This window comes from Monashia sp. NPDC004114, from assembly GCF_053603855.1.
Genome location: NZ_JBSGGK010000005.1, coordinates 25,526 through 83,196, shown reverse-complemented (window position 1 = coordinate 83,196; position 57,671 = coordinate 25,526). Strand labels below are relative to the sequence as shown.

Sequence of the window (57,671 nt, the reverse complement as noted above, 5' to 3'; positions counted from 1 at the left end):
GAGCCCGGTTGCTCGGGCACGGTGGCCAGCGACCAGCACCAGCCCGCGAGCTCGCGGGCGGTCGCCGCATGCGCGTGCCACGGCGGGTGTCCGGCTCCAGTGTTGGTCGAGTGGGCGCTCCGTCCCACCCGTTCCAGCGGAAGGTGGGCTTTCCCCTGGGCCTCGTGGGACGGAGCGCCCACTCGACGGTGGGCACAGTTGAGACCGCATGCTCACTCGACCATCTCGATGTCGGCCGGCCTCGCGGCATACCTGCTCGGTCAGCGCTGGTCAGCCACCTGGAGCCGCGGCTGACCCGCCCAACCCGCGGGCCGACGCGACCGGCCCGACCACCACGCTCGTTGGCCTACCCCCTGCGGCGGAACCGGTCCGGCAGGTCGCGCCACACCGTCACACCGGCCTCGGGCCACAGGAAGGACCGCAGCCGGATCTGCCACGCGCGGGTGCGCCCGACCTGTCGCCTGATCGTCCGGATGTCGCGGTGCAGCCGGATGGCCTCTTGCGGTGTGGTGCGCTCGGGCAGGTCGTATCGCGCCTTCTCGAGGGTCGCTGTAACGCGCTGCATCGCGGTGGCGTTCGCCTCGTCGAGGTGGCCGTCGTGGACGTAGCGGTTGCTCAGCTGCCGCAGCGTCGATCCCGGGGGAGGTCTGAGTCCGAGATCGCGCAGGTGGGCTGTCAGGTCGAGCCACTCGGCCTCGATGAGGTCCTGTTGTGTCACTGCGGCGCGTCGGCGACGGAGCCTGATGAACCACGCGGTGAGCGGCATGATGAACGCCGCGAGCAGACCGATGAGCCCAGCGAGCACGGTGACGACGTTGCGGACGCTGAACACCGACCCGAGTGTCTCGACGATGTTCTTGGGCGCAGGGGCGACGGTGTCGCTCTCCTTCGTCGTGCGGGTCACGTGCGGGCTGTTCGCGCCGCCGGACGCGGTCTCGTCGACGGACCGCCCACCGCCGGTCGCGCCGGCGCCGGCACCTGCGACGGCATACGGCGGGGGCGTGCCGGAGCGGGCGCCGGGGGTCGGCTCGAACCGGAGCCAGCCGTAGCCCTGGAAGTACAGCTCGGGCCACGCGTGTGCGTCGCTGGCCTTGACGATGTACTTGTCACCGGACCGCACGCCGGGTAGGAAGCCGATGGCCATCCGGCCGGGGATGCCCTGCGCGCGCGCCATCATGATCATCGCCGTCGCGAACTGGACGCAGTAGCCGCGCTTGGTCTTCGCGAAGTTCTCGATCGGGTCGAGCAGGCGACCGTTCTCGTCACGCAGTGACTCACCGAGGTCGAGCGAGTAGGTGTAGATCGACGTGTCGCGCAGGTGGTCCTGGATCGCGATCGCCTTGTCGAGCTCGTTCGTCTTGCCTGCGGTGACCCGGTCGGACCACTGCTGGATGAACTCGCGGGTGCGGTCCGGGATGGAGAGGTCGTCGGGCGTGATGTCGGGGGAGTCCGGGGCTCCGACCTGCTGCAGCAGCGGTGCGGCGGGGGCGACATCGGAGTAGGTGATGCGGTAGCTGCTCACGGGCTGGGCGACCCGCACGTCGCGGGTGATCGGGTCGATGGACCAGGCGGTGCCCTCCATGGCGACGGCCACGACGGGGTACGGTGCCGCGACGTGCGGCGCCGCGAGTGTGTTGTCGGTGACGGAGATGACGTAGTCGCGCCGGCTCGACGGCGGCGGTAGGGCCGCCGGGGCCTCGGGCTTGGGACCTGCTGACCCCACGACCTTCCACTCACCCCGCGAGTAGTACGACGTGGCCAGGACGCGCAGCGGCGGCCGGGTGAAGGCCGTCGTCGTGTAGCTCAGCACAGGGGTCTGGTCCGCGTTGGTGAGGCTGCGAGCGAGGTCGAGTGTGTCGTTGAAGCCGACGGACCCCTCGCCGCCGCTGCCGGCGGTGCGGCCGAGGCCTTCGGTGAGGTATCGCGGCGGGAAGTGCGGCACGACCGCTGGGACGATCACGGCGATGAGCACGCCGACCGCGCCGAGCTTGAACGCAGTTCCGGAGAAAGAGCGCATGGCAGCCCGGTCATGAGCGACCTCATCGACCTCGCTGTGCTCGGCCGCGCTCGCGGTGGCCCAGCGGCCGAACGATGCCCGCGCTGTCGTGTGCAGCATCAGCAGCCACAGCGCCACGGGCACGATGAAGTAGCGCAGTGCCAGCGCCTCCTGGCCGTTGGCCGCGGTGATGAGGTATGCCGTCAGGAGCGGCAGCCCGGCCGCCGCGGGTGAGCGCCACGTGGCCGCCGTCGCGTCCACCGCGATGGCGACGAGCGCGACCGCGATGACGAGACAGAAGGTGACGCCCTCGTTGAGCGGAGCAGGGGCTGTGTAGCGCTGGATGGTCTCCAAGGCCTGCAGCCCGAAGGCGTTGGCGAGCTCCGCGGTGGTGCCGGTCGGCACCACGAAGAAGAACGTGTCTCCGGCGAACTTGGCGAGGATGAGGTACCCGACGACGAGCACCTGAACGACCACGACGAGGATCTTGGAGCGGGTCGCGCCGCGCATGATGAGGCCGATGATGGCCACGAGCGCGATCACGGCAATCGCCTGCGACAGCCAGCCCGAGTCCGTGAACAGGCTCGTGATCGGCCAGATCGACGCCAGCGTGGCCAGCGCGGCCAGGAGGGTGATCCTCCAGCGGCGGCGTGTCATCGGCTGCCTCCAACGGTCGCGGCGGTGAGCACGGCCCACGCGTGGCTGATGTCCTCGTCGCGCTCCACCGCGACGGCGCGCCAGCCGGCCAGCCGCAGCGCGTCGACGTGGGCGAGGGCGTCCTCGGCGTGGGTGGTCCCGAAGGATCGGGAGTCGACGACGAACGCCAGGCCGGTCGTGCCGGGCTGGCGCAGGCTGGCCACCCGGGACGTGACGTCGCGGTCGTACGGCCCGACGATGGCGAGCACGAAGCCGCCCGTCGAGGCGAGGGACTGGGCCGCCCGCAGGATCTCGTCCTGGCCGGTGTCCTCACGCATCTCGGTCACGGCGAGCACGTCCAGGATCTCGTCGACGGTCATCGTGTCGGAGACACGCGAGCTGTCCACGGTCTCCGCGCACACCAGGTGGACGGCATACCCGGACTCGCACAGGTGCACGGCCACCGATGCCGCAGCAGTCACGGACCACTCGAACGAGCTCGACACTCCGGTGCCGCCGTGGGCGGCGGGTCGTGGGTCGATGAGCACGATGGCACGCCGCTGGGCGGGACGGTCCTCCTGGCGGACCATGAGGTCGCCGGTGCGGGCCGTGGCGGGCCAGTGGATGCGCCGCAGGTCGTCGCCGTCGCGGTACTCGCGGATCGTCACGTCGTCCTCGCCGTGCAACGCGATGAGATGGGCCTGCTCACCCTCGGACCCGACACCCGAGCTGGGCTGGCGGCTCGAGGAGAGCGGGTGCACAGCGGGCAGGACGACGAGGTCCGTGGTGCCCTCGAGGACGGCATGGCGGTTCGCCAGCCCGAACGGGTCCTGCACCTGCACACCGAGCGGGCCGAGACGGTGTCGCCCTCGCACGTGCGACCGGACGCCGTAGTCGATGGCCCGCACGCGGCCGGGCGGGATGCGGCCCACCACGAACCGCGGTCGGTCACCGAGGACGTAGTCGAGCCGTTCCTCGGCCAGGAAGATCGGCGTCGTGTTGGTCGAGACGTTCTCGAAGGAGAGCGTCACGTGGGCGTCCTGGCCGACGCTGATCCGCTCCGGATGGCTGTGCCGCTCGATCCGCATCCGCGTCTTGCGGGTGCGGACGAGCACAGCGGAGACCATCGGCAGCCCGATGAGGAGCACACCGAACCGCGTCAGGTCGCGGAACCCGAAGATGATGCCGGCCAGGACGAGGACGATCCCGGAGCCGAAGAACGCGCGTCCCCGGGTCGTGAGGACGCTGCGCAGCGCGCGCATTGCCTCGGTCCGCTCAGCGTGCGGCCGGGGGAACCGGCACCTGGCGGAGCAGGTCGACCACGACCTCGGCGGTGGTGCGGCGAGCCAGCTGGGTCTCGCTCGACGGCATGAGCCGGTGGGCGAGGACCGGGGAGGCGAGCACCTGCACGTCATCGGGGATGACGTGGTCGCGCCCGTCGAGAGCCGCATGGGCCCGCGCGGCCCGCAGCAGATGCAGCGCCGCCCGGGGCGAGGCCCCGAGGCGGAGAGCAGTCGTCGACCTGGACCGGCTGACCAGGTCGACGATGTACTGCCGCACCGCCGGGCTCGCGTGGACCCTTGTCACCGCGTGCACGACCCGGTTGATCGTGTCGGCGTCGGTGACGGCGGTCAGCTTCTCCAGCGGTGACTCGGCCCCATGGCTCTCGAGCAGGTCGAGCTCGGCGTGCGGCGCGGGGTACCCCATCGAGATCCGGGCCATGAACCGGTCGCGCTGTGCCTCCGGGAGCGGGTACGTGCCCTCCATCTCGATGGGGTTCTGCGTGGCCATCACGATGAAGGGTGCCTGCAGGGGATAGGTGGTGCCGTCGACCGTGACCTGCCGCTCCTCCATCGACTCGAGGAGAGCGGACTGGGTCTTGGGCGAGGCGCGGTTGATCTCGTCGCCGACGACGACGTTGGCGAAGATCGCGCCGGGCCGGAACTCGAAGCGCCGCGCATCCTGGTTGAAGATGCTGACGCCGGTCACGTCGCTCGGCAGCAGGTCGGGAGTGAACTGGATGCGCCGCACCGACGCGTCGATCGACTTGGCCAACGCCTTGGCCATCATCGTCTTGCCGACGCCCGGCACGTCCTCGATGAGCAGGTGGCCCCCCGCGAAGAGCACCGTCACGGTGGTTCGCACCACGTCGGCCTTGCCCTCGATGACGCTCGTCATCGCCTCCATCAGGCGGTCCGCCACGCCATGGACGAGGGCGAGGTCTGCGGCCTCGGCAACCGTCGTGGTGTCGAGCCCGGTGTCCGTCGTCGTCACGCTGTCCTCCGCTAGTCGTGTCCCCTGGTCGAATGCGCAGCCCTGCTCGTGGCGGGTGCGCGACCCGTCAGGTGATCTTCTCCCATGGACCCCGGGTGCCGGTAGTGACCACTCAGTCGTGACCGGATGGAGACCAACAGCAGCCCACGGCTCTGGTTCCACTTTCCACCACCCCAACGTCCTACGCACCGTTTCGGTTCGGTGAGATCGCGAGCTGGAACGGCCGACAGGGCGTTCGGCGCCTCCTCAAGGCCCCACCGGCGTATGCCGGAGGGCCCGTTGTTCGTCCACGGCGGGGTCGCGACGGCGCTGGTTGCCGTCCGGTGTGTCCGGTTCGCTCCATGGTGGTGCGCAACCCCTCCACTTCCCCCCACCTCCTCTGACCTGCGCAAACGCGGCGGAGACGGCGTCGCAAGGGCTCAAGTATCGTTGACGGTGGAGCAAAGTGGAGTATCGTGGGGCGGCAAGGAAGGGAATGGGGACGCCCGCGGGTCGACAAGGGGAGGTGGCGGACCATGTTTCTCGGGACGCACACGCCCCGGCTCGACGAGAAGGGCAGGCTGTTCCTGCCCGCGAAGTACCGCGACCGGCTCGCGGGAGGACTCGTCGTCACCCGTGGCCAGGAGCGGTGTCTCTTCCTCTATCCCATGGACGAGTTCGTCGCCGTCGCCGAGCAGATGCGCCAGGCTCCCACCACAAGCAAGGCCGCGCGCGACTACATGCGTGTCTTCCTCTCCGGTGCCTCAGACGAGGTCCCCGACAAGCAGGGGCGGTTCACCATCCCGGCGAACCTGCGACAGTACGCGGGGCTCGACCGCGAGGTCACCGTCATCGGAGCCGGATCGCGCCTCGAGATCTGGGACAGCTCGGTCTGGAACACCTACCTCGAGCAGACCGAGCAGAGCTTCGCGGACACCGCGGAGGAGGTGATCCCTGGCCTCTTCTGACCGCCACCCCGCCCGAGCCACCGACAGCCGACCAGCCTGAGCCACCCGAAGCACCCGACGTACCTAGGTGCCGGCCTCCAGCCGCCGCTCCCTCCCGAGACGACTTCCCCCGTCGCGGGCGACGCAGCGGATGGGGACCAGCCCCCAGGTGCCAGACGACCAGGCGGCGCCCAGACCCGCCGACCAGCCCCGCCGACCAGCCCCGCCGACCAGCCCAGACCGAACCGTCCAGACCGAACCGTCCAGACCGAACCGTCCAGACCGAACCGTCCAGACCGAACCGTCCAGACCGAACCGTCCAGACCGAACCGTCCAGCACCGGCGGCAACCCCTCCACCTTCACCCCGCACGGCAGACCCCTATCCCCGAACAAGTCACACCAGTCACATGCGTCACGTACGCATCAGGACTCACAGCATTACGAGCGTGAAGGACAACACGATGAGCGACCGAGGACCCGCGCAGGGGCGACACGTCCCCGTCATGCGCGACCGGATCCTCGACCTGCTCGCCCCGGCGCTGGAGCGTCCGGGAGCGATGCACGTCGATGGCACGCTCGGGATGGGTGGGCACGCCGAAGGCGTCCTCGAGCGCTTCCCGGAGTGCACGGTCGTGGGCATCGACCGCGACCAGGAGGCCCTCACCCTGGCCGGCGAGCGGCTGAGCCGGTTCGGCGACCGCTTCCGGCCTGTGCACGCTGTCTACGACGACATCGACGAGGTCGTCGCCGACCTGGGTCTGCAGTCTGTCGAGGGCATCCTGTTCGATCTCGGCGTCAGCTCGCTGCAGCTCGACGAGGCCGACCGCGGCTTCGCCTACCGCGTCGACGCTCCGCTCGACATGCGCATGGACCAGTCGACGGGCCTCACCGCCGCCGACGTGCTCAACACGTACCCCGCCGACGAGCTCACCCGAATCCTCAGGGAGTACGGCGAGGAGAGGTACGCGCGCAAGATCGCGAATGCCGTGGTGCGCGAACGCGAGTCGGCGCCGTTCACGACCTCGGCACGCCTGGTGGAGCTGCTGCGCCGGGTGATCCCGGCCGCCTCCCAGCGACAGAGCGGACACCCGGCCAAGCGCACCTTCCAGGCCCTGCGCATCGAGGTCAACGACGAGCTGGCGGTCTGGCGTCGCGCCATCGATGCCGCCATCGACGTGCTGGCGCTCCACGGGCGCATCGCCGTGCTGTCCTACCACTCTCTCGAGGACCGCGTGACCAAGCGCGCGTTCACCGCCGGCGCGACCTCCAGCACGCCGCCAGGACTGCCCGTCGAGCTTCCGGAGCACGCGGCATACCTCTCGCTCGTGACTCGCGGCGCGGAGGAGCCCTCCGACGCCGAGGTCACGACAAACCCCCGCGCCGCCTCGGCCCGCCTACGCGTGGCCGAGCGAGTGCGCGACACGTCCCCGCACTCAGCCCGCACCTCCAGGAAGGGAACCGACCGATGAGCCAGATGACCGCTGCGGCACGACCGCTGCGCGCCCCACGGCGCACGCCGGGCCCCGTGCCGCTCCGCGTCATCCCGACGCGGATCGCCCAGTCGGGCAACGGCGCGTTCGCCACGATCTGCATCGTCCTGCTCACCGCCGGACTCATCGCGCTGCTGTTGCTCAACACGGCCCTGGCGCAGGGCTCGCTCGTCCTCGGCGACCTCCAGCGGGAGTCGGCGCGCCTCGCGGACACCTCGAGCAACCTGCAGGAGGAGATCGACCGGTCCTCGGCCACGGGGGCCCTTGCGCTCAGCGCGTCCCAGCTCGGGATGGTCCGGATGAACCAGCGCGGGTACATCGACCTGGCCACGGGCTCGGTCTCCGGAGAGCCGGAGCCGGCGACGAGGAACAACGCGTTCCCGATCGTGACCAGCCCGACGCCCTCGAAGGTCACCGCCCAGGTCAAGAAGCTGCTCGACTCGGCCACGAAGGCGGCCAAGGCCCAGCAGGCCCCGCCCGCAGGCGCGGCCGCCGGGGCCGCTACTGGTACGGCGACCGGCACGCCGACGGCCCCGCCCACTCCCGGCGCCACACCGACCGGACAGCCCACGGGGCAGCCAACCGGGCACTCGACCGCCCCGCTCTCCACGAAGCCCACGTCACCGCCCGCGGCGACAACCGCCCCCACCCCCTCCCGACCGGGCACGGACCCGACGACGACGAGGTGACGCAGTGACCGAGCCGCGAGGCACCGACCCCCGCCGGGGCGCCCGCACGACCGCGGGACCCTCCGCAGCGGGGCGGCCGACCCCCGGGGGCGCGACGCCGCGATCGACAGGCCCGAAGGCCGGCACGGCCGGAGCGTCCGGCCGCGGTGGTGCGACTGGACGTGGCACGGTCCCCGGCCGGCCCGGCGCGGCCGGTCGCCCGGCTTCAACCGGTCGGGCCGCCGCCGGGCGAGGCGCCGCGGGTCGAGACGCCACCAGTCGAGGCACCTCCAGCCGAGACGCCACGGCGACCCGACGCGGCCACGCGGACCGCGGCCGCGGACCCACGTCCGCGAAGAGCCCGGCGTCCGGTAAGGGATCTGCGTCCGGGCGGGCAGCGGCCTCCACCGCGCGTGGAGCGACGTCCGCACGCGCCGCGGCCGCAGGCGGACGGGGTGCCCCTCCGAGCGGGCGTACCTCGAACGGGCGCACCACGAGCGGGCGCACGACGAGCGGGCGCACGACGAGCGGGCGCACAGCCCAGGGCATCCGTGGCCCAGCTCCGCAGGGCCGCGGCCCGGCGCCGAAGCGTCGGCCCGTCCCACCGAGGCCGCCGCGCCGCCGGCGGGTGCTGCGGCTGTCCAAGGCGAACCCGCGGCGCCGGGCCCGGATCATGTTCGTCGCGATCCTGTTCGTCTTCACGATCTTCGCCGGGCAGCTGCTCCGGATCCAGGCGTTCGACGCCTCGGCGACCCAGGCGGCGGCCCTCAACAAAAGGTCCTTCGAGCAGATCACACCGGCGATGCGCGGCCAGATCCTCGACACGAACGGGCAGGTGCTGGCCGACTCCGTCGAGCGGTTCACCATCGCCGCCGACCCGAAGATCATCCCGGGGTACACCGTCGACGTCGGCGGCTCGCGTCAGAAGGTCGGCGTCACGCGAGCCGCTGCCGATCTCGCTCCGCTTCTCGACATGAGCGCCACCCAGCTGACGACCCTGTTCACCCGGCCGAACACCCGGTATGTCGTGGTCAAGAAGGACGTCAACCCTGCGATCTATCGAGAGATCCGCGCGCTCGGCATACCCGGGATCACCGGCGAGCGCACGGCACAGCGCGTCTACCCGACCTCGATGGCCCTCGGCCAGCTCGTCGGCTTCGTGCGCCCGGCAGACCAGAGCGGGGCGGCCGGGGTCGAGCAGATGCTCGACAAGACGCTTGCCGGCACGCCCGGCAAGACGATCGCGGAGCGAGCCCGGGACGGCTACATCATCCCGGGGTCGCAGCGCGTGGACACGCCTGTGGTGAACGGCCACGACGTCAAGCTGACCATCGACGCCGACCTTCAGTGGTACGCGCAGAACGCCCTCGCCAAGCAGGTCACCGCAGTCGGCGCCGAGTCCGGCACCGCCGTCGTGATCGAGGTGGCGACGGGCAAGATCCGCGCTGCCGCGAGCTACCCGACGTTCGACCCGAACGACCTCGCCGACGCCAAGCCGCAGAACCTCAACAACTATGCGTTCAACGACGCCTTCGAGCCGGGCTCGACGGGCAAGCTGATGACGATGGCGGCCGCCTTGGAGCAGAAGGTGATCACCCCTGACACCGGCGTGATCGTGCCGTCCCGGCTCCCGCGGGCCGGTACCCGGTTCAAGGACAACGAGCCGCACGGCACCGAGTACATGACCGCCACCGGAGTGCTCGCGAAGTCGTCGAACATGGGCACGATGATGATCGGCGAGCGCGTCCCGCCGGCGATCATGGAGGCGTACTACCGAAAGTTCGGGGTCGGCTCGAAGACGCCCGTCGGGTTCCCGGGGGAGTCCGCCGGACTGCTGGCCAAGGCCAAGGACTGGGTCTCCACCAGGCGGTACACGGTGCTGTTCGGGCAGGGCTACGCAGTCACCGCCATCCAGCAGGCGAGCGTGTTCCAGACGATCGCCAACCGCGGAGTTCGAGTGCCTCCGTCGCTCGTCGAGGGCACCTACAACGACGCGGGTACCTTCGTCCCTTCCACGCCGACCACGCCCTACCGCGTCGTCACGCAGGACACCGCCGTGAAGCTGTCGAGGATGATGGAGGAGGTGACCGGCGAGAACGGCACCGCCAGCGCCGCCCGGATCAAGGGGTACCGCGTCGCAGGCAAGACCGGAACCGCTGACCGCTACGACGAGAAGCTCGGCCGGTACAACGGCTTCACTGCCTCGTTCATCGGCTTCGCCCCGGCCGAGAACCCCAAGTACGTCGTCGCGGTCTTCATCCAGAAGCCGAGCGCCGGCATGTTCGGCGGCATGCTCGCCGGGCCGGTCTTCAACCAGGTGATGACCTACCTGCTCGAGCGCACCGGAGCGCCGCCGAGCCCGAAGTCGACCCTCGACTACCATGTGTGGGCCACCAAACCGCTGTCGCCCAGCGACCCCAGCGTCATCAGCAATGACCGGGCCAAGCGGGACGGCCTGTAAGTTGGGATGACGTGTCACCTTCCCCCATTCGACCCGCCACGTCGGGCGTGCTCCTTCGCGACGTGACGTCTCGGATCGAGGGCGAGCCGCGCGCCGCTGCCAGTGTCCGCACCGTCCTGCCCGGTGGGCCCGAGGGCCACTCGGGGAGCGCTTTCGGAGGCGCCGACGTGCGCGTGACCGGCGTCAGCCTCGACAGCCGCACGGTCTGCCCCGGTGACCTGTATGCCGCGCTGCCGGGGTTCAACGTGCACGGCGCGCGCTTCGTCGCCGACGCCGTGGCCCTCGGGGCCGTCGCGGTCGTCACGGACCCGGAGGGCCTGGCGCTCGTCGGCGAGCCCGCGGTGCCGACCCTCGTCACCGACGACCCGCGCAGCGTGCTGGGCGTCGTCGCGGCCGAGGTCTACGGTCAGCCCTCACGCGACCTGACGATGATCGGCATCACCGGCACGAACGGCAAGACGACGACGGCATACCTGGTGGAGTCCGGGCTGCGCGCCCATGGGCAGCGCACCGGCCTCATCGGCACCGTCGAGACGCGGATCGGCGACGAGCGGGTCGAGTCGGTGCGCACCACCCCGGAGACGACCGACCTGCACGCGCTGCTCGGGCTGATGCGTGAGCGCGGCATCGATGCGTGCGTCATGGAGGTGTCGAGCCACGCCCTGCGCCTGCACCGTGTCGACGGCGTCGTCTACGACGTGGCCCTGTTCACCAACCTGTCGCAGGACCACCTGGACTTCCACCCCTCGATGGAGGACTACTACACCGCGAAGGCCTCGCTGTTCGCCCCGGAACGGTCGCGGGCCGCCGTTGTCTGCGTCGACGACCCGTGGGGACGGCGCCTCGCCGCCGAGGCGACGGTGCCGACGACCACCCTCGCGACCTCGGCCGACCCCACCGTGCGAGCGACCGCCGACTGGGTCGTCGTCGAGGGCGAGGCCGGTGCCTTCACGCTCCGCCATGGCCGGGCCGGACGTGAGATCACGCTCGTATCGCACCTGCCCGGGCACTTCAACGTCGCCAACACGGCGCTCGCAGCGCTCGCACTCGTGCTCTGCGGCATCCCCGACGCTGCGGTCGAGGCGGCGATGGCGGTCGCGCCCGACGTGCCAGGTCGGATGGAGGTCGTCTCGGCCGGTACGGCAGGCGAGCCGCGGTGCGTCGTCGACTTCGCCCACACGCCGGACGCCGTCGACGCCGCGCTCGACGCGCTACGGCCCTCCACAGCCGGCCGGCTGATCGCCGTGCTCGGCGCCGGCGGCGACCGAGACCGAGGCAAGCGGCCGGCCATGGGCGCGGCGGCGGCTCGCCGTGCCGACATCGTCGTGGTCACCGACGACAATCCGCGAAGCGAGGACCCTGCCGAGATCCGCGCCGCCGTCATCGCCGGCGCCCGCGAGGCCGTCCGGTCCGGCGACGCTACGGCAGTCGAGATCATCGACGGAGGGTCCCGCACCGCTGCCATCGCCGAGGCCGTCGCGCTCGCCACGGTCGGTAGGCCCGGTCAGGCAGCTGCGGTCGGCCACGTCGACGACGCTCGCGCGCCCGGCCGCGTCCAAGCAGGGGATGTCCGCCTCGTCGACACCGTGGTGGTGCTCGGCAAGGGTCACGAGAAGGGTCAGGAGATCAACGGAGTGAAGCACCCGTTCGACGACCGCGACGCGCTGCGCGCCGCACTCGCCGCCGTCACCACGTCAGGAGTGGCGCGATGATCCCCTTGTCTCTCAACGAGATCCGCGACCTCACGGGCGGTGTCCTGCGCGGTGCCGACGCAGCTGACGCCGTCCTCGTGGACGGCACCGTGACGACGGACTCCCGTGACTGCGTCCCGGGCAGTCTCTACGTCGCCCGGGTCGGGGAGCATGCCGACGGGCATGACTACGTCGCCTCTGCGGTGGCCAAGGGTGCCGTCGCGGCGCTGACGTCACGTCCGGTCGACGGGGCGCCGTGCGTCGTCGTCGACGACGTGCAGACCGCTTTCGGACGGGTCGCTCGCGGTGTCGTCGACCATGCGCCGGAGCTGCGGATCGTTGGCATCACCGGGTCGTCGGGGAAGACGACGACGAAGGACCTTCTCGCCTCGGTCCTGTCCTCGGTGGCGGAGACCGTGGCGCCGGTCAACTCCCTCAACGGCGAGATCGGCGTCCCGCTGACCGTCTGCCGCGTCACCCCGACCACGCGCTTCCTCGTCGCCGAGATGGGTGCCCGCGGTGTGGGCCACATCGCGTATCTCACGCAGATCGCGCCGCCTCAGGTCGGGATCGTGCTCAACGTCGGGACGGCCCACGTCGGTGAGTTCGGCTCACGCGAGAACATTGCCATCGCCAAGGCTGAGCTGCCGCAGGCTGTGCCCGCCGAAGGCCTTGCGATCCTCAACGCCGACGACCCGCTCGTGGCGGCGATGGCCGACGGTCTCGGTTGCCGGGTGCAGCTCGTCGGACTCTCCGCCGACGCCGACCTCCGGGCGAGCGATGTGAGCCTGGATGAGCGCGGGAGAGCGGCATACACCCTCCTCACCCCCGCGGGCGAGGCCCGGATCTCGTTGCGCTACAGCGGATCCCACCACGTCGGGAACTCGCTGGCGGTCGCCGCCGCGGCCCTCGAGCTCGGCCTCTCGCTCGACCAGGTCGCCGCCGGACTCTCGTCCGCAGAGCCCGCGAGCCGATGGCGGATGGAGATCACCGACCGGCCGGACGGGGTCGTCGTGGTCAACGACGCCTACAACGCCAACCCGGACTCGATGCGGGCGGCCCTCGACGCCGTCGCCGCCATGGCGGCGACCGGAGAGCGATGGGCGGTGCTCGGAGGGATGCTCGAGCTGGGACCCGACAGCGACGCCGAGCACGCCGCCGTCGGGGCGTATGCCGCCCGGCTGGGGCTCGACCACATCGTGGCCGTCGGCGCGGGTGCTCGGCCGATCGCCGATGCGGCCCCCGGGTCCGAGTGGGTCGAGGACAGCGACGCCGCCCACGACCTGCTCGAGGCTCGGCTCCGCCCCGGTGACATCGTGCTGCTCAAGTCCAGCCGGGACAGCGGGCTACGGTGGCTCGGGGACCGTCTCGCCGGCATACCGTCTGGCGCCAGCAGTCCAACCGCGGCACCGAGCGGGGCGGCGACCGAAGCCGGGACCGGTTCAAGGCAGACTGACGCAGACGCGACACAGACACGAGCGACAGCAGGAGCAGGAAGGGTGGTCGAGCAGTGAAGGGTGTGCTCTTCGCAGCCTCGATCTCGCTGCTCATCTCGCTGTTCGGCACGCCCCTGTTCATCAAGTTCCTCGTCAAGCGCGGCTACGGCCAGTTCATCCGCGACGACGGCCCGACCTCCCACCACACCAAGCGCGGCACGCCGACGATGGGCGGCACCGTCATCATCGCCGCGACCCTCGGGGCCTACGCCCTCGCGCACCTGTTCACCCTCAACCCGCCCACCGCGAGCGGCCTGCTCGTGCTGTTCCTCATGGCCGGGCTCGGCTTCGTCGGCTTCCTCGACGACTTCATCAAGATCAGCAAGCAGCGCAGCCTCGGCCTGCGCTCGAAGCAGAAGCTGGCCGGCCAGGCGCTCGTCGGCATCATCTTCGCCGTCCTGGTCCTGCTCTTTCCCAACGACCAGTACCGCACGCCGGCATCGCTGCTCGTGTCGTTCGTCCGAGACACCAACATCAGCCTCGCGCTGGGCGGGAGCAGCGTCGTCGGCGTGATCCTCTTCGTCATCTTCGCGAACGTGATGATCGCGGGCGCGTCCAACGGCGTGAACCTCACCGACGGTCTCGACGGCCTGGCCACGGGCGTCTCGACGATGGTCTTCGGCGCCTACGTCCTCATCAGCATCTGGACCTTCAACCAGAACTGCCAGACCAACCCCGGCATCAAGTGCTACGAGGTCCGAGACTCGCACGACCTCGCACTCGTCGCCGCGGCCGGCATGGGGGCGTGCTTCGGGTTCCTCTGGTGGAACGCCACCCCCGCCAAGATCTTCATGGGCGACACCGGATCGCTCGCCCTCGGCGGCGCGCTCGCAGGCCTGGCCATCACGACCCACACCGAGCTGCTGCTCATCATCCTCGGCGGCATGTTCGTCCTCGAGACGCTCTCGGTCGTGGCCCAGGTGGCTTCGTACAAGACGACCGGTAAACGGGTGCTACGGATGGCCCCGTTGCATCATCATTTCGAGATGGTCGGGTGGAACGAGGTCACCGTCGTGGTCCGCTTCTGGATCATCGCGGGCCTCTTCGTCGCGTTCGGTCTCGGTGTCTTCTACGCCGAGTGGGTGGTGGGGTCTCAGTGACCTTCGACCCGGCCTACGAGCCCAGGCCCGGGCTGACCCACCGGGACGCCGACTGGTCGGGCATCAACGTCCTCGTCGTCGGGCTCGGTGTCTCCGGTTTCGCCGCCGCCGACGCGCTCGCCGAGCGGGGCGCCCAGGTCACGGCCGTCTCCCGTGATGCCACCGACGCGATCGTCGAGCGCGCCACGATCCTCGAGATCCTCGGCGTCGACGTGCGCCTCGGCCAGGAGCACCTGCACCGCGCGCCGGAGGGCACCGAGCTCGTCGTCACGTCGCCCGGGGTCCCGCCCCACGACCCGCTCATGCTCGCGGCCGCGACCGACGGCATACCCGTGTGGGGCGAGGTCGAGCTCGCTTGGCGGATGCGCGCGCAGGACGGCGCGGCGCCCTGGCTCACCGTGACCGGCACGAACGGCAAGACGACGACGGTCGGAATGCTCGCGTCGATCCTGCAGGCCGCCGGACTGCGCGCCACGTCGGCGGGCAACATCGGCACGCCCCTGCTCGAGGCGGTGCTGCACCCCGAGCCCTACGACGTGCTGGCCGTCGAGCTGTCGAGCTTCCAGCTGCACTGGCAGCGGTCCGTGTCGGCTGTGGCGTCTGCGGTGCTCAACGTCGCGCCCGACCACCTCGACTGGCACGGCAGCTACGCCGAGTACCTCCGCGCCAAGGGCAAGGTCTACGAGAACACCCACCTGGCCTGCATCTACAACGTCGCCGACATCCAGACCGAGCAGCTCGTCATGGAGGCCGACGTCATCGAGGGCTGCCGCGCGGTCGGGTTCACGACCGGCATCCCCGCGCCGTCGATGGTCGGCATCGTCGAGGACGTGCTCGCCGACCGCGCCTTCGTGGAGCAGCGCCAGCGCTCGGCGGCCGAGCTGTGCACCCTTGCCGACCTCCAGGGCGACGGGCCGCCTCCTGCACCCCACTACATCGCGAACGCGCTCGCCGCGGCCGCCCTCTCCCGGGCCTACGGGGTCGGGCCGATCGCTGTGCGTGACGGCCTGCGCTCCTTCCGCCCCGACCCGCACCGCGTGGCCGAGGTGGCGACCGTGCGTGGCATCCGGTTCGTCAACGACTCCAAGGCGACGAACCCGCACGCGGCCGCCGCGTCGATCCGGTCCTTCGACTCCGTCGTGTGGGTCGCCGGCGGACTGCTCAAGGGCGCCGACGTCGACAGCCTTGTCGAGGAGATGCGTTCCCGCCTGCGCGGCGTGGTCCTGCTCGGCGCCGACCGCGACCAGATCGCGCAGGCCCTGGCACGACACGCCCCGGATGTCCCCGTGGTCGACGTGTCAGAGACCGACACTGGGGTCATGGACCGCGTCGTGAGGGAGGCAGCGCGACTTGCCCACCGCGGCGACGTCGTGCTGCTGGCGCCCGCCGCGGCGTCGATGGACATGTTCGCCAACTACGGTGCGCGCGGCGACGCGTTCGAGGAGGCGGTTCGGCGGTTCGCAGCGGCAGCCGGGGGCGAGGCGTGAGCGCGACGACGGCCGGCGACAAGTCCTCGACGAAGGTCTCCTCGGGCTCACGGTCGCTGCCGGTCATCGGCAAGCTCGAGTCGCCGCTGACGACCTACTACCTCATCCTCGGCACGACGACCACCCTCGTGGTCATCGGCCTGATCATGGTGTTCTCGGCCTCGAGCGTCGAGGCGCTGCTGTCCGACGAGGCCGCCTACACCATCTTCGTGCGCCAGCTGGGCTTCGCCGTCGTGGGTGCTGTCGCCGCGGCCATCGCGGCACGCATGTCCCTCGCCTGGTGGAAGCGGCTGGCCGTCCCGGTCGTGGTCATGTCCGCTCTGCTGCTCGCCGCCGTCATCCCGTTCGGCAAGGCGGTCGGCGGCAACCAGAACTGGCTCGTCGTGGGGCCGCTGCAGTTCCAGCCGTCCGAGCTGGCCAAGATCGGCGTCATCCTCGCGGGCGCCCTGATCTTCGCGAACAAGGCCTCCCGCATGGCGAGCACGCTGCACGTCCTGCTGCCGTACCTCGTGCCCGTCGTCGCGGTCATCATCGGGCTCATCCTCGCCGGTCATGACCTCGGCACAGCGATCGTCATCCTCGTCATCGTCGGAGCGGTCCTGCTCGTCGCGGGCGCCCCCAAACGCGTGTTCGCGCTGGGCGGGGTCCTGGCGATCGCAGGCGTCGCCTTCCTCGTCACGAGCAGCTCGAACCGCACGAGCCGCATCTCGAACTTCTTCAACCCCGCCTGCCAGGCCGACCCGGACGGGTGGTGCGGCCAGTCGGTGCACGGCATGTACGCCCTCGCCGACGGCGGATGGTGGGGCGTCGGGCTCGGCGCGTCGAAGGAGAAGTGGGCGTGGCTGTCCGAGGCCCACAACGACTTCATCTTCGCGATCATCGGCGAGGAGCTCGGGCTGCCCGGCACGCTCGTCATCCTCGCGCTGTTCGGGATCCTCGCCTGGGCGTGCTTCCGCCTCGTGAGCCGCACCCAGGACCGCTTCGTGCGCATCGCCGCGGCCGGCATCATGGCCTGGCTGCTCGGGCAGGCCATCGTCAACATCGGCGCGGTGATCGGCCTCCTCCCGGTGATCGGCGTGCCCTTGCCACTCGTGTCCGCGGGCGGCTCCTCACTGGTGACAACCCTCATCGCGCTTGGCATCCTGTTGTCCTTCGCCCGCAACGAGCCCGGCTGCCGGGCGCTGCTCGACGCACGCCCAGGCATGATCCGCCGCTCGCTCGCGGTCCTCCCGTCCCGCGTCCGATCGGGCGCCACCCGTCGCAGAAGTCGGTGATCCTCCGTTGTCCTCGCCAACCTCGGTCCTGCTCGCTGGGGGAGGCAGCGCCGGTCATGTCTCGCCGCTGCTCGCACTCGCCGACGCCCTGCTGCGCCGCCACCCGGACCTGCGGGTGACCGCCCTCGGGACGCAGGAGGGACTCGAGGCGCGGCTCGTGCCGGCCCGCGGCTTCGACCTGCGCTTCGTGCCGAAGGTGCCGCTGCCTCGGCGCCCGAGCGGCGACCTGCTCCGGCTGCCCGGCCGGCTCAAGTCCGCCGTAGCGGCCGCCGGCCGGGCGATCGACGAGACGGGGGCCGAGGTGGTGGTCGGCTTCGGCGGCTACGTCAGCACGCCGGCATACCTGGCGGCGCGGCGGCGCCACGTCCCCATCGTGGTGCACGAGCAGAACGCTCGGGCGGGCCTGGCCAACCGCATCGGCGCACGGTGGACGAGCCATGTGGCGACCACCTTCGGCGGCACCTCGCTGACGCATGCGACCCGGGTCGGGATGCCCCTGCGGCGCGAGGTCGCGACCCTCGACCGCGAAGCGAGACGCGCGGACGCGCGGGCCGGGTTCGGCCTGGCGCCCGACCTGCCCACCGTTCTCGTCACGGGCGGGTCCCTCGGCGCGCAGCGGCTCAACGACGCCTTCAGCGCCCGCGTGGCCCAGCTCAGCAGTGCCGGCGTGCAGGTGCTGCACGTGACCGGCCTCGGCAAGGAGTTCGTCCCCGACGTGCCGGAGCACGGTGCCCCCTACGTCGTCCTGCCCTACGCCGACCGGATGGAGCTCGCGTATGCCGCTGCCGACCTGGTCGTAGCCCGCTCCGGAGCCAACACCGTCTGCGAGCTGACCGCGGTCGGCCTGCCCGCGGTCTACGTGCCCTTGCCGATCGGCAACGGTGAGCAGCGCCTCAACGCCGCCGAGGTGCTCGACGCCGGTGGCGGACTGCTCGTCGACGACGCGTCCTTCACGCCGAGCTGGATCGACAGCCATCTGGTGCCACTGGTCACCGACAGTGCGCGGGTCGCCCGGATGGCGGCGGCGAGCCGCGCGCTGGGCGAGCCTGCCGCCGACGAGCGCCTCGCCGACATGGTGGACGCTGCGGCTGCGGAGGGTCTCGCGGGCGGGGGGCCGTCATGACCGTCAGCCCTCACACCCCGTCCGTCGACGACCCGTTCGCGGCGGCCCGCTTCGACTTCAGGGCGCCGGTGCCGGACGCGAAGGATCTCGGTCGCGTCCACTTCCTCGCCATCGGCGGCGCCGGCATGTCGGGCGTCGCCCGCATCATGCTGGCGCGGGGCATCCCCGTCACGGGCAGCGACGCCAAGGACGTCCCCGTGCTCAAGGCTCTGGAGAGCGAGGGCGCCGGTGTCTGGGTCGGCTTCCACGAGGCGCACCAGGAGCGCGCCGACGCGGTCGTCATGAGCTCGTCGATCCGCGACGACAACGTCGAGCTCGTCGCCGCCCGCGCCCGCGGGGTGCGCGTGCTGCACCGCGCCCAGGGCCTCGCCGCACTCATGCACGGCCGCCGACCGGTTGCCGTGGCCGGCGCCAACGGCAAGACGACGACGACCTCGATGCTGACGGTGGCGCTTCAGGGATGCGGCCTGGACCCGTCCTTCGCCGTCGGCGGCGAGCTCGCCAAGCACGGCACGAACGCCCATGACGGCACCGATGACATCTTCGTGGTCGAGGCCGACGAGAGCGACGGGTCCTTCGTCGTCTACCGCCCCGAGATCGCCGTCGTCACGAACGTCCAGCCGGACCACCTCGACTTCTACGACAGCTTCACGGTCGTTCAGGCGGCCTATGCCGCGTTCGTCGGCACGATCCGGCCGGGAGGCCTGCTCGTCACCTGTGCCGATGACGCGGGCGCGGTGACCCTCGCGGAGCGGGCCCGGTCGACCGGCGCCCGGGTGGTCACCTACGGCTTCTCGCCCGATGCGGACGTGCGCCTGCACGACCACCGCGCCGACGGTGTCACGGCGACCGTCGGGCTGGTCGACGGAGGCGCTGAGCACACGATGACCCTGGCGGTGCCAGGGCGCCACAACGCGCTCAACGCGGCCGCTGCGTATGCCGCCGCCGTCCACGGCCTCGGCCAGCATCCCGAGCAGGTGCTCGCGGGACTGGCCTCGTTCACCGGCACCCGGAGGCGGTTCGAGCCCAAGGGCGAGGCCGGTGGCGTCGTGGTCGTCGACGACTACGCCCACAACGCCGGAAAGGTCGCGGCCGTGGTCGAGACCGCCAAGGACCTCGTCGGTGAGTCGGGTCGGCTGGTGGCCGTCTTCCAGCCGCACCTCTACAGCCGCACCCGTGACTTCGCGAGCGAGCTGGGCGCCGGGCTCTCGCCCGCCGACGTCGTGGTCGTGATGGATGTGTATGCCGCTCGGGAGGACCCGGTCCCGGGCGTCTCCGGGGAGCTCGTGGCCGATGCGGTGCGCGCGGCCCGGCCCGCTGCTGAGGTGCACTACGTCGCCTCCTGGTCCGAGGCGCCGCCCACCGTGGCCGGACTGGTTCGCCCCGGCGACCTCGTCCTGACGATCGGTGCGGGTGACGTGACGATGATCGGGCCGGAAGTGCTGCGCCTGCTCGGTGGTGGTCCCGGGTGATGCTCGAGCGGGGGAGTGCTCGGCGGCGTTCCGGACATGGTGGCCGGGCGAGCGGCGGCGCGAGCGGCGGCAAGGGGGTGTCGTCATCCCTGGCCCGGTTCGAGCGGCGCGCCGCGGCGGCCAGACGGCGGCCACGGGTCGTTCTGGCCGTTCTCGTCGTGGCACTCCTGCTGGCCGGCGTCGCCGTCTGGCTCGGATGGTTCAGCAGTGCCCTCAACGCCACGACGGTCGAGATCCGCGGCGTCACCGGCCCGGCCGCCGCGCAGGTCAGGTCGACGGCGGCCGTGCCCCTCGGGGGTCCGCTGCTGCGGGTCGACACGGACGCCGTGGCACGCCGGGTCGTCGCCGGTCGCGAGTGGACCGATGTCAGCGTGAGCCGCAGCCTGCCCCATACCGTCGTGGTCACGGTCACCCCACGCGTGGCGGTCCTCGCCGTGCGCAACCCTCAGGGTCAGGTGGACGTCGTGGATCGCGAGGGTTTCGCGTTCCGGACCGTCGCCTCGGCCCCGCCCGGCGTGCCTCTCGTCACCTCGAGCGCCGACCAGGTGTCGGCTCAGGGCGTCGCGGCAGCGCTCCAGGCTCTCGGCTCGTTGGAGCCCAAGCTGCGCGCCGACGTCTCAGGCGTCACGGTGTCCGTGGCGGACCAGGTCACCTTCACGATCAAGCCCGACAAGGGCGCCCGCAAGACCGTGGTCTGGGGCGGTGCCGGCTCTGGTGAGCTGAAGGCGAAGCTCGTGAAAATCCTTCTGCCACAGCCTGGTTCGACGATCGACGTCAGTGTCCCGTCGTCGCCTGTGACGCGCTGAGCCCGGTTGCCGGACGGCGCTCGCCGTGCCCATGACGCCGCCGCGACGCTTCGTGGCGGGCGCCTGCGGGGCCGGCTCCGGTTTGGCTCGGGCCCGGCCAGCCGGAGGACAGGGCGGACCTAGACCGGGACGTGCCGCTGGGCCGAGGGTGGCTCGTGTGTCCGGTGGTGCTCGAGTGACCGGTGTGGTGTCCCTCCGGGAAACTGCGGAACTGCCCGGACGACACGCCGGGGCCTTGGTTGATCGGCCTACCGGCACGTCATACCGTCGGGGCACTGGTTCGTGACCAAACTGTAACCTTTATCCCTACGTTTAAGGTTTGAGGGATGAGCAGCTCGGGACGAACCATGGCACATCCCCGACAAAACGCCCAGACAAAGACCCATTTGCAGTACCGCACCACCAGTCAGGAAGGCCCACTCTCGTGGCAGCAGCACCGCAGAACTACTTGGCCGTCATCAAGGTCGTCGGCATCGGCGGCGGCGGCGTCAATGCCATCAATCGCATGATCGAGGTCGGGCTCAAGGGCGTCGAGTTCATCGCCATCAACACCGATGCGCAGGCGCTGCTCATGAGCGACGCCGACGTCAAGCTCGACGTGGGGCGCGAGCTCACGCGCGGCCTGGGCGCCGGCGCCGACCCGGAGGTCGGCCGCAAGGCGGCCGAGGACCACACGGAGGAGATCGAGGAGGTCCTCAAGGGGGCCGACATGGTCTTCGTCACCGCCGGTGAGGGCGGCGGCACCGGGACGGGTGGCGCCCCGGTCGTGGCCCGCATCGCCAAGAGCCTCGGCGCCCTGACCATCGGCGTCGTCACCCGACCGTTCACGTTCGAGGGCCGCCGGCGCGCCAACCAGGCCGAGGCGGGCATCGGACACCTTCGCGAGGACGTCGACACGCTCATCGTCATCCCCAACGACCGGCTGCTGTCGATCAGCGACCGCAACGTCTCGATGATGGACGCGTTCCGGTCCGCCGACCAGGTGCTCCTCTCCGGTGTCCAGGGCATCACCGACCTGATCACGACGCCGGGCCTGATCAACCTCGACTTCGCAGACGTCAAGTCCGTAATGCAGGGCGCCGGCTCGGCACTCATGGGCATCGGCTCCGCGCGCGGGGAGGACCGCGCTGTCCAGGCTGCCGAGCTGGCCATCAGCTCGCCGCTGCTCGAGGCCTCGATCGACGGCGCCCACGGTGTCCTGCTCTCGGTGCAGGGCGGCTCGGACCTCGGTCTCTTCGAGATCAACGAGGCGGCCCGGCTCGTGCAGGAGGCGGCGCACCCGGAGGCCAACATCATCTTCGGCGCGGTCATCGACGACGCACTGGGCGACGAGGTGCGGGTCACCGTGATCGCGGCCGGCTTCGACAGCGGCGGACCCACCAAGCGCGAGGACGACCGCGCACTCGGCCAGGTCATGGGCCGCAGCCAGCCCGCGGCGTCCAGCCGCCCGGCCGCTCCCTCCGCGCCCTACACCAACGGCACGCACGTCGACCATGGACCGCCGAGCACGCCGCTGGCTCCGGCTCCGCAGGCCACCGCGGCGGCCCCCGCGGCGCAACAGCTCCCGACGCAGCACCCCGGCCCCGTCCACCAGGCCCCGGCCCAGCCTGTGCCGGCCCCTGCGACCGCGAGCAACGGGCAGCCCGGTCATGCCCCGGCGAACCACGCCGGGTCGAACCACATGCAGGCGCCGCCCCGTCAGGTCACCTTCGAGGACGCCGACGACCTCGACGTCCCCGACTTCCTCAAGTAGCCACCCACGCCTCGGACCGGTGGGCCGTCTGGCCACAGTCGAGTGAGCACCTCCTCCCGGTATGACCCACGGGGCGAGGTGCTCACTCGTCCCGGCGGAGCCATCGCCCGGCCCGCCGGGTCATCCGTCTGTGCCTCGGGCGCGGTCCCGCCCAGAGTTGGGGACAACCCCACCCGTTAGGTTGGTCCCCGTGTTCTACTGGCGCGCTGCGGTCCCGACCGACGATCCCGACCGGCTCGTCGACGTCGGCTTCACGGGGAGGTCGGCGGGAAGGGGAAGCGGGCCGTATGCCGGGCTCAACCTCGGCGGCCACGTCGGCGACAGCCCGGCGGAGGTAGAGGACAACCGGAGCGCGCTGGCAACCGAGCTCGAGCTGCCTCGGGACCGCGTCGTCTTCATGAACCAGGTTCACGGCAGCACGGTCGTCGAGGTCGCCGGCCCGTGGGACGGCCCGGTTCCCGAAGCCGACGGGATCGTCTCTCGCGCAGCCGACCTGGCCCTGGGCGTGCTCGTCGCCGACTGCGTGCCCGTGCTCCTGCACGACGGCGAGGCCGGCGTCGTCGGCGCCGTGCACGCCGGCCGCCCAGGAATGCTCGCGGGGATCGTCGATGAAGCGGTCGGGGCCATGCGCGACCTCGGCGCCAGGTCGATCCGCGCGACGGTCGGGCCGTCCGTCTGTGGCCGATGCTACGAGGTCCCCGACGAGATGGCGCTGGCCGCGGCTGCGGTGTCACCCGCGAGCGCCGCGAGGTCGTGGACCGGCACCTCCGCGATCGACGTGGGAGCCGGCGTGGTCGAGCAGCTGGTGGCCAACGGCGTTGCGGTGCAATGGATCCCGGGATGCACGCGCGAGTCCGGAGACCTGTACTCCTACCGCCGCGACCAGCGGACCGGGCGGTTCGCGGGGCTCGTGGCGATGCGCACGGGTCTCCTCGATCGCGGTCCGGCATGACCGCCGAGCAGCAGCGGCTCGAAGAGCTCGCCCACAGCCTCGACGACGTGCACGGGCGCATCGCCCGCGGCTGCGCCGATGCCGGCCGTGACCCGGCGGGCGTGACGCTCGTGGTCGTCACCAAGTACTTCCCGGCATCGGACGTGCTGCTGCTCCACCGGCTCGGCGTGCGTCATTTCGGTGAGAACCGCGACCAGGAGGCGGGCGAGAAGTTCCGGCAGGTGCGGCGCCTGGTCGCCGAGTCCGGGGGCGAGGACCCGACGTTCCACTTCATCGGGCAGCTCCAGAGCAACAAGGCGCGGCACGTCGCCGGGTATGCCGACGTCGTCCAGTCGGTCGACCGGCTCAAGGTCGTCGATGCCCTCGGCAAGGGGGCCCGCCTGGCGGACCGGCAGCTCTCCGTCCTGCTCCAGGTCAGTCTCGACGGCGACACCAGCCGCGGTGGCGCACTGCCAGAGAACCTCATCGAGCTCGCGGACTCCGTTGCAGCACAAGGCCTGCTCCGCCTCGCCGGGGTCATGGCAGTGGCCCCGTTGGGTGCCGACCCCGACGACGCCTTCGCCCGCCTCCGGGAGGTGGCGGACGGCATACGTGCACGTCATCCCGGGGCTGACTGGGTCTCCGCGGGCATGAGTGGCGACCTCGAGGCGGCCCTTCGGAACGGGGCGACACACCTGCGTGTCGGTACCGCAATCCTCGGATCACGCCCGTCACTTCTGTAACGTCGGGAGGGAACCACAATCCGACGGTTTGGGAGTTGGCCATGGCAGGGGCACTACGCAAGACGATGGTGTACCTCGGACTCAGCGAGGAGGACCAGCGTCATGAACGCTATGACGACTACGACACCTACGACGACTCCGATCGCTACGACGACGAGCCCGAGCACACCGCCGCCGTCACCCCGCTGCCGACGAAGCGCCCCGTGGCGGCAGTCGTGCGCGACGTAGAGGTCGGGCGACTCAACCGGATCACGACGATCCACCCACGCACCTACAACGAGGCCAAGAACATCGGGGAGTGGTTCCGCGACAGCGTCCCGGTGATCATGAACCTCAGCGACATGGACGACGCCGACGCCAAGCGCCTCGTCGACTTCGCCGCCGGTCTCGTCTTCGGGCTGCACGGCACGATCGAGCGAGTCACGTCCAAGGTGTTCCTCCTGTCGCCCTCGCACGTCGAGATCTCCGCCGACGAGCCAGAGCCGCCCGCCGCCTCGACCCGCGGCTTCTTCAACCAGAGCTGAACGAGGCCGCTCCTGTCCCTTCTGTCCCGTCCGCTCGGACCACCGTCGAGCCCCGCTCCACCGCTGGAGCGGGGCTCGACGGCGTCACCTCCTGCTATCGACTCCGTCTCGATTCGGCACCCCGGCTCACACGAATCCAGCGACATCAGCGACACTGGCGGACATGGATGCGTTCTGGACGATCTACGGGGTGGTGGTCTTTGCCTTCTTCATCGCCCTCATCGGTCGGTTCGTCATCGACTGGGTGCAGGTCCTGGCTCGGTCCTGGCGCCCGACCGGGCTCGTCCTCGTCATCGCCGAGGCGGTCTACACCGTCACGGATCCGCCCCTGCGCGCACTGCGCAAGGTGATCCCGTCGCCGAACCTCGGGGGTGTCCGGCTCGACCTCAGCTTTCTCGTCCTGATGCTGCTCACTTCGCTGGCCCTCAACGTGCCGAGCTTCTTCTGAAGACCGGGGTGGTCGGCAGCCAGACGGGGGTCGGCGTTGCTGTCCTGACACACAGCTTCGACGATGGCTTTGGTTCGTGACCGGAACGTTAGATACCGTTGGCCCGAACCATTACGTCTGTATCGAGGTGACACATGGCGCTTACGCCAGAGCAGGTGCTCAACAAGCACTTCCAGACCACGCAGTTCCGTCGTGGCTACGAGGAGCGGGACGTTGACGACTTCCTGGACGAGATCGTGGCGGAGATGCGTTCGCTCATCGAGCAGCGTGACGACTACCTGAAGCAGCTCAACGACTGCCGCGCCAGCAAGAACCAGTCGGCCGTCCGCGGCGCCGACGGGCCGACCGCTGCGATGCCGGCGGTCGGACGCCCCGGCGACGACGCCAAGCTCGGCGGCCTCACGGCGAAGATCCAGGATGCCGAGCGCGCCTTCAAGGCCGCGACGGACCGCGCGGCCAAGGCCAAGGCGGACGCGGACAACGCAGAGCGCCTTGCCAGGGAGCGGATCGACCGCGCCAAGGCCGAGGCCGAGCGCGCCGAGGCCGCGGCCAAGGCGGCCGTCGACTCGCAGGCTCTCAACGACGCCCAGGCCAAGCTCAACGGTCTCAACACCCAGGTCGCCGACGCCGAGGCCCAGCTCGCGAAGGCGCTCGAGAACGCCCGGTCGGCCGATGAGCGTGCCGCTCGCGCGCAGGCCGACGCCGATGCCGCCAGCGCCAGCGCCGCCCGCCTGCGCGACGAGGCTGCCAAGGCTCCGGCTGCGGCCGCCGCAGCTGCCGCCACCCCGGCAGCGGTCAACGCCGACGCCGCGGGCGTCATCGCGCTGGCCCAGCGGCTGCACGACGAGCACGTCGCTGCCGGTGAGACGCGCCGCAACGAGCTCATCTCCGAAGCGGAGAACCGGCACCGTGAGCTGCTCGCGACCGCTCAGGCGCGACACGACGAGCTGCTCAGCACCGCCCAGTCCCGCCACGACCAGCTGACGCGTGAGGCCGAGCAGATCTCCTCGACCGCCGTCGCGCAGCGCGACCAGATGCTCTCCGAGGCCACGACCCAGCGCGACCAGATGCTCTCCGAGGCGACAGCGCGCCGGGACGAGATGCTGACCGAGGCTCGCGAGCGCTCGACCGGCATGGTCGCCGAGGCACAGCAGAAGAAGGCGGCTCTGCTCGAGGAGCTCGACAAGCAGAAGGGCCTGCTCGACCGCCGGATCGCCGAGCTGCGGGGCTTTGAGAAGAACTACCGCTCGAACCTCAAGTCCTACATCGAGGGCCAGCTGCACGACCTGGACACGAACGTCCAGGAGCCGGCCGCCGCGAACGCCGGCAACGGCGGGCAGGGCTGAGCCACCACCTCATACAGACGCGCGCAGGCCGTCCGGGAACGTTCTCGGACGGCCTGCGTTGTATGTCAGAGGCGAACAGTTGGCCCCAGCATGCGTTTCGCGTTTGTGCGTGGCACGTGCGGGGCTTATTGTCAGCCCCACTTGTCAACGTCGGCGGCATGAGCGACGGAGGGGTCTGATGGCGGCGAAGAAGACGGCGGCGGTGAAGACCGCTGCGAAGAGCACGAGCAGGACACCGACCAAGGGCACGCGAAGCACGACGAGCAAGCCCGCGAGCACGGCGACCGGCAAAGCCACGACCAAGGCGACCACCAAGGCCGCCAGCAAGACCACGAGCAAGACCACGAGCAAGACCACCAGCAAGGCCGCGACCACGGCGAAGACCGCCAGACCCTCGTCCACCACCTCCCCGGCAAGACCGGCCAAGAGCGCGTCCGCCAAGAGCACGTCGGCCAAGCGTGCTCAGACCTCCGCTGCGAGCGCCACGGCGTCCCCCAAGGCGGCGGTGCGCAAGACGGCAGCCCCTGCGGCAAAAGTGGCCACGAGAGCGAAGGCGGCCACGAAGACCGTCGTCAAGGCGGCGACCAAGGTGGCTGGTGTCGCAGCCAAGGCCGCCGCGAAGTCCACGCCGAGGTCCGCCACGACGGCGAAGTCGACCTCCACGGCCGCCGCCAAGCCTGCGACCAAGGCGGTCGATGCGACCCGGGCGGCCAGCAAGGCGGCAGCCAAGAAGTCACCCGCGGCCAAGGCGGGCACGAAGACCGCCACCAAGGCGGCCAGCAAGGCGGCGCCCACGCCCGCGACGAAGACCGCGACGAAGACGGCGGCGAAGACCGCCACGAAGAGCGCCACGAAGTCCACGACGAAGACGGCGGCGAAGACGGCCACCAAGGCAGCACCGAGGACGGCCGCGAGCAGGGCCGGCGTCAAGGGCGCCGACCAGACGACGGCCACGGCCACGCGGTCGGCCACGAAGGCGGCGGCCACGAAGAAGGCCGCAACCGCCGCCCAGACCCGTGCGGCCGCCAACGGGACCGCCACCAAGACGGCCGCCAGAACGGCCTCCAAGACGGCTGGCACGACAGCCACGAAGGCGACGGCACGCAAGTCCGCCGCCGGCACGACATCCACAGCCAAGGCGACAGCGGCCCGCCCGGTCGCGAAGGCCACGGCGAACCGAACCAAGAAGGCAGCAGTGACGACGAGTTCCACCGCAGGGTCCCGCACGGCGGCCACGGCCGCACCGAGTGCGGCCACCGCGAAGAAGACGGCATCACGCGGCGCAGCCAAGAGCGCCGGCAGCGCGGCCGCCACGACGCAGACCAGCGCGCGACGCATCGCCGAGCAGCTGCGCGTCAAGGACGACGAGAGCCCATGGAGCGAGGCCGAGATCAGGGAGGTCCGCGAGGTCCTCCTGGAGGAGATCGAGCAGCACCGGCAGGAGCTTCAGGTGGCCGAGGAGGAGCTGGACGACCTGCTGCGCGCCTCCGGTGACGGCTCGGGCGACGACCAGGCCGACGCGGGTGCCATGACGGCCGAGCGCCAGCACGAGATCTCGGTCGCTGCCAACGCTCGCGGCAGCCTCCGCCAGGCGGAGCACGCGCTCGAGCAGCTCGAGGCCGGCACCTACGGGATCTGCGAGAACTGCGGCAACCCGATCGGCAAACTTCGACTCCAAGCCCGTCCTCGTGCGACCCTGTGCATGACATGCCAGGAGAAGCAAGACCGCCACTGACCCAGAGCCACGCCGCGTCGACGCCCCCTGTGGGCGTCGACGGCGTGTCCGCCCCAGATACCGTGACCATTACCCCCACTGAGACATCCCGCCCGACCGCGGCGCGGCGTAAGCGTCTGTTCGCGCTGCTCGCCATCGTCGCCATCCTCGCCTACGCGACCGACCAGGTGAGCAAGGCGATCGCCCTCGACGTGCTCGCCGACGGCGAGTCGCGACCCTTGCTCGGCAGCTTCCTCAGCTTCCGTCTGATCGGCAACCCGGGCGCGGCGCTGTCGTTGGGAGCGAACAACACGTGGATCATGACCGGGATCGCCCTCGCGGTCCTCGTCGCGATCATCCTCGTGGCGCGCAACCTCGGCTCGTGGGCGTGGGCGCTGGCCCTGGGCCTGCTGCTCGGCAGCGCGGTGGGCAACCTCACCGACCGCTTCGTCCGGCCACCGGGCGGTGGTCAGGGCCACGTCGTCGACTTCATCAACTACAACCAGTGGTTCATCGGCAACGTCGCCGACATCTGGATCGTCAGTGCCGCGATCCTCATCGTCATCCTCGCCATGGTCGGGATCGGCGTCGACGGGCGTCGCGAGCATCGCTCGCACACCGAGGTCGACCGGCTGGAGCCGCCCGAGGCTGCACCAGCGAGAGTGCCAAGGGACGCGACCGCCGAGGTTGTTGACGAGGCGACCGTGATCGCGCCCGACGGCGCGACCGTGACCGCGCCCGACGGCGCGACCGTGACCGCGCCCGACGGCGCGACCGTGACCGCGCCCGACGGCGCGACCGCGCCCGACGGCGCAAAGGACGGCGCACCGAGGGCGGCGACGAGCCAGGTGACGCCGGACGCGGGCGCCGCGGCGCCGGGGGAGCGTGACGATGCCTGACGTGCGCACGGTCCTCGTGCCGGACGGTCTCGAGGGCGAGCGCGTCGACGCGGGCGTGGCGCGCCTGTTCGGGCTCTCCCGCACCAAGGCGGCCGACCTCGCCGCCGACGGGCACGTCGTGCTCGACGGCAAGGCCGTCGCCAAGTCCGAGCGCCTTTCGGCGGGCTCCATGCTCGAGGTGTCGCTGCCGAGGCCCGAGGAGAGCCCGTCCCTGCAGGTCGTGGCGGAACCGGTCCCCGGCATGCGCATCGTCCACGACGACGACGACATCGTGGTAGTCGACAAGCCCGTGGGGGTCGCGGCCCACCCGAGCGTGGGGTGGAACGGCCCGGACGTCGTCGGGGGGCTGGCCGCCGCCGGCTACCGCATATCGACGTCGGGGGCACCGGAGCGACAGGGCATCGTCAGCCGGCTCGACGTGGGCACCTCAGGGCTCATGGTGGTGGCCAAGAGCGAGTATGCCTACTCCCGGCTCAAGCAGGCGTTCCGCAGCCGCAGCGTCGACAAGACGTACCACGCGCTCGTCCAGGGGCTCCCGGACCCCGTCGTCGGCACGATCGATGCCCCGATCGGGCGGCATCCTGGACACGAGTACAAGTTCGCCGTCATGAGAAGTGGCAAGCCTTCGGTGACCCACTACGAGGTCATCGAGGCGTTCCGTCACGCGAGCCTGCTCGACATCCATCTCGAGACCGGCAGGACGCACCAGATCAGGGTGCATTTCGCGGCGCTGCACCACCCGTGCTGTGGTGACCCGCTCTACGGGGCGGACCCGAAGCTCGCCGCGCGGCTGGGCCTCGAGCGACAGTGGCTGCACGCCGTCGGGCTCGGCTTCGAGCACCCGGGCACGGGGGAGTACGTCCACTTCGAGAGCGAGTATCCCGCCGACCTGCAGCGGGCCCTCGACATCGTCGCCACGTTCTAGACCTTCACCTTCAACCTGACGGTCACCCCCAGCAGCAGACCGCAACACACCGAGCACTCGCAAACATTGACGGAAATAACCGGCGAAGTTCGCGGCTGCTCGGTGTGTTGCAGCAGGGGCCTACTCTGGCGTGAACCCGACGGGTGCCGGGCGTTTCTGCTCGTCGGTGCCGCTCTGGAACGTCGGGGCACCACCCTGCGCAGACGCGCTCGGGGCGCCGGTCGGCATACCGTCGTCAGCGGCAGCCATCGGGCCGCCAGCCTCGGGCCTCCGGGCTCGTCCGACGACGAAGCCGACGCCCAGCGCGGCGACGGCGGCCACCAGCGTCAGCCACCACGGGTAGCCGCTGGAGACCCGGGAGGCCGCAGGGGGCGTGGCGGGTGCCGACTGGGCCGCACGCGCGGCGGTCGCGGCGGAGCGTGGCGTTGCGGACGACGCCGGGGCGTCGCCGATCACGCCGAGCGAGGTGAGGGTGTCCACGAGCAGGGTGGCGTCGGCCGGCCGGTGCCAGATGGCCGGCTTGTCGAACAGGCTCGTGCTGTCGTAGGAGAGCGTCGTGCTGACCCACACGTCCTTGCCGTCCAGGTAGATGGCGTCGATCCGCCACGGCGATACGTCGTGGATCATCCACGTGAGGCGCAGCCGGCTGCTCATGAAGCTGTCCTCGGGGCGGGACTCGCCGACCGGTGTGTTCATCACGTCGAGCGCCCGTGAGAGGCTCTCGTAGGCCGGGCTTCCGGTCAGGGCCCCGCTCGCGCGCGACTGGTCGTAGTTGACGATGAGGACCGAGGTGGGCCCGCCCGCTGCAGCGGGCGATGCTCCGACGAGGACCGCGCCAACGAGCGCGGCAACGGTCGCAGCCCCGGCTGCGACCAGCCGGCGTGCCAGGTGCACGCGCCTGCGGGGTGCTTCCCGTGTCGAGGAACGGATCTGCCACCGTGCGGGCGGTCGTGGGGTCATGAGCTGCCTCCTGTCGTATGCCGGTGGGACGGCCGGAGCCCTCCGATCCCCTGGGTATGCCGGTCGGGCGCCGATGCGGTGGCCGCCCGGGACCAGGGGTGAGTTGCCCTCGACCGATCCCGTCAGTGAGACAACACCGCCGCCACGTCGGTGGTTCGGCTCGCGGTCAGCGGGCAGACTGGGCGATCTCGACCGCCTCGGCGAGGGTCCTCGGGCCTTCGAGGCGGTACGTCACCTCGGCCGACTCGCCAGGCACCACCCAGACCAGGGTCGGGCCGGCGAGCCGGGGCTGGTCGCGGTGGGTGGTCCCGGTGCGGTCGACCCACTCGATGAGGTGGGGCGACCCGAACCACACCGCCTCGTTGCCGTTCACCAGGGTCGGGGTCATCGCATTCCACACGGTCTTGAGGTAGCCCCACGAGAGCGACCCGGCGAAGACGTCGAGCCGGGTGGTCCGTCCGTCGCGGACCCAGGTCAGCTCCGCGAGCCGCCCCCCGCGGGCGACTGCGACCTGGGACGGAGGGCCGAGGGACGCGGGCACCGCGATGTGGGACCCGACCGCCCGCTCGGCCTCGGCAAGCGTCGCCGCGGTGGCCCCGGGCTCGGGCGCGACGGTGGCTGCGGGGGCTGTGGTCGGCAGTCCGCGCGGCGCCGGTTCCTCGCGGACGACGACCCCGCCGATCCGCAGCAGCTCGAGAACGGCTGCCCGGACGGGTGGGATGAGGGCGAGCAGGAGCACCGTCGCGGCGGCGATGGCCCAGCCGAGACGCCGCCCGTGGAGCCAGCGCCGGCCTGAAGAGCCTGTCGGGCTGGACCCGTCGAGGACCGCACCGCCGGTGGGGTCGGATGCCGGGTCGGGACCCACGTCGATCCGTGCGAGGACGGCCGACACGAGGTCGTCGGGCGGCGGCGCGGTGACGATCGACCGGCCGAGCTCGACCAGCTCACGCTCGAGGACGTCGAAGCCGGGCTCAGGCATCGGCCATCACCTCCCGCAGCGACCCGAGCGCCCGGTGCAGCCTGGACTTCACGGTGCCGGCCGGGATCCCCAGGGTCTGCGCTGTCTCCGCCTCCGAGAGCTCCAGCAGGTAACGGCACGTGACGACCTCGCGCAGGTCGTCGGGCAGAGCGCTGACAGCCTCGAGGAGGGCGGCGCGGCGGGTCGTCGTCACGGCCTCGTCGGCGGGATCCGCGACGTGCTGGACCACGGCCTCCTCGCCCGCCACCCGCAGCTCCCGCAGCGCGCGCCGGCTGCGGCCGCGCTGCAGGTTCCGGGTCTCGTTCACGACGATCCGCAGGAGCCACGGCCGGAAGCCGGCGCCGTCACGGTAGCGCGGCAGAGCCCGGTACGCCTTCACGAACGCCTCCTGCACCACGTCGTCGGCCTCGTTGCCGGCACCCGAGAGCACAGCGAGCCGCTTGGCCATCGGGGCGTGCAGCATCACCAGGACCGCGTATGCCGCCGGGTCGCCCCGGCGAGCGCGAGCCAGTGCCGCCGCCTCCTGCGCCGTGTCGATCGGTGCCTCCGCCCTGTCTGTGCAGTCCTCACCCTGCAGCCTCGCCCGTGGTGCTGTGCGCCCGCAGCCTCGCCATGACCGGGCTCACCTGCGATGGTGCCGTCCTGTCGACCTGTCTACACCGCCGCGCGCCGATCGGTTCGCGATCGTGGGCGCCGGCACCGCGGTCGAGGTGGAAGGTCGCCGAACAGCCCGACTCTCGACCTCGACTCCGATACCTCGAACGAGCAGCCGGTGGCACCCCGCGCGACACCCCGCGCGACACCCCGCGCGACACCCCGCGCGACACCCCGCGCGACACCCCGCGCGACACGCCGAGGGGCGTCGGTGGGCAGGCTTAGACTCGTCCACGATGTCGACCGATTCCGCCCTTTCGCAGACCCGCTCCAACCCTGCGAGCGACCAGAGCTTCGTGCACCTGCACGTGCACACCGAGTACTCCATGCTCGACGGGGCGGCCCGGATCGGCGACCTCTTCGGCGAGGCCGCGCGGATGGGGATGCCGGCGCTGGCCACGACGGACCACGGGTACGTCTTCGGCGCCTACGAGTTCTGGAAGAAGGCGCAGGGGACCGGCGTCAAACCCATCATCGGGGTCGAGGCATACATCACGCCGGGCACCCACCGGACCGACCGCACCAAGGTCAGCTGGGGCGACGGCGGGCGCGACGACGTCTCCGGCGGCGGCGCGTACACCCACATGACGATGCTCGCCGCCGACAACGACGGCATGCACAACCTCTTCCGCATGAGCTCGATCGCCTCGCTCGACCAGGTGTACACCAAGTGGCCCCGCATCGACCGTGACCTGCTGTCGACCTACGGCAAGGGCCTCATCGTCACGACCGGGTGCCCCTCGAGCGAGATCCAGACCAAGCTGCGCTTCGGGATGTACGACGAGGCGCGGGCCGTCGCCGGCGAGCTGCGCGACATCTTCGGCGCCGAGAACGTCTACTGCGAGCTGATGGACCACGGGCTCGACATCGAGCGGCGGGTCCAGAAGGACCTCATCCGCCTGGCGCGCGACCTCGGCCTGCCGCTGCTGGCCACGAACGACCTGCACTACACCCGCGCCGAGGACGCCAAGGCGCACGCCGCGCTGCTCTGCGTCCAGTCCGGGTCGACGTTGATGGACCCGAACCGCTTCAAGTTCGACGCGGACGACTTCTACCTCAAGTCCCCCCAAGAGATGCGCCACGTCTGGCGTGAGCTGCCCGAGGCGTGCGACAACACGCTCCTGATCGCCGAGCGCTGCGAGGTGTCGTTCACCGAGGGCGAGGGGCGCTACATGCCGCGCTTCCCGTGCCCTGAGGGCGAGGACGAGACGTCGTGGTTCATCAAGGAGGTCGAGACCGGGCTGCAGCGCCGGTTCCCCGAGGGGGTGCCTGACTACGCCCGCAAGCAGGCCGCCTTCGAGGAGGACGTCATCGTCTCCAAGGGCTACGCCGGGTACTTCCTGGTCGTCGCCGACTTCATCAACTGGGCCAAGCGCAGCGGCATCCGCGTCGGCCCGGGCCGTGGTTCCGGCGCCGGGTCGATGTGCGCGTACGCCATGGGGATCACCGACCTGGACCCCGTCCCGCACGGCCTGATCTTCGAGCGCTTCCTCAACCCCGAGCGCATGTCGATGCCCGACTTCGACGTCGACTTCGACGAGCGCCGACGCGGCGAGGTGATCCGCTACGTCACGGAGAAGTACGGCGAGGAGCGGGTGGCGCAGATCGTCACCTACGGCACGATCAAGGCCAAGCAGGCCCTCAAGGACGCCAGCCGGGTGCTCGGCCACCCGTTCGCCATGGGCGAGAAGCTCACCAAGGCGATGCCGCCCGACATCATGGGCAAGGGCATGCCGCTGGCCGACGTGTTCAACCCGGAGTCCAAGCGCTACAACGAGGCCGGCGACTTCCGGGCCGTGCACGACGAGGACCCGCAGTCCCAGGAGGTCGTCGCGACGGCGCTCGGTCTCGAGGGCCTCAAGCGCCAGTGGGGTGTGCACGCCGCCGGCGTCATCATGAGCAGCGAGCCGCTCGTCGACGTCATCCCGGTCATGCGGCGGCTGCAGGACGGCCAGATCATCACCCAGTTCGACTACCCGAGCTGCGAGTCGCTCGGGCTGGTCAAGATGGACTTCCTCGGCCTGCGCAACCTGACCATCCTCGACGACGCCATCGAGAACATCCGGCTCAACCGCGACGAGGAGATCGACCTCGACGAGCTGTCCAAGACGCTCGACGACCAGGCCACCTATGAGCTGCTGAGCCGTGGCGACACGCTCGGTGTCTTCCAGCTCGACGGCGGCGGCATGCGCTCGCTGCTGCGCCTCATGCAGCCGGACAACTTCGAGGACATCTCCGCGGCCCTGGCGCTCTACCGCCCCGGCCCGATGGGCGTCAACGCCCACACGAACTTCGCGTTGCGCAAGAACGGCAAGCAGGAGCTGATCCCGCTCGACCCACAGCTGAAGGGCAAGCTCCAGGCCGAGATGACCGAGGCGCTCGGCCCGATCCTCGGGATGACCTACGGCCTGGTGATCTACCAGGAGCAGGTCATGGAGATCGCCCAGAAGCTGGCGGGATACACCCTCGGCAACGCCGACCTGCTCCGGCGGGCCATGGGCAAGAAGAAGAAGGAGGTCCTCGACGCCGAGTACGTTCCCTTCTCCGAGGGAATGAAGGCCAACGGCTTCAACGAGGCCTCGATCGCCGCGCTCTGGGGTGTCCTCGTCCCGTTCTCGGACTACGCCTTCAACAAGGCGCACACGGCGGCATACGGACTCGTCTCCTACTGGACCGGCTATCTCAAGGCCAACTACCCCGCCGAGTACATGGCGGCCCTGCTCACCAGCGTCCGCGACGACAAGGACAAGTCCGCGCTCTACCTCAACGAGTGCCGGCACATGGGCATCAAGGTGCTGCCGCCGGATGTCAACGAGTCGATCGCGAACTTCGCCGCCGTCGGCACCGACATCCGGTTCGGCATGGCCGCGATCCGCAACGTCGGCCTGCCGGTCGTCGAGGCGATCATCGCCGCGCGCGAGGAGAAGGGCGCCTTCGCGTCCTTCAAGGACTTCCTGTCCAAGGTGCCGGCCGTCGTGTGCAACAAACGCACCATCGAGTCGCTCATCAAGGCGGGCGCGTTCGACAGCCTCGGCGAGAGCCGGCGCGGCATGGTCGAGGTGCACGAGCAGTACATCGACGCTCTCGTCGAGGTGAAGAAGCAGGAGGCGATCGGTCAGGACAGCCTGTTCGGCTCGTTCGGCGGGTTCGGTGCCGACGACGACGCCCCGGGCGGCGCCGGGACGTTCGACGGCCTCCCGCCCGTGCCGGCGCTCGAGTGGGACAAGTCGACGCTGCTGTCCTTCGAACGCGAGATGCTCGGCCTGTACGTGTCGGACCACCCGCTGTTCGGCATCGAGCACATCCTGCAGGCGCACGCCGACACCCCGATCGCCTCGCTCATGGGCGATGACCCGAAGCCTGATGGCACTCCGGTCACGGTGGCCGGGCTCATCACGAGCCTTCAGCTCAAGCGCACGAAGAAGGGCGACCTCTGGGCCATCGCCACCGTCGAGGACCTCGACGGCGCGATCGAGTGCCTGTTCTTCCCGTCGTCGTACATGACCTACTCCACGATGCTCGCCCAGGACACCGTGTGCGCCGTCAAGGGCCGGGTCAGCGCGCGTGACGACTCCATCTCGATCTTCGCCCAGGAGCTGACGATCCCCGACATCAAGGAAGGCCCGCGTGGGCCCGTCGTGCTGACCCTGCCGCTCGGGCAGGTCAACCAGGCACGCGCCGAGCGGCTCAAGGAGATCCTGCGCGAGCATCCGGGAGCCACCGAGGTGCAGGTCAAGCTGACCCAGCCCGGCCGGTCCGTCCTCATGACCCTCGACGACTCGCTTCGAGTCAACGCCACCTCGGCCCTGTTCGGTGACCTCAAGGCCCTGCTCGGGCCTGCCTGCCTCACCTGAGCCGATGCCATGTCCAGCGACGCCGGGTCCGCCGTGCCGGTATGCCGTCCGGCGGGGTGACGCGTGAAGGCGGAGCACCAGCGTGTCTGGCGCCGGCGTCGGATGGCGGCACTCGGCCTAGCCCCGGCGCTCGGCACCGCGGCGACGCCGACCTCGGCGCTGGCCGTCACCCGTGAGCTCGGGGCTTTGCAGGCCCAGGACTACGCCAGCGGGGTCTGGTCACTCGGCGTCCGTTCAGGCCTGACGCTCGAGCAGGTCGAGCAGGCCGTGCACGACCGGGAGATCGTGCGCACCTGGCCGATGCGCGGCACGATCCACTGGGTCCCGGCCGAGGACGCCAGGTGGATGTGCCAGCTGCTGGCGGCCCCACGCAGCACGGCACTCGCGACGCGATATGCCCAGCTCGGTCTCGAGGAGTCCGACATCGAGCTGTCGGGCCGCCTCTTCCAGGAGCACCTCACCGAGCCGATGAGCCGCCCGGACGTCATCGCGCTGCTCGTCGCGGCAGGCATCGACCCAGCCGGCCAGCGGGCCTACCATCTGGTCGGCCACCACTGCATGACCGGGCTGCTGTGCCAGGGACCGCTCATCGGCAGGCAGCCGAGCTTCGTCCTCATCGACTCGTGGGTTCCGCTGTCCCGCAAGCCATCCCGTGAGGAGGCCATGGCGACAATGGCCACGCGCTACCTGCGGAGCCATGGCCCGGTGACCGAGAAGGACCTCGCAGGCTGGATGAACAAGCCCCTCGGGTTCACGCGCGAGGCGCTGGCCCTCGTGGACGGCCAGGTGGTCCGTGAAGAGACCGACGGCGACGTGTGGCTGAGCCACGTCGACTCCCGCGGACCCGTCGGCCCGGCGGGCGTGCACCTGCTCCCGCAGTGGGACGAGTTCCTGCTCGGGTTCAAGTCGCGGGACGTGACGCTGCCCCCGGAGCACTTCGTCAAGGTCGTCCCGGGCCGGAACATGGTCTTCAAGCCGACGCTCGTCATCGACGGCGAGGTCGCCGGCACCTGGCGCCGGGTGCAGCGACCTTCACAGGTGCGGGTCGAGGTGAGCCCGTTCCGGACGTTACCGGAGCGGCGCTGGCGAGACGTCGACCGGGCCGCGGCGGCATACGGTCGTTTCCTCGGCACCGACGTCGAGGTCGTGCGCGCCGGGGAACACTGATGGCACGGGGCGGGATCCCGCCGTCGCCGCTGCCGCCACGCGACGGTGTCGACGCGCAGCGCTATCGCATGCCGCAGTCCGGGCCTTGGTCCAGGCTCCGAGACCACCTCGTCGAACGGCTTGCGCCTCACCTGAGCGCCGACGACGTCGACCGGATGCTGTCGGCGGGCGAGTTCGTCGACGCCGCAGGCGTGCCCGTGCCGGTGGACGCACCCTTCGTGCCCCGTTCCGCCGTCTGGGCGCACCGTGACCTGCCCGACGAGCCCCTCGTGCCGTTCGACGTGGACATCCTGCACCGCGACGAGCGCCTCGTGGTCATCGACAAGCCGCACCACCTGTCGACGATGCCTCGAGGGCGGCACGTCGCGCAGAGTGCGCTCGCCCGCACCCGAGTCCTGACGGGGATCGACCGGCTCACGCCCGCGCACCGTCTCGACCGGCCGACCGCGGGCGTGCTGATGTTCACCACCGAGCCCCGGTGGCGAGGGGCGTATCAGCGAGCCTTCGCCGAGGGGCGGGTCCACAAGGAGTACCTCGCCGTCGCGCCGCTTCGCGCCGACCTCGGCCTGCCCGTCGTCCGGCGCACCCACGTCGTCAAGGAGCATGGCACCCACCAGGCACGCGAGATCGCCGGCGCGACTCCCAACGCCGAGACGCTCATCGAGCTCGAGGCGGTCAGCGGCGACCTCGGGCTCTACCGGCTGACGCCGCGGACCGGCCGCACGCACCAGCTGCGGTGCCAGCTGCACGGCCTCGGCATCCCGATCCTCGACGACCCTCTGTACCCGGTCGAGAGGGACCGCGCGCCGGACGACTTCTCGGCGCCCCTCCAGCTGCTGGCTGCGGTGCTCGAGCTGACAGACCCCGTCGACGGGTCACCGCGGCGGTTCGTGTCCCGCCGCACGCTCGACGGCTGGCCGGGGGCCTGGCCGCTCGAACAGCCGTGAGCCTCATGGCTGCCCGGCCCGGCCGTGCGACATCCGCCGTTCACATTTCGGTCCCGCGCTCGCCGCGCAAGAGGGGTCGCCGCAGTCTAGGGTGACCGGCAGACCGCGCGGAGGAGCCGGTCTCAGGGAGGAACTCATGCCGCAATCTCGTCCTGTCCTGCGTCGGGTAGCCGGGCTCACCGCCGTGGCTCTCGCCGTCGGACTCGTCCCCTTCGTCGCCGGGGCTCAGAACGCCTCGGCGGCGTCGACAGACCTGTTCTTCAGTGAGTACATCGAGGGCACCAGCAACAACAAGGCGCTCGAGATCTACAACGGCACCGGCGCCGCGGTGAACCTGAGCGGGTACAGCGTCCAGATGTACTTCAACGGCGCGACAACCGCTGGTCTGACGATCGGCCTCACCGGCACCGTCGCGAACGGCGACGTGTTCGTGCTCGCCAACGCTGCTGCCAGCTCCACGATCCTGGCCCAGGCGGACCAGCAGAGCACCGCGACCAACTGGTACAACGGCGACGACGCCGTGGTGCTGGTCAAGAACGGCGCCGTCGTCGACTCCATCGGGCAGGTCGGCTTCCGTCCGACCAACGAGTGGGGTTCTGGCCTCACCTCGACCATGGACAACACGCTCCGGCGCAAGTCGAGCATCTCCGCCGGCGACGCCGTGACCAGCGACGCGTTCGACCCGTCGGTCGAGTGGGACGGCTTCGCCACGGACACCTTCGACGGGCTCGGCTCGCACACCGCCGTGGCCGTCGACAACCCACCTGCCGTGGCTTCGACCTCGCCGGCCGCGAACGCGAAGGCCGTCAACCGGGACGCGAATCTCACGGTGACGTTCTCGGAGGACGTGGACCTGACCGGAGACTGGTTCGACCTGACCTGCTCGGTCTCCGGGGACCACGCGGGCACCGTCAGCGGCGGGCCGACGGCATACGTCATCGACCCGACGGACGACTTCGCAGTCAACGACAACTGCTCGCTCACGGTCAGGGCAGCCAACGTCGCCGACCGTGACCAGACACCGGACGCGATGACCGGCGACGTCGTCGTCCCCTTCACGACGGCCCTCGACCTCTCGTGCACCCAGCCGTACACGACGGTCCCCGCCATCCAGGGCAGCGGCGCCAGTGTCGCGCTCACGGGCACCCGCACCACCCAGGGTGTCGTCGTGGCCGACTACGAGGGCGCGAGCCCCGCGTTGCGCGGCTTCTACATCCAGGACCCGACGGGCGACGGCGACCCAGCCACGTCCGACGGCATCTTCGTGTTCGAGGGCAGCAACGCCGACACCGTCAGCGTCGGCGACCTCGTCCGCGTCACCGGCACGGCTGGGGAGAACCAGGGCCAGTCGCAGATCTCCGTGGGCACGATCGTCAAGTGCGGCACGGACACGGTCAGCCCGACGCCGGTCACCTTCCCGGTGTCCAGCGACACCTTCCTCGAGCGCTACGAAGGCATGCTCGTGTCGGTCCCGCAGGAGATGACGGTGACCGAGCACTTCCAGCTCGGTCGCTTCGGCCAGGTCGTGGTCTCGTCGGGCGGGCGCCTCCAGCAGCCCACCAACGTCGTTGCCCCGGGCGCTCCGGCGGCCGCCCTGCAGGCGTCCAACAACCTGCGCCGCCTCATCATCGACGACGGGTCGCAGACCCAGAACCCCGACCCGATCGTCTGGGGACGTGGCGGCCAGCCGCTCTCGGCGAACAACACGCTGCGCGGTGGTGACACCGTGGCGGGCGCAGTCGGCGTCATGACGTACACGTGGGCCGGCAACAGCGCGAGCCCCAACGCCTACCGGCTCCGGCCGATCGGCGCGATGGACGGCTCGGCGCAGTTCGCCGCCGTCAACGAGCGCCCGACCTCGGCGCCGGTGGTTGGCGGTGACCTGCGGGTCGTGGGCATGAACCTGCTCAACTTCTTCAACACGTTCACCGGCTGCACCGGCGGGGTCGACGGAAGCCCGATGGACTGCCGCGGGGCGACCAGCAGTGTGGAGTTCGACCGGCAGTGGGCCAAGACGGTGGCAGCCGTGAGCGGGACCCACGCCGACGTCGTCTCGTTCATGGAGATGGAGAACGACGGCTACGGGACCGCCAGCGCCGTGCAGTTCCTCGTCGACAGGCTCAACGAGAAGGACGGTGCCGGCACGTGGGCGTTCATCGACGCCGACGCCCGGACAGGGCAGATCGACGCCCTGGGCGACGACGCGATCAAGGTCGGCATGCTGTACAAGCCGGCCACGGTGACCCCGGTCGGCGAGACTGCAGCCCTGAACTCCGTGAAGTTCGTCAACGGCGGCGACGGCGCGCCTCGCAACCGTCCGGCTCTGGCACAGGCGTTCCAGGACAAGGCGACCGGCGGCGTCTTCATCGCTGTTGCGAACCACCTGAAGAGCAAGGGCAGCGAGTGCGACGCTCCCGACGCCAATGACGGCCAGGGCAACTGCAACCAGGTGCGCGTCAACGCGGCCACCGAGCTGGTCTCCTGGCTCGCGACCGACCCCACGCAGACCGGTGACTCGGACGTCCTGCTCCTCGGCGACATGAACTCATACGCCAAGGAGGAGCCGATCAGGGTTTTCAAGGACGGCGGCTACTCCAACCTCATCTCCGACCGCAACGGCTCGGAGGCGTACTCCTACGTCTTCGACGGGCAGTGGGGCTACCTCGACCACGCCCTCGGGTCTGCGTCCATCGACAGCCAGGTCACCGGTGTCGCCGACTGGCACATCAACTCCGACGAGCCGTCCGTGCTGGACTACAACACGGACTTCAAGTCGCCCGGCCAGATCGCCTCGCTGTATGCGCCCGACCAGTTCCGGATCTCCGACCACGACCCCGTCGTCGTCGGTCTCGACCTGACCAACGCGGCACCGGTGGTCGGTGCGGTGAGCGGCGCGCCGACTCAGGTGGGCACGTCCGCCACGGTCAGTGCCGCGTTCACGGACGCCGACCGTCTCGACGCGCACACTGCCACGATCTCGTGGGGTGACGGGTCGAGCAGCGCCGCGACCATCGCCGGGGGCACGGTGAGCGGGAGCCACACCTATGCCGCGGTGGGCCTCTACACGGTCACCGTGACGGTCACCGACCAGTGGGGCAACGCGGGCTCGTCGAGCCTGAAGCCGCTCGCGGTCTACGACCCGAGCGCCGGATTCGCCACCGGTGGCGGCTGGGTCACCTCGCCCCAGGGGGCGCTGGTCTCGGCCCCGTTGCACACCGGCAAGGGCTCGTTCCAGCTCAGTGCGGCATACCCCGCCGGGGCTGCGACCCCGAACGGCTCGTTGACGTACAGCCTGGCCGGGACGCAGTTCGTGCTCGCCACGACGTCGCTCGACTGGCTGGTCGTCTCGGGCGACACGGCCCACCTGTCCGGCCCGGCCACGCTGAACGGTGACTCCGGCTACCGGGTGACCGTGACGCTGACCGACCAGGGCAAGAGCGACACCCTGCGCGTCGCCGTCGCGCGATCGTCGGGCGCCGTCGTGTACGACAGCGGAGCCCAGGCGGTCCAGGGTCAGGTCGCCCTGCACTGACCCAGCTCGAGCGCAGCGCGGCCCCGGAGTCCCAGCGGCTCCGGGGCCGCGTCGCGTACGCTCGGTCGCTGCCTCTCGTGGCGCCGAGAAGGCCATGGCCGGGCGCACGACGGGCGCACGCGAGAGGCACGACGGCGGGGCGCGCCGGGGGCATGCGGGCGCGTAGGCGACACACAAATGGCTCCCGGCAGACGTCCAGCCGACATCCAGCCGAGAGGGCCATCGTCCTCACATGGGCAAGAGAGTCGCCGCTTCGCCACCGCGCCACCGTTCCGCGCGGGTGCTCACAGCCATCCTCGCTGTGGCGACGTTCGCTGCCGTGCTGCTGGCTGTCTTCGACCGCGGCCCGCACCGGCCGGGACTGGCCGAGCTCCTCTTCGGTCTGCTCAACATCCCGGTCGCACCGACGCTCCTGTCGGTCGTCGTCCTGGCCCTGGTGACGCGAGCCCTGCTGGGGCGCAAGCGTATCGGCCTGTGGGCGGTCGTCGCCTTCCAGGTGGCGGGCATCTACCTCGGGATCGTCGCGCTCCTGCCGAGCGCACCGCTGCCCTTCGACGAGCTGTGGGACACCCGCGGCGACTTCAGCCGCGGCCTCGAGGTGGCGGCGATGGTCGTCGCGTTCGCCATGCTGTGGTGGCTCTGGCGCCTGCACTCCGTCTTCACCGCTCGGCTCCAGCCGGGCTCGTGGTGGCTGGCCCTGACCGCGCTGGCCGTCGGAACGCTCGTCACGCTCGGTGTGACCTCGCTCATGCTCGATGCGACGGGAGCGCCCCAGGGACAGGTCACCGGCGTCGTCGCGACCGTCCTGGCCGGCATCGGCGGGGTGAGCCGTCGCTCGCTGGTCGGCATACCACCGTTCGTCGTCGACGTGACGGCCGTGCTCGCCACGGCGACGATCCTCGCCTCCGTCGGGCTCTTCCTCGCCTCGTCGCGCGCGCGCAGCCGCTGGTCCCCTGACCGCGAGGTCGCACTGCGCTCGCTGCTGGCCGAGTACGGCGCCGACGACTCGCTCGGGTACTTCGCGACCCGCCGCGACAAGGCGTCCGTGTTCGCGCCGGACGGACGGGCGGCGGTGACCTACCGCGTCGTCAACGGGGTGTCGCTCGCGTCTGCCGACCCGGTCGGAGCCCGGGACGCATGGTCAGCCGCGATCGCGGCGTGGCAGGCAGAGGCGCGCGAGTTCGGCTGGCTCCCCGCCGTGCTGTCGGCGAGCGAGGCCGGTGCCCGGGCGTATGCCGCTGCCGGCCTTCGCGTGATGCTCATGGGTGACGAGGCCATCCTCGACCCCGAGCGGTTCGACCTGCGGCGCGGCTCTCTCGGGGCCGTGCGCCATGCGGTGAAACACGCCCGGCGGGCGGGCATCTCGATCCGGGTCAGGCGGCAGGATGACATCAGCACCCACGAGCTCACCACCCTGATGGGCCAGGCGGCGGCCTGGCGCGGCGACGACCGCGAGCGTGGCTTCTCGATGGCGCTGGGACGGGCGGCGGACCCTGCGGACGGCCGGATCGTCTACGTGACTGCGCACGACGAGGGCGGCGCGGTGGTCGGGCTGCTCACCTTCGTGCCGTGGGGACGCTCCGGACTGTCTCTCGACCTCATGCGGCGAAGCCCACAGGCCCCGAACGGCGTCACCGAGCTGTCCGTTGCGGAGCTGCTGGGGCGGTCACGCCAGCTCGGCGTCACCCGGGTGTCCCTCAACTTCTGCATGTTCCGCGGCATCTTCGCCGACTCGGCGCGACTGGGCGCCCGTCCCATCACCCGGTTCAACGCCTCGCTCCTCGGTGTGCTCGACCGCGTCTGGCAGCTCGAGAGCCTCTACCGCGCGAACGCGAAGCTCGAGCCCACGTGGGAGCCGCGCTTCCTCTGCTACGACGACGCAGTGTCGATGCCGCAGGTTCTCGTGGCCTCCGGCGCCGCCGAGGGATTCCTGCCGTGGCCCGGCCGCGGCCATGCGGTCCAGGCGCCCCTCGATCCCGAGCATCTCGAGCTGGTCGAGTCCGCCGTCGCGACCGTCGAGGGACGGGCCGAGCACCAGGCGCTCGTGCGCCACCGCTCGGGCCAGTTCGGCCACCGTCTTGCTCGGCTGGAGGCCATGCGTGCTGCCGGCCGCGACCCGTTCCCGGTCGGCGCCGGTCAGCCGACGACGACGCTCGCGGCGCTGTCGGCACTCCTGTCGGAGTCAGCGATCCTGGCTCGCCCGGTCCGGGTCCTCGCCTCGACGCGCGGCGGACGCGTGGGAGTGGCCACCAGGCCCTTGACCGGCTGCCTCACGGCGTCGCACGTGTATCGAGATGGTCACTCGACCTCGGCACGCGTGGGCCTTCGGGACGACGGGCACGCGCGCGACGACGGGCGCGCACGCGGCGACGGGCACGCGCGCGACGACGGGCACGCGCGCGACGACGGGCACGCGCGCGACGACGGGCACGCCCGCGGCGACGGGCGCGCGCTGTCGGTCGTCGGCCGGGTGCGGGACCTTCGCGACCACGGCTCGGTCGTGTTCGCCACCCTCGTCGACGGACGGGCCGCCGTGCAGGTCGTCCTCGACCCGAGCACAACGGGGTCGCCCGACGAGGTCAGGGACTTCGCGCGGTTCGTCGACCGCGGCGACCTCGTCCGAGTCGAGGGCACCGTCGGCGCGTCGCGGAACGGCACGCCCAGCCTGATCCTGCGCTCGTGGCGGATGGAGGCCAAGTCATTGCACCCCTTGCCGTTCCGTGCCCTGTCCGACCCGGAGGCGCGCCTGCGCCAGCGGTCGGCCGACCTGGTGGTCCACCCGGAGACCGTCTCCCTGCTGCGATGCCGGTCCGAGGTCGTGGCGGCCGTGCGCGACACCCTCGGCGGCCTCGGCTTCACGGAGGTCGAGACTCCGATGCTGAACACCGTCCACGGCGGCGCGACCGCGCGCCCGTTCCGGACGTTCAGCAACGCCTACGGGCTCGACCTCTCGCTTCGGATCGCGCCCGAGCTTCACCTCAAACGGCTTCTGGTCGGCGGCCTGGGCCCGATCTTCGAGCTCGGCCGGAGCTTCCGGAACGAGGGCGCCGACGCGACCCACAACCCGGAGTTCACCTCGCTCGAGGTGTACCAGCCCCACGCCGACTACACGACGATGCGGATGCTCGCCGAGCAGGTCATCAAGGCCGCAGCCAGCCGAGTGCACGGCCGCGAGGCGATCCCGATCCCCGGCGCGGGGAGGGCACGCACGGGTGCCGTGGGCGCCGACCTCGTCGATGTCAGTGCGCCATGGCCCGTCGTGCGTGTCCTCGACGCCGTGTCGGGCGCGGTGGGCGAGCGGGTCTCCCTCGAGACCGACCCGGACCGTCTCATCGAGCTGGCCCACGCCCACGGAGTGACGGTGCCGGCCGACCGCGGCCCGGGCGCGATCATCGAGGAGCTGTATGCCGAGCTCGTCGAAGCCGTCACCGCGATGCCGACGTTCTATGTCGACTTCCCGCAGGAGACCTCGCCCCTGACCCGACCGCACCGCGCAGTGCCCGGGCTGGTCGAGCGCTGGGACCTCGTCATCGCCGGGATGGAGGTCGGGACGGCATACAGCGAGCTGACCGACCCCGTCGACCAGCGGAACCGGCTCACCGAGCAGTCCCTTCGGGCGGCCGCCGGCGACCACGAGGCGATGGCGGTGGACGAGGACTTCCTGTTCGCACTCGAGCTCGGGATGCCGCCCTCCGGCGGCCTCGGGATCGGCATCGACCGCCTGGTCATGCTCCTGACCAACACCTCGATCCGGCAGGTCCTGACCTTCCCGTTCGTCCGGCCCCTCGAGACAGCCGGCCCGGGAGGGGGACGCTGAATGGAGCTCACCGGGACCCCGCTCATCGTGCTGCTCGTCCTCGTCGCGGTGGCCTGCTTCGCCGTCATCGTGCTCGGGATACCGCGTCGTGGCACACCGGTCGTGCGGATGGCGACCCGCGGCGTCGAGGTGCTGCTGCTCAACGTCGTCGTACTGGGCCTGTTCGGCGCCCTGCTCAACGACCAGTACCTCTTCTACTCGAGCTGGTCGGACCTGCTCGAGAACGGGTCGCCACAGGTCGAGAGCCATCACGGTGGCTCACCGGGCGACGTCGTGGGCGCGCATCTGTCTGGACAAGGGCTGAACAGTGTCGTCCAGCCCGCGTCGCTGCCCCCGCTGCCCGACCCGGGGTCGCGGCTTCAGACGTACACCGTCACGGACCCGCACACCGGGAGCGGGGGACAGGTGCTCGTGTACCTGCCGCAGGGCTACGACCCGGCGTCGCACCGGACCTACCCCGTGATCGAGGGTCTGCACGGCTTCCCCGGCGGTCCGGCCGGCTTTGCAAAGCTCGACTTCTTCAGCTCCGCCGACCAGCTCACCGCCGAGCACAAGCTGGCGCCGTCGATCTTCGTCGTGCCGATGATCGACACCCCGCCGAGTCTCGACACCGAGTGCGTCAACGGCGGTCCCGGTCTGCCGCAGACCGACACATGGCTGTCCCGTGACATCCCCGCCTGGACGGTCCAGCACTTCCGGGCCCGTCCCGGTCGCACGTCCTGGGCGACGATGGGGTACTCCTACGGCGCCTGGTGCGCCGCCGAGCTGACCATGCGGCACCCGGACGTGTTCGGCGCCTCGATCGTCCTGCTCGGGTACTTCCGGCCCGACTTCAGCCCGTACTACGACCCGCTCACGCCGGCGTCGCTGCGCAGCTACGACCTCATCCACCTGGCGCGGACCAGCCCGCCACCGGTCGCGATATATGTGCTGACCTCGCACGAGGACCCGCTGTCCTACGCGAGCAGCTCGAAGTTCCTCAGCGTGGCCCGGGCTCCGCTCGACGCCACCGGCGTGGTGCTGCTCCACGGCGGCCACCGCACGGCGGTGCTGACGCCGTACGTCCCCGGCGCCCTCTCCTGGCTGGGCGCGACCCTGCCGGGGTTCCATGCATGAACCCCGCGGGCTCAAGGCCCACCACGTCGGCCTCGCGCTCGGTGCGCTCGCGATCCTCGCCGTCGTCGTGACCCTCGTGGTCGGGGCGGGGCCGTCACCGTCGACGACCGCGTCGGCCGGACGGACGACCTTGAGCGACCCGTCGGCCAGCGGAACCAGTGGCGCCCCGGAGCTGCACGTCGTGGCCATGGGCGACTCTGTCCCCACCGCGAGCACCTGCGGATGTACGGGCTACGTCGAGCTGCTCGGCCAGCGACTCAGCGAGCTCACCCACCGGCCCACGGTCGTGCACAACGACGCCACCGACGGATGGACCACCGCGGATGTCGTGGAGGATCTTGACTCCGGGCCGACCCGAGCGGACCTCGTCGACGCCGACCTCGTCGTGGTGGAGATCGGGGCGAACGACTTCGACTTCAGCCGGGTGGACGACCCTTCGTGCTACCCGGCGTCGACGTCGTCGTGCTGGGCCTCGACCATCGACGGTCTGAAGACCGGCCTGGCTCAGATCGTCGACACCGTGAAGACCGTGGACCGGAACCCCGGGCTGCGCGTCGCAGTCGTCGGGTACTGGAATGTCACGGTCGACGGCGCCGTCGGACGCGCTCGCGGACAGGACTTCGTCGAGGGAAGCGACAGCCTGACCCGGACGGTCAACGCGGCGATCGACGACGTCGCCCAGACGTCCGGAGCGACCTACGTCGACGCGTACACGCCGCTGAAGGGCAGCTCCGGCGACCGCGACCCGACGCCGCAGCTGCTCGACGACGGCGACCATCCGAACCAGAGCGGGCATCAGCTGCTCATGCAGGCGGTCCTGTCGACCCTGATGCGCGAGGGCGCCGTCGACTCCTGGGCTCGATGAGTCACGAGGAGAGCCGGCGACGACCGACGAGGCCGTCGTCGGCACGGGCGCCGGCCGACCTAGACTGCGCGCATGCAGCGCCCCCCGACCGCCCGGCGCCAGCCGGTCACCCGGACCCATCACGGCGACACCGTCGAGGACCCGTACGCCTGGATGGCCGACCGGGACTCGCCGGAGCTGCGTGACCTGCTGCTTGCCGAGAACGCCTGGGCCACCGAGCAGACCGAGCACCTCCGTCCGCTGTCGGAGCAGGTCTTCGCCGAGTTCCGCTCGCGCATCGAGGAGACCGACCTGTCGGTCCCCGTGCGCCACGACCGGTGGTGGTACTACTCACGCACCGTCGAGGGCGAGCAGTACGCCGTGGAGGCCCGCGTGCTCGTCACCGGCCACCCGCAGCGGCCGGCGCTGGAGGGCGGCCGGCCACCACGCGGCGAGGAGGTCGTCCTCGACCAGAACGCCGAAGGGTCCGGGCAGGCATTCTTCGCGGTGGGCGCGAGCGAGGTCTGCCCGGCAGGCGACCTGCTGGCGTATGCCGTCGACCTCGAGGGTGACGAGCGCTACGACGTGCGCGTGAAGCGGATCGCGACAGGCGAGCTCCTCGACGACGCTGTCCGCCAGACCGGAGGGTCGCTCGCCTGGTCCCTCGACGCGAGGCACTTCTTCTACACCCGGGTCGACGACGCGTGGCGGCCCTACCAGGTGTGGCGGCACGAGCTGGGCACGCCGGCGGACCGCGACGTGCTCGTCCACGAAGAGGAGGACGAGCGGTTCTACATCGGCGTCGGCACGTCGCGGGACGACCGGCTCGTCATCATCGCCATCGGCTCGAAGACGACGTCCGAGTTCCGGCTCGTCGACGCGGCGGAACCGCTCGGCGAGCCCCGGGTCGTCGCCCCCCGGCGGCAGGGCGTCGAGTACGACATCGAGCCGTTCGGGGACCAGCTGCTCGTCACCCACAACGCCAACCGGGTCAACTTCGAGCTGGCCGTCGCGCCGGTGACCTGCTCCTCGAGCGAGGAGTGGGAGGCCCTCGACGTCACCACCGAGGACGAGTACGTCACGGGGGCTGAGGGCTTCGACGGCTTCCTGGCGATCTCGTTCCGGCGGGAGGGGGCCACCGGAGTCCGCGTCGTGCTCCGGGACCCAGCGGCCCCCAATGGCCTCGGTGAGATCCACGACATCGAGGTGGGCGAGCCGATCGGCACGCTGCTCGTCGGTGTGAACCCCGAGTCGTCCACCCCGACGCTGCAGGTCATGCACGAGTCGCTCGTGACGCCGAGGGCGGTACAGGACTACGACGTGCGGGCCCGGACCTTCACGCTGCTCAAGCAGCAACGTGTCCGTGACGGCCATGACCTCAGCCAGTACCGGCAGCGGCGCGAGTGGGCGGTCGCCGCGGACGGCACGCGCATCCCGATCTCGGTCGTGCACCGGCACGACGTGCTCGCCGACGGCACCGCCCCCGGCCTGCTGAGCGCGTACGGCGCCTACGGCATACCCAGCGACCCGTGGTTCTCGGTGCTGCGACTGTCCCTGCTCGAGCGCGGGTGGGTGTTCGCCATCGCACACGTACGCGGAGGGTCAGAGATGGGCAGGTCGTGGTACGACGACGGCAAGCTCGAGGCCAAGCCCAACACGTTCTCCGACTTCGTCGCCTGCGCCGACCACCTCATCTCGGCCGGTATCGTCGCATCGAACCACCTTGCGGCGGAAGGCGGTTCGGCTGGGGGCCTGCTCATGGGCGCGGTCGTCAACGACGCCCCCGACCGGTTCTGCTTCGTCCACGCACAGGTGCCGTTCGTCGACCCGCTCACGACTGTGCTCGACCCGAGCCTGCCCCTGACGGTCGCCGAGTGGGAGGAGTGGGGCAACCCCCTCCAGGACCCCACGGCATACGCGCTGATCAAGTCCTACGCGCCGTACGACAACGTCCGGCCGGGGCGACGGCACCCGAGCCTGCTCGTGACGACGAGCCTCAACGACACGCGCGTGTACGTCACTGAGCCGGCCAAGTGGGTCGCCGCGCTGCGCTTCGCCGATCGCGACGTGCCGGACCCGGCACCGATCGTCTTCCGCACCGAGCTTGCCGCCGGCCACGGCGGCCAGTCGGGCCGCTACGACCTGTGGCGGCAGTGGGCCTGGGAGACCGCGGTCCTCATGGACCAGACGTCGCCGCGCGGCGGGGACGCGACCAGCGCCGCCGCAACCTGAGACGCGGCGTCCCGGCTGGTGGGACGGCTCCTAGACTTTGACCCATGATGTCCAGCCTCGACCTGCGCGGACGCACGCTCGACGTGCGCTTCCTGCGCGGGGCCCTGCCCCGAGCCGAGTTCGACGTCACGGCCGCCCTCACCCAGGTGCGGCCGATCTGCGAGGACGTCGAGCATCGTGGGGCAGCGGCGCTGCGAGACCTGGGGGAGCGGTTCGACGGCGTCCGCCCGACCCACCTGCGCGTGCCCTCCGAGGTGCTGCGCCGTGCCCTCGACGGCCTGGACCCCGACCTTCGCGCGGCGCTCGAGGAGTCCATCCGGCGGGCCCGCGTCGTCCACGCCGACCAGCGCCGCACGGACACGGTCACCCAGGTCGTGCCCGGCGGCACGGTCACCGAGCGCTGGGTCCCGGTCGACCGCGTGGGCCTCTACGTCCCCGGCGGGCTCGCCGTCTACCCGAGCAGCGTCATCATGAACGTCGTGCCCGCCCAGCTGGCCGGGGTGGGGTCGCTCGCGGTCGCGTCGCCGCCCCAGCGCGAGAACGTCGGCGACTTCGTCGGCTACCCCAACCCGACCATCCTGGCCACCTGCGCCCTGCTCGGCGTCGACGAGGTGTATGCCGTCGGCGGCGCCCAGGCGGTCGCCATGTTCGCCTACGGGTTCGTCGACGACGACCCCGAGCTCGGTGAGGTCGACGGGCGGCGCGTCGCGTGCGAGCCGGTGTCGATGGTCACCGGTCCCGGCAACATCTGGGTCGTCGCCGCCAAGCGGCTCCTCAAGGGCCTCATCGGGATCGACGCCGAGGCCGGCCCCACCGAGATCGCGATCCTCGCCGACGACTCGGCCGACGCCGACATCGTCGCTGCAGACCTCATCAGCCAGGCCGAGCACGACCCCCTCGCGGCCTCGGTGCTGGTCACCGACAGCGACGAGCTCGCCGAGGCGACCCAGCAGGCGCTGGCCCGGCGCGTGCCCGCCACGAAGCACACCGAGCGAGTGGCCGAGGCACTGTCCGGACGGCAGTCCCGCATCGTCCTGGTCGACGACATCGCGGCGGGCCTCGACGTGGTCAACGCGTATGCCGCCGAGCACCTCGAGATCCAGACCCGCGATGCCGCGGACGTGGCCGCCCGGGTGCGCAACGCCGGCGCCATCTTCGTGGGGCCCAACGCCCCCGTCAGCCTCGGCGACTACGCCGCGGGCTCCAACCACGTGCTGCCCACCGCCGGCTGCGCCTGCCACTCCAGCGGCTTGTCCGTGCAGTCGTTCCTGCGTGGCATCCACGTCGTCGACTACGACGAGGCGGCCCTGCGCGAGGTGGCCCACCACGTCGTCACGCTCGCTCAGGCCGAGGACCTCCCGGCGCACGGCGAGGCCGTCACGGCCCGGTTCGGGGACGAGGTGCCGCGATGACCGCAGATGCCCCGAGCGACGTCCAGCGGCTGCTGCGCGAGGACCTTCGGGGCCGGACGGCATACGGCGCGCCCCAGCTCGACGTGCCCGTGCGGCTCAACACCAACGAGAACTCCTACCCGGTGCCCGCGGTCGTCGTCGAGGCGATCATGGCGGCGCTCGCCGACGACGTAGCCGGTCTCAACCGGTACCCCGACCGCGACTTCACGGACCTGCGCAAGGCGCTGACGGCATACCTCGAGAAGCAGTCCGGCGTGGCCGTGACCCCCGAGCAGGTCTGGGCGGGCAACGGGTCCAACGAAGTCCTGTCCCACATCGTGCAGGCGTTCGGCGGGCCCGGCCGGGTCGCGCTGGGCTTCACGCCGTCCTACTCGATGCACCCGATCATCAGCGAGACGCTCGGCACGACCTGGGTCGACGGCCTCCGCGGGTCGACGACGTTCGACCTGACACCCGAGTCGGCTGCGGAGCAGGCCGGGTCAGCGAACCCCTCGGTCGTCTTCCTCTGCTCGCCGAACAACCCCACCGGCACGGCCCTGCCGTTCGAGGTCATCGGTGCGGTGCTCGATGCGGCGCCCGACGCGATCGTCGTCGTCGACGAGGCCTACGCCGAGTTCGCGCGGCCCGGGACGCGCAGTGCCCTCACCCTGCTCGCCGACCACCCACGCCTCGTCGTGACGCGCACGATGAGCAAGGCGTTCGCCTTTGCCGGTGGCCGCCTCGGCTACCTCGTGGCCTCGGCCGAGCTCGTCGACGCGCTGCGCCTCGTGCGGCTGCCTTACCACCTGTCCACGCCGACACAGACCATCGCGCGGGTGGCACTCGAGCACGCGGACGTCATGCTCGCGACCGTCGAGGTCATCAAGCACCAGCGCGACCGCATCGTCGAGGGCCTCGCGGCGATCGGGGCCAAGCCGGTGGCGAGCGACAGCAACTTCGTCCTCTTCGGCGGCCTCGCGGACGAGCGGGCGACCTGGGAGGCGCTGCTCGACGCTGGTGTGCTGGTCCGCGACGTCGGGATACCGCACCACCTGCGGGTCACTGCCGGTGACCCTGACGAGACGACGGCGTTCCTCACGGCGATGGCCACGATCGCGCCGACCCACGTCGTGCCACCGAGCGACGATGCCCCCGCCGCGCCCGTTCCCCGAGGAAGGTGAACTTGTATGAGAAGTGTTGAATGGCACCTCCGCTTCGCTGCGGCGCGTGCCACGGCGCCTCTGAGGCCTTGCCTTCCTCCGCTTCGCTCGCTCGTTCCTCCCACGCAGAGCGTGGGACCCAGCTCGCTGCGCTGCGTCCAGGCAACGCCGGCGCCGCGGCGGTCTCAGGATGGAGCTCTTGCATGAGCCCTAACAATCGCACCGCGAAGATCAGCCGGGCGACCTCCGAGTCATCGGTCGACCTGTGGCTCGACCTCGACGGCACCGGGCGGTCGGAGATCTCCACGGGCGTGCCGTTCTACGACCACATGCTTGCCTCGCTCGCGAAGCACTCGCTCATCGACCTCACCGTCCGGGCCACGGGTGACGTCGACGTCGATGTCCACCACACCGTGGAGGACACCGCCATCGTGCTCGGCCAGGCCGTGCGCGAGGCGCTCGGCGACAAGTCCGGGATCTCCCGGTTCGGCGACGCGACCGTGCCCCTCGACGAGGCGCTCGCGCACGCAGTGGTCGACGTCGCCGGCCGCCCCTACGTCGTGCACGAGGGCGAGCCCGAGGGCCAGCAGTACGCCCTCATCGGCGGGCACTTCACCGGGTCGATGACCCGGCACGTCTTCGAGTCGTTCGCCTTCAACGCCGGACTGTGCCTGCACGTGCGGGTGATCTCCGGCCGCGACCCGCACCACATCGTGGAGGCGCAGTTCAAGGCCGTGGCACGTGCGCTGCGCGCCGCCGTGGCGCGCGACGACCGCGTCGTCGGGATCCCCAGCGCCAAGGGTGCTCTCTGACGATGGCGGCGCTGTCATGACGGCCGACGTCGTCGTCCTCGACTACGGAAGCGGCAACGTCCGCTCCGCTGTGCGCGCGCTCGAGCGGGTCGGAGCGTCGGTCACGCTGACCGCCGACCCGCTCGCCGCGCTCGAGTGCGACGGTCTCTTCGTTCCCGGTGTCGGCAACTTCCACGCATGCATGGCGGGCCTTGCCGCGGCGCACGGGCCCAGGATCATCGGCCGCCGGATCAGCGGCGGACGTCCGGTGCTGGGCATCTGCGTCGGGATGCAGGTGCTCTTCGACGGCTCCGCCGAGCCGTCCGAGCGGCCGCTCGAGGGTCTCGGGCAATGGCCGGGCACGGTGGAGCGGCTGCCAGCCGACATCGTGCCTCACATGGGCTGGTCCGAGGTGGAGGTGGCCGACGGGTCGGCGCTGTTCGCCGGGGTCGAGCACGAGCGCTTCTACTTCGTCCACTCGTATGCCGTCCAGCGCTGGACGCTCGAGGCGACCGGAGCCTTCCGTGCGGTCGCGCCGAGGGTGACGTGGGCGCGCCACGGTGCGCCGTTCGTGGCGGCGGTCGAGAATGGACCTCTGTCAGCGACCCAGTTCCACCCGGAGAAGTCCGGCGACGCCGGGGCACACCTGCTCGAGAACTGGGTGCGCAGCCTCTAGCCCGCGCCATCGTCCCGCCGGAAACCGGTAGCCGGCGTCTCTTCCGGCCCGTCGCCCCACCCACAGATCAACCTTCAGGAGCCACACCGAGATGACCGACCAGCCGCGCCTCGAGCTGCTGCCCGCCGTCGACATCGCCGACGGCCAGGCCGTCCAGCTCGTCCAGGGAGTCGCAGGCAGCGGCGGCCAGTTCGGCGACCCATGGGTCGCCGCGAAGGCCTGGCAGGAGCAGGGCGCCGAATGGATCCACCTCGTGGACCTCGACGCCGCGTTCGGCCGGGGCAGCAACCGCGACCTGATCGCCTCGATCGTCGGCCGCCTCGACCTCGCCGTCGAGCTGTCCGGGGGCATCCGCGACACCGACTCGCTCGAGGCGGCACTGGCCACCGGCTGCCGACGGGTCAACATCGGCACCGCCGCACTGGAGGACCCGCATTGGACGGCCTCGGTCATCGCCGAGCACGGCGACCGGGTGGCGATCGGCCTCGACGTCCGCGGGACGACCCTCGCCGCGCGGGGCTGGACCCGCGAGGGTGGAGACCTCTGGGAGACCCTGCAGCGACTGGACCGCGAGGGGTGCGCTCGCTACGTCGTCACCGACGTCAACAAGGACGGCATGCTGCAGGGCCCCAACGTCGAGCTCCTCCGGGCCGTGTGCGCCAGGACCGACCGGCCGGTCGTCGCCAGTGGCGGCGTGTCGACGCTCGAGGACATCGGGGTCATCCGCGACCTCGTGGGCGACGGCGTCGAGGGGGCCATCGTCGGCTCGGCCCTCTACCGCGGCGCGTTCACGCTGCCCGAGGCACTCGACGTCGCCGGGCGACCGGGATCATGACCGGCCCCGCACACCACGACCACTCGGCGGGGCACCTCGATGCCCAGGGCCGACCCGCCGACTCAGCAGGCCAGGCGTGGGCCGGCAAGAACATCCCGTCCCACGGGTTCGCGGACGACACCGGTGCGGCCGACCCGGAGCTCCTCGAGCTGCTCGAAGGGCGCGCGCGCTCCAAGTCCGCGACCGCGGCCTCTGTGGCCTCTGCGGCCGGCGCCCCTGAGACCGGCCCCGCTGAGACCGGCGAAACCGAGGCCGACCTCGTCGCGCACGTGGCCCGCACGCGGTGGCTCGTGCCGGTCGTCGCCGTGGCGTCGGACGTCGACGAGTCCGGCGAGCACAGGGTCGAGACCCGCAGCGACATGGCTGCCGTCATCATCACCGCACCGGACGGGCAGCGCGCCCTGCCGATGTTCACCTCGCTGGCGAGCCTGAGCACCTGGGACCCCGGCGCCCGCCCGGTGCCGGTCTCGGCTGCAGCCGCAGCGCGGGCCGCGATCGGTGAGGAGTGTCACGTGCTCGTCGTCGACCTCGGGTCGCCCCACACAACTGTGCTGCGCCCCAGCATGCTGTGGGCACTCGCCCAGGAGCGTGAGTGGCGACCGAGCCACGACGACGAGCACGTCGCCGCCGCGGTCGCCGCGGCCGTGCGCGGAGAGGAGGCCGTCGCCGGCCACCGGCTCGAGGCAGGGGAGCCCGCCAGGGCCGGTGTCCTGCGTGTGGTCCTGGTGCTGCGCCCCGGCCTCGGCGCCGACGACGTGCAGGCTCTCGCGACACGGATCGGGGAGCGGATCGCGACCGATGGAGAGACCCGTGCGAGGATCGATGCTCTGACCTTCGCGCTCGAGACGGCGCGCTGAGCAACACACCCGCGGAGGTGCCGCACGTGGACACCACACCCCAGGCCACTCGGGAACGCCCGCCGGGGCCATCCGACCCGGCCACGTCCACCGCCAGAGCGCCGCACCGGAGCGCAGCGCCGCCAAGCGGCCCACTCGGGTTCATCGTCGACCCCGCGCTCGATGCCCAACGCAGGCGGGACCTGCGACGGATGCGCCTTCTGGCGACCGGGCTGCTCGTCCTCGCGGCCATCGTCTACATCCTGACCAGAGGCCACGACGACGGCGTCCTCGGCTTCGTCAACGCCGGTGCCGAGGCGTCGATGGTCGGCGCATGCGCCGACTGGTTCGCGGTCACGGCCCTGTTCCGCCATCCGCTCGGGCTCCCGATCCCGCACACCGCCCTCATCCCGCGCAAGAAGGAGATGATCGGCCGAAGCCTCGAGGAGTTCGTCAGCGAGAACTTCATGCGCGAGGACATCATCCGCGACCGGGTCCTCGACGCCGAGCCGACCCGGCGTCTCGCCGAGTGGGCGCTGGCTCCCGGGCACGCGCGACGTCTCGTCGACGAGGTGGCGACGGTCACGGTCCACGCGCTGCACCGCATCCCCGACGACGACGTGCGCGCGATCATCGAGCAGGCGGTGCTGCCACGGCTGATCGAGGTGCCCGTGAGCCCCCTGGCCGGCAGCCTGCTCGACCAGGTCGTCCGTGACGAGGCACACGCAGGCCTCGTCGACCTCGCCCTCGACGAGATCCGCATCTGGCTCGTCGACAACGAGGACCTCTTCGAGTCGCTCATCGTCCAGCGCGCGCCCACCTGGGTGCCCGACGCGATCAACGACATCGTCGCCCGCAAGATCCACACCGAGGCGCTGAAGTGGGTCGCGGACGTGCGCCGCGACCCCAAGCACGACGTGCGCATCGCCCTGGACAAGCTGCTCATCGACCTGGCCGACGACCTGCAGCACGACCCGGTCACGCAGGCCAAGGCGGAGCGGCTCAAGGAGCGTCTCCTCACGCACCCGCAGACAGCCGACACCGCGATGGCGTTGTGGCGATCGATGCGCGAGGTGGTGATCGCCGCGCTGGAGGACGTCGACGGGCCGGTGCGCGTCCGTGGCGTCCAGGAGGTCAGCGCCCTGGCCGAGCGGCTGCTCGCCGACCGGTCGCTGCGCGACCGCATCGACGCGCGCATCTGCGACGCGACCGTCTATGCGGTCGAGCGCTACGGCACCGAGATCACCCAGGTGATCAGCCACACCATCGACCGCTGGGACGGCAAGGAGACGGCCGAACGGGTCGAGCTCCAAGTGGGGCGCGACCTGCAGTTCATCCGGATCAACGGCACCCTCGTCGGCGGTCTGATCGGCATGCTCATCCACGCCATCTCGCTGCTCATCCCCTAGCGAGCCACGACACCAGGAGCGCTCACTCGACCCCGGTCGAGTGGGCGCTCCGTCACTCGCGTACCAGGGCGCGGGCCCGCTGCTGGTCGAGTGAGCGTGTGACGCGTGGGGCTGGGCGCCCACTCGACCGCGGCTTCCGGCCCTCCGTCGAGTGAGCGCTCCGTCACTCGCGTACCAGGGCGATGGCTCGCTGCTGGTCGAGTGAGCGTGTGACGCGTGGGGCTGGGCGCCCACTCGACCGCGGCTTCCGGCCCTCCGTCGAGTGAGCGCTCCGTCACTCGCGTACC

At 71.0% G+C, this 57,671-nt stretch carries 44 protein-coding genes; 36 read left to right on the top strand and 8 right to left on the bottom strand.

The window, feature by feature from the left end; translation table 11 throughout:
- Positions 1-346: 346 nt before the first annotated feature.
- From ACWEOW_RS08685 to ACWEOW_RS08675, 3 genes are read right to left on the bottom strand one after another with little or no spacing between them, the layout of a single operon-like run.
- The gene (locus tag ACWEOW_RS08685) at positions 347-2,653 is read right to left on the bottom strand and encodes a transglutaminase family protein (RefSeq protein WP_452268783.1); all 2,307 of its coding nucleotides are present in this window, start codon (positions 2,651-2,653) and stop codon (positions 347-349) included.
- The gene (locus ACWEOW_RS08680) at positions 2,650-3,894 is read right to left on the bottom strand and encodes a DUF58 domain-containing protein (RefSeq protein WP_452268782.1); all 1,245 of its coding nucleotides are present in this window, start codon (positions 3,892-3,894) and stop codon (positions 2,650-2,652) included. Before ACWEOW_RS08680 ends, ACWEOW_RS08685 begins: the two co-directional genes overlap by 4 nt.
- 13 nt (positions 3,895-3,907) lie before the next feature.
- Positions 3,908-4,906 (bottom strand): AAA family ATPase, encoded by a 999-nt coding sequence (locus ACWEOW_RS08675; RefSeq protein WP_452268781.1) that lies wholly within the window; start codon positions 4,904-4,906, stop codon positions 3,908-3,910.
- A gap of 515 nt (positions 4,907-5,421) precedes the next feature.
- Here ACWEOW_RS08675 and mraZ point away from each other — a divergent pair.
- The 18 genes from mraZ to ACWEOW_RS08585 all read left to right on the top strand — a co-directional run bounded on the left by mraZ (position 5,422) and on the right by ACWEOW_RS08585 (position 26,646).
- Positions 5,422-5,853: a division/cell wall cluster transcriptional repressor MraZ gene (gene mraZ / locus ACWEOW_RS08670; RefSeq protein ID WP_452268780.1), complete on the top strand. Its 432-nt coding sequence runs from the start codon at positions 5,422-5,424 to the stop codon at positions 5,851-5,853.
- Positions 5,854-6,294: 441 nt separating this feature from the next.
- Positions 6,295-7,302: a 16S rRNA (cytosine(1402)-N(4))-methyltransferase RsmH gene (gene rsmH / locus ACWEOW_RS08665; RefSeq protein ID WP_452268779.1), complete on the top strand. Its 1,008-nt coding sequence runs from the start codon at positions 6,295-6,297 to the stop codon at positions 7,300-7,302.
- Positions 7,299-8,012, top strand: coding sequence for a hypothetical protein (locus ACWEOW_RS08660; RefSeq protein WP_452268778.1), 714 nt, complete (start codon positions 7,299-7,301; stop codon positions 8,010-8,012). Before rsmH ends, ACWEOW_RS08660 begins: the two co-directional genes overlap by 4 nt.
- A gap of 607 nt (positions 8,013-8,619) precedes the next feature.
- The gene (locus ACWEOW_RS08655; protein ID WP_452268777.1) at positions 8,620-10,452 is read left to right on the top strand and encodes a peptidoglycan D,D-transpeptidase FtsI family protein; all 1,833 of its coding nucleotides are present in this window, start codon (positions 8,620-8,622) and stop codon (positions 10,450-10,452) included.
- 62 nt (positions 10,453-10,514) lie between these two features.
- The gene (locus ACWEOW_RS08650; protein ID WP_452268776.1) at positions 10,515-12,164 is read left to right on the top strand and encodes a UDP-N-acetylmuramoyl-L-alanyl-D-glutamate--2,6-diaminopimelate ligase; all 1,650 of its coding nucleotides are present in this window, start codon (positions 10,515-10,517) and stop codon (positions 12,162-12,164) included.
- A complete protein-coding gene (locus ACWEOW_RS08645) occupies positions 12,161-13,657 on the top strand; it encodes a UDP-N-acetylmuramoyl-tripeptide--D-alanyl-D-alanine ligase (protein WP_452268775.1) in 1,497 nt (498 codons plus the stop codon). Before ACWEOW_RS08650 ends, ACWEOW_RS08645 begins: the two co-directional genes overlap by 4 nt.
- Complete coding sequence (gene mraY, locus ACWEOW_RS08640; protein WP_452268774.1) at positions 13,654-14,739, top strand: phospho-N-acetylmuramoyl-pentapeptide-transferase; 1,086 nt, start codon at positions 13,654-13,656, stop codon at positions 14,737-14,739. Before ACWEOW_RS08645 ends, mraY begins: the two co-directional genes overlap by 4 nt.
- The gene (murD, locus tag ACWEOW_RS08635; RefSeq protein ID WP_452268773.1) at positions 14,736-16,226 is read left to right on the top strand and encodes a UDP-N-acetylmuramoyl-L-alanine--D-glutamate ligase; all 1,491 of its coding nucleotides are present in this window, start codon (positions 14,736-14,738) and stop codon (positions 16,224-16,226) included. Before mraY ends, murD begins: the two co-directional genes overlap by 4 nt.
- The gene (ftsW, locus tag ACWEOW_RS08630) at positions 16,223-17,500 is read left to right on the top strand and encodes a putative lipid II flippase FtsW (protein ID WP_452268772.1); all 1,278 of its coding nucleotides are present in this window, start codon (positions 16,223-16,225) and stop codon (positions 17,498-17,500) included. The genes murD and ftsW overlap by 4 nt, the downstream gene beginning before the upstream one ends.
- Positions 17,501-17,507: 7 nt before the next feature.
- The gene (murG, locus tag ACWEOW_RS08625) at positions 17,508-18,623 is read left to right on the top strand and encodes an undecaprenyldiphospho-muramoylpentapeptide beta-N-acetylglucosaminyltransferase (RefSeq protein WP_452268771.1); all 1,116 of its coding nucleotides are present in this window, start codon (positions 17,508-17,510) and stop codon (positions 18,621-18,623) included.
- Complete coding sequence (gene murC / locus ACWEOW_RS08620) at positions 18,620-20,095, top strand: UDP-N-acetylmuramate--L-alanine ligase (protein ID WP_452268770.1); 1,476 nt, start codon at positions 18,620-18,622, stop codon at positions 20,093-20,095. The genes murG and murC overlap by 4 nt, the downstream gene beginning before the upstream one ends.
- Positions 20,095-20,901: a cell division protein FtsQ/DivIB gene (locus ACWEOW_RS08615; protein WP_452268939.1), complete on the top strand. Its 807-nt coding sequence runs from the start codon at positions 20,095-20,097 to the stop codon at positions 20,899-20,901. Before murC ends, ACWEOW_RS08615 begins: the two co-directional genes overlap by 1 nt.
- Positions 20,902-21,325: 424 nt before the next feature.
- Complete coding sequence (gene ftsZ / locus ACWEOW_RS08610; protein ID WP_452268769.1) at positions 21,326-22,654, top strand: cell division protein FtsZ; 1,329 nt, start codon at positions 21,326-21,328, stop codon at positions 22,652-22,654.
- A 190-nt stretch (positions 22,655-22,844) separates the two neighbouring features.
- Entirely contained in the window at positions 22,845-23,606 is a 762-nt protein-coding gene (pgeF, locus tag ACWEOW_RS08605) for a peptidoglycan editing factor PgeF (protein ID WP_452268768.1), read from the top strand.
- Entirely contained in the window at positions 23,603-24,328 is a 726-nt protein-coding gene (locus tag ACWEOW_RS08600) for a YggS family pyridoxal phosphate-dependent enzyme (RefSeq protein WP_452268767.1), read from the top strand. Before pgeF ends, ACWEOW_RS08600 begins: the two co-directional genes overlap by 4 nt.
- Before the next feature lie 41 nt (positions 24,329-24,369).
- Positions 24,370-24,852, top strand: a complete 483-nt coding sequence (locus ACWEOW_RS08595; protein WP_452268766.1) for a cell division protein SepF — start codon at positions 24,370-24,372, stop codon at positions 24,850-24,852.
- A 163-nt stretch (positions 24,853-25,015) separates the two neighbouring features.
- Positions 25,016-25,300 (top strand): YggT family protein, encoded by a 285-nt coding sequence (locus tag ACWEOW_RS08590; protein ID WP_452268765.1) that lies wholly within the window; start codon positions 25,016-25,018, stop codon positions 25,298-25,300.
- A 134-nt stretch (positions 25,301-25,434) separates the two neighbouring features.
- A complete protein-coding gene (locus ACWEOW_RS08585; protein ID WP_452268764.1) occupies positions 25,435-26,646 on the top strand; it encodes a DivIVA domain-containing protein in 1,212 nt (403 codons plus the stop codon).
- Between the two features lie 144 nt (positions 26,647-26,790).
- Here ACWEOW_RS08585 and ACWEOW_RS08580 read toward each other — a convergent pair whose 3' ends face one another.
- Together ACWEOW_RS08580 and ACWEOW_RS08575 are read right to left on the bottom strand one after the other, a co-directional pair.
- A complete protein-coding gene (locus ACWEOW_RS08580) occupies positions 26,791-27,102 on the bottom strand; it encodes a hypothetical protein (RefSeq protein WP_452268763.1) in 312 nt (103 codons plus the stop codon).
- 6 nt (positions 27,103-27,108) lie between these two features.
- Entirely contained in the window at positions 27,109-27,858 is a 750-nt protein-coding gene (locus ACWEOW_RS08575) for a hypothetical protein (RefSeq protein WP_452268762.1), read from the bottom strand.
- Between ACWEOW_RS08575 and ACWEOW_RS08570 the strand changes: the two genes are divergently transcribed.
- The 3 genes from ACWEOW_RS08570 to ACWEOW_RS08560 all read left to right on the top strand — a co-directional run bounded on the left by ACWEOW_RS08570 (position 27,842) and on the right by ACWEOW_RS08560 (position 30,184).
- A complete protein-coding gene (locus ACWEOW_RS08570) occupies positions 27,842-28,381 on the top strand; it encodes a TraR/DksA family transcriptional regulator (RefSeq protein ID WP_452268761.1) in 540 nt (179 codons plus the stop codon). The two genes, ACWEOW_RS08575 and ACWEOW_RS08570, sit on opposite strands and share 17 nt — an antisense overlap.
- A gap of 62 nt (positions 28,382-28,443) precedes the next feature.
- On the top strand, positions 28,444-29,259 hold the full coding sequence (locus tag ACWEOW_RS08565) for a signal peptidase II (RefSeq protein WP_452268760.1): 816 nt from the start codon (positions 28,444-28,446) through the stop codon (positions 29,257-29,259).
- A complete protein-coding gene (locus ACWEOW_RS08560) occupies positions 29,252-30,184 on the top strand; it encodes an RluA family pseudouridine synthase (protein WP_452268759.1) in 933 nt (310 codons plus the stop codon). The genes ACWEOW_RS08565 and ACWEOW_RS08560 overlap by 8 nt, the downstream gene beginning before the upstream one ends.
- A gap of 120 nt (positions 30,185-30,304) precedes the next feature.
- Here ACWEOW_RS08560 and ACWEOW_RS08555 read toward each other — a convergent pair whose 3' ends face one another.
- From ACWEOW_RS08555 to ACWEOW_RS08545, 3 genes are all read right to left on the bottom strand, one after another.
- On the bottom strand, positions 30,305-31,144 hold the full coding sequence (locus tag ACWEOW_RS08555; protein ID WP_452268758.1) for a hypothetical protein: 840 nt from the start codon (positions 31,142-31,144) through the stop codon (positions 30,305-30,307).
- Positions 31,145-31,310: 166 nt separating this feature from the next.
- Positions 31,311-32,123: a hypothetical protein gene (locus tag ACWEOW_RS08550; RefSeq protein ID WP_452268757.1), complete on the bottom strand. Its 813-nt coding sequence runs from the start codon at positions 32,121-32,123 to the stop codon at positions 31,311-31,313.
- Positions 32,116-32,586 carry an RNA polymerase sigma factor gene (locus ACWEOW_RS08545; protein ID WP_452268938.1) on the bottom strand — a complete coding sequence of 157 codons (471 nt, stop codon included), beginning with the start codon at positions 32,584-32,586 and terminating at the stop codon, positions 32,116-32,118. The genes ACWEOW_RS08550 and ACWEOW_RS08545 overlap by 8 nt, the downstream gene beginning before the upstream one ends.
- Before the next feature lie 427 nt (positions 32,587-33,013).
- Here ACWEOW_RS08545 and dnaE point away from each other — a divergent pair, with 427 nt between their 5' ends.
- The 15 genes from dnaE (at position 33,014) to ACWEOW_RS08470 (ending at position 57,384) form a co-directional block, all read left to right on the top strand.
- Positions 33,014-36,631 carry a DNA polymerase III subunit alpha gene (gene dnaE, locus ACWEOW_RS08540; RefSeq protein ID WP_452268756.1) on the top strand — a complete coding sequence of 1,206 codons (3,618 nt, stop codon included), beginning with the start codon at positions 33,014-33,016 and terminating at the stop codon, positions 36,629-36,631.
- Positions 36,632-36,694: 63 nt separating this feature from the next.
- Complete coding sequence (locus ACWEOW_RS08535) at positions 36,695-37,798, top strand: winged helix DNA-binding domain-containing protein (RefSeq protein ID WP_452268755.1); 1,104 nt, start codon at positions 36,695-36,697, stop codon at positions 37,796-37,798.
- Positions 37,798-38,745, top strand: a complete 948-nt coding sequence (locus ACWEOW_RS08530; protein WP_452268754.1) for a pseudouridine synthase — start codon at positions 37,798-37,800, stop codon at positions 38,743-38,745. The genes ACWEOW_RS08535 and ACWEOW_RS08530 overlap by 1 nt, the downstream gene beginning before the upstream one ends.
- A 136-nt stretch (positions 38,746-38,881) precedes the next feature.
- Positions 38,882-42,277, top strand: coding sequence for an ExeM/NucH family extracellular endonuclease (locus tag ACWEOW_RS08525; protein WP_452268753.1), 3,396 nt, complete (start codon positions 38,882-38,884; stop codon positions 42,275-42,277).
- A 232-nt stretch (positions 42,278-42,509) separates the two neighbouring features.
- Entirely contained in the window at positions 42,510-46,094 is a 3,585-nt protein-coding gene (locus ACWEOW_RS08520) for a lysine--tRNA ligase (protein WP_452268752.1), read from the top strand.
- Positions 46,095-47,210: an alpha/beta hydrolase gene (locus tag ACWEOW_RS08515; protein ID WP_452268751.1), complete on the top strand. Its 1,116-nt coding sequence runs from the start codon at positions 46,095-46,097 to the stop codon at positions 47,208-47,210.
- A complete protein-coding gene (locus tag ACWEOW_RS08510) occupies positions 47,203-48,075 on the top strand; it encodes an SGNH/GDSL hydrolase family protein (protein ID WP_452268750.1) in 873 nt (290 codons plus the stop codon). The genes ACWEOW_RS08515 and ACWEOW_RS08510 overlap by 8 nt, the downstream gene beginning before the upstream one ends.
- A 72-nt stretch (positions 48,076-48,147) precedes the next feature.
- Entirely contained in the window at positions 48,148-50,286 is a 2,139-nt protein-coding gene (locus tag ACWEOW_RS08505; RefSeq protein WP_452268749.1) for a S9 family peptidase, read from the top strand.
- Between the two features lie 44 nt (positions 50,287-50,330).
- Entirely contained in the window at positions 50,331-51,698 is a 1,368-nt protein-coding gene (gene hisD, locus ACWEOW_RS08500; RefSeq protein ID WP_452268748.1) for a histidinol dehydrogenase, read from the top strand.
- Positions 51,695-52,858, top strand: a complete 1,164-nt coding sequence (locus ACWEOW_RS08495; RefSeq protein WP_452268747.1) for a histidinol-phosphate transaminase — start codon at positions 51,695-51,697, stop codon at positions 52,856-52,858. Before hisD ends, ACWEOW_RS08495 begins: the two co-directional genes overlap by 4 nt.
- A 182-nt stretch (positions 52,859-53,040) precedes the next feature.
- Positions 53,041-53,649 (top strand): imidazoleglycerol-phosphate dehydratase HisB, encoded by a 609-nt coding sequence (gene hisB, locus ACWEOW_RS08490; RefSeq protein ID WP_452268746.1) that lies wholly within the window; start codon positions 53,041-53,043, stop codon positions 53,647-53,649.
- A 16-nt stretch (positions 53,650-53,665) separates the two neighbouring features.
- Positions 53,666-54,304, top strand: a complete 639-nt coding sequence (hisH, locus tag ACWEOW_RS08485) for an imidazole glycerol phosphate synthase subunit HisH (protein ID WP_452268745.1) — start codon at positions 53,666-53,668, stop codon at positions 54,302-54,304.
- A 91-nt stretch (positions 54,305-54,395) separates the two neighbouring features.
- Entirely contained in the window at positions 54,396-55,139 is a 744-nt protein-coding gene (gene priA, locus ACWEOW_RS08480) for a bifunctional 1-(5-phosphoribosyl)-5-((5-phosphoribosylamino)methylideneamino)imidazole-4-carboxamide isomerase/phosphoribosylanthranilate isomerase PriA (RefSeq protein ID WP_452268744.1), read from the top strand.
- Positions 55,136-55,996, top strand: coding sequence for an SseB family protein (locus tag ACWEOW_RS08475; RefSeq protein WP_452268743.1), 861 nt, complete (start codon positions 55,136-55,138; stop codon positions 55,994-55,996). Before priA ends, ACWEOW_RS08475 begins: the two co-directional genes overlap by 4 nt.
- A gap of 26 nt (positions 55,997-56,022) precedes the next feature.
- On the top strand, positions 56,023-57,384 hold the full coding sequence (locus tag ACWEOW_RS08470) for a DUF445 domain-containing protein (RefSeq protein ID WP_452268742.1): 1,362 nt from the start codon (positions 56,023-56,025) through the stop codon (positions 57,382-57,384).
- Positions 57,385-57,671 lie beyond the last annotated feature (287 nt).

Coding starts and splice junctions, on each gene's coding strand:
- murC (WP_452268770.1), top strand. CDS start 18,620: ATGACCGTCAGCCCTCACACCCCGTCCGTCGACGACCCGTTCGCGGCG.
- ACWEOW_RS08495 (WP_452268747.1), top strand. CDS start 51,695: ATGACCGCAGATGCCCCGAGCGACGTCCAGCGGCTGCTGCGCGAGGAC.
- ACWEOW_RS08560 (WP_452268759.1), top strand. CDS start 29,252: ATGCCTGACGTGCGCACGGTCCTCGTGCCGGACGGTCTCGAGGGCGAG.
- ACWEOW_RS08615 (WP_452268939.1), top strand. CDS start 20,095: ATGCTCGAGCGGGGGAGTGCTCGGCGGCGTTCCGGACATGGTGGCCGG.
- ACWEOW_RS08595 (WP_452268766.1), top strand. CDS start 24,370: ATGGCAGGGGCACTACGCAAGACGATGGTGTACCTCGGACTCAGCGAG.
- ACWEOW_RS08475 (WP_452268743.1), top strand. CDS start 55,136: ATGACCGGCCCCGCACACCACGACCACTCGGCGGGGCACCTCGATGCC.
- ACWEOW_RS08660 (WP_452268778.1), top strand. CDS start 7,299: ATGAGCCAGATGACCGCTGCGGCACGACCGCTGCGCGCCCCACGGCGC.
- ACWEOW_RS08505 (WP_452268749.1), top strand. CDS start 48,148: ATGCAGCGCCCCCCGACCGCCCGGCGCCAGCCGGTCACCCGGACCCAT.
- ACWEOW_RS08525 (WP_452268753.1), top strand. CDS start 38,882: ATGCCGCAATCTCGTCCTGTCCTGCGTCGGGTAGCCGGGCTCACCGCC.
- ACWEOW_RS08590 (WP_452268765.1), top strand. CDS start 25,016: ATGGATGCGTTCTGGACGATCTACGGGGTGGTGGTCTTTGCCTTCTTC.
- ACWEOW_RS08600 (WP_452268767.1), top strand. CDS start 23,603: ATGACCGCCGAGCAGCAGCGGCTCGAAGAGCTCGCCCACAGCCTCGAC.
- ACWEOW_RS08645 (WP_452268775.1), top strand. CDS start 12,161: ATGATCCCCTTGTCTCTCAACGAGATCCGCGACCTCACGGGCGGTGTC.
- hisH (WP_452268745.1), top strand. CDS start 53,666: ATGACGGCCGACGTCGTCGTCCTCGACTACGGAAGCGGCAACGTCCGC.
- ACWEOW_RS08585 (WP_452268764.1), top strand. CDS start 25,435: ATGGCGCTTACGCCAGAGCAGGTGCTCAACAAGCACTTCCAGACCACG.
- ACWEOW_RS08510 (WP_452268750.1), top strand. CDS start 47,203: ATGCATGAACCCCGCGGGCTCAAGGCCCACCACGTCGGCCTCGCGCTC.
- ACWEOW_RS08530 (WP_452268754.1), top strand. CDS start 37,798: ATGGCACGGGGCGGGATCCCGCCGTCGCCGCTGCCGCCACGCGACGGT.
- priA (WP_452268744.1), top strand. CDS start 54,396: ATGACCGACCAGCCGCGCCTCGAGCTGCTGCCCGCCGTCGACATCGCC.
- rsmH (WP_452268779.1), top strand. CDS start 6,295: ATGAGCGACCGAGGACCCGCGCAGGGGCGACACGTCCCCGTCATGCGC.
- hisD (WP_452268748.1), top strand. CDS start 50,331: ATGATGTCCAGCCTCGACCTGCGCGGACGCACGCTCGACGTGCGCTTC.
- ACWEOW_RS08555 (WP_452268758.1), bottom strand. CDS start 31,144: ATGACCCCACGACCGCCCGCACGGTGGCAGATCCGTTCCTCGACACGG.
- ACWEOW_RS08685 (WP_452268783.1), bottom strand. CDS start 2,653: ATGACACGCCGCCGCTGGAGGATCACCCTCCTGGCCGCGCTGGCCACG.
- dnaE (WP_452268756.1), top strand. CDS start 33,014: ATGTCGACCGATTCCGCCCTTTCGCAGACCCGCTCCAACCCTGCGAGC.
- ACWEOW_RS08545 (WP_452268938.1), bottom strand. CDS start 32,586: ATGCTGCACGCCCCGATGGCCAAGCGGCTCGCTGTGCTCTCGGGTGCC.
- ACWEOW_RS08550 (WP_452268757.1), bottom strand. CDS start 32,123: ATGCCTGAGCCCGGCTTCGACGTCCTCGAGCGTGAGCTGGTCGAGCTC.
- ACWEOW_RS08520 (WP_452268752.1), top strand. CDS start 42,510: ATGGGCAAGAGAGTCGCCGCTTCGCCACCGCGCCACCGTTCCGCGCGG.
- mraZ (WP_452268780.1), top strand. CDS start 5,422: ATGTTTCTCGGGACGCACACGCCCCGGCTCGACGAGAAGGGCAGGCTG.
- ACWEOW_RS08680 (WP_452268782.1), bottom strand. CDS start 3,894: ATGCGCGCGCTGCGCAGCGTCCTCACGACCCGGGGACGCGCGTTCTTC.
- hisB (WP_452268746.1), top strand. CDS start 53,041: ATGAGCCCTAACAATCGCACCGCGAAGATCAGCCGGGCGACCTCCGAG.
- ACWEOW_RS08515 (WP_452268751.1), top strand. CDS start 46,095: ATGGAGCTCACCGGGACCCCGCTCATCGTGCTGCTCGTCCTCGTCGCG.